This window comes from Parvibaculum sp., assembly GCF_046297875.1.
Classification (GTDB): domain Bacteria; phylum Pseudomonadota; class Alphaproteobacteria; order Parvibaculales; family Parvibaculaceae; genus Parvibaculum.
In genome coordinates, this window is the sequence record NZ_JBKBHD010000001.1 from 1,061,368 (window position 1) to 1,117,161 (window position 55,794).

The 55,794-nt window shown below is 63.2% G+C and carries 54 protein-coding genes and 2 pseudogenes (2 of these 56 cut by a window edge); 46 read left to right on the forward strand and 10 right to left on the reverse strand.

Annotated elements, in window-relative coordinates; all coding sequences use genetic code 11:
• The 3 genes in view from ACK4FH_RS05275 to ACK4FH_RS05285 are tightly spaced (at most 5 nt apart) and all read left to right on the forward strand, a layout consistent with a single transcriptional unit that may run on beyond the window.
• Nucleotides 1-418, forward strand: partial view of an ABC transporter permease subunit gene (locus ACK4FH_RS05275; protein ID WP_409811603.1) — the 3' portion only. 317 nt of this gene lie to the left of the window's left edge; the window shows 418 of its 735 coding nt (coding positions 318-735); the start codon falls outside the window, past its left edge; the stop codon is at nt 416-418.
• Nucleotides 419-422: 4 nt separating this feature from the next.
• On the forward strand, nt 423-2,363 hold the full coding sequence (locus tag ACK4FH_RS05280) for a Gldg family protein (protein ID WP_409811604.1): 1,941 nt from the start codon (nt 423-425) through the stop codon (nt 2,361-2,363).
• A 5-nt stretch (nt 2,364-2,368) separates the two neighbouring features.
• The gene (locus ACK4FH_RS05285; protein ID WP_409811606.1) at nt 2,369-3,472 is read left to right on the forward strand and encodes a DUF4340 domain-containing protein; all 1,104 of its coding nucleotides are present in this window, start codon (nt 2,369-2,371) and stop codon (nt 3,470-3,472) included.
• An 84-nt stretch (nt 3,473-3,556) separates the two neighbouring features.
• On the opposite strand, the gene acnA is transcribed toward ACK4FH_RS05285, so the two are convergent.
• Nucleotides 3,557-6,583 carry an aconitate hydratase AcnA gene (acnA, locus tag ACK4FH_RS05290; RefSeq protein ID WP_409811608.1) on the reverse strand — a complete coding sequence of 1,009 codons (3,027 nt, stop codon included), beginning with the start codon at nt 6,581-6,583 and terminating at the stop codon, nt 3,557-3,559.
• On the opposite strand from acnA, the gene ACK4FH_RS05295 reads away from it, so the two are divergent.
• From ACK4FH_RS05295 to ACK4FH_RS05325, 7 genes are all read left to right on the forward strand, one after another.
• Entirely contained in the window at nt 6,573-6,815 is a 243-nt protein-coding gene (locus tag ACK4FH_RS05295; protein ID WP_409811609.1) for a hypothetical protein, read from the forward strand. The genes acnA and ACK4FH_RS05295 overlap by 11 nt on opposite strands.
• A 218-nt stretch (nt 6,816-7,033) precedes the next feature.
• Nucleotides 7,034-7,837 carry a crotonase/enoyl-CoA hydratase family protein gene (locus tag ACK4FH_RS05300; RefSeq protein ID WP_409811611.1) on the forward strand — a complete coding sequence of 268 codons (804 nt, stop codon included), beginning with the start codon at nt 7,034-7,036 and terminating at the stop codon, nt 7,835-7,837.
• A complete protein-coding gene (gene ccmA, locus ACK4FH_RS05305; RefSeq protein WP_409811613.1) occupies nt 7,824-8,453 on the forward strand; it encodes a heme ABC exporter ATP-binding protein CcmA in 630 nt (209 codons plus the stop codon). The genes ACK4FH_RS05300 and ccmA overlap by 14 nt, the downstream gene beginning before the upstream one ends.
• Nucleotides 8,450-9,127, forward strand: a complete 678-nt coding sequence (gene ccmB / locus ACK4FH_RS05310) for a heme exporter protein CcmB (protein ID WP_409811615.1) — start codon at nt 8,450-8,452, stop codon at nt 9,125-9,127. Before ccmA ends, ccmB begins: the two co-directional genes overlap by 4 nt.
• Before the next feature lie 107 nt (nt 9,128-9,234).
• Entirely contained in the window at nt 9,235-9,987 is a 753-nt protein-coding gene (locus ACK4FH_RS05315) for a heme ABC transporter permease (protein WP_409811616.1), read from the forward strand.
• Nucleotides 9,984-10,193: a heme exporter protein CcmD gene (ccmD, locus tag ACK4FH_RS05320; RefSeq protein ID WP_409811618.1), complete on the forward strand. Its 210-nt coding sequence runs from the start codon at nt 9,984-9,986 to the stop codon at nt 10,191-10,193. Before ACK4FH_RS05315 ends, ccmD begins: the two co-directional genes overlap by 4 nt.
• Nucleotides 10,190-10,741 (forward strand): DsbE family thiol:disulfide interchange protein, encoded by a 552-nt coding sequence (locus tag ACK4FH_RS05325; protein ID WP_409811619.1) that lies wholly within the window; start codon nt 10,190-10,192, stop codon nt 10,739-10,741. The genes ccmD and ACK4FH_RS05325 overlap by 4 nt, the downstream gene beginning before the upstream one ends.
• Before the next feature lie 36 nt (nt 10,742-10,777).
• Here the strand turns inward: ACK4FH_RS05325 and ACK4FH_RS05330 are convergent, their stop codons facing one another.
• A complete protein-coding gene (locus ACK4FH_RS05330; protein WP_409811621.1) occupies nt 10,778-11,323 on the reverse strand; it encodes a MarR family winged helix-turn-helix transcriptional regulator in 546 nt (181 codons plus the stop codon).
• 377 nt (nt 11,324-11,700) lie between these two features.
• Here ACK4FH_RS05330 and ACK4FH_RS05335 point away from each other — a divergent pair, with 377 nt between their 5' ends.
• From ACK4FH_RS05335 to ACK4FH_RS05345, 3 genes and pseudogenes are all read left to right on the forward strand, one after another.
• Nucleotides 11,701-12,321: an NUDIX domain-containing protein gene (locus ACK4FH_RS05335; protein WP_409811622.1), complete on the forward strand. Its 621-nt coding sequence runs from the start codon at nt 11,701-11,703 to the stop codon at nt 12,319-12,321.
• Between the two features lie 100 nt (nt 12,322-12,421).
• A pseudogene (locus ACK4FH_RS05340) lies at nt 12,422-13,348 on the forward strand (MFS transporter); the annotation flags it as partial.
• 168 nt (nt 13,349-13,516) lie between these two features.
• Nucleotides 13,517-14,047, forward strand: coding sequence for an MFS transporter (locus tag ACK4FH_RS05345; RefSeq protein WP_409815166.1), 531 nt, complete (start codon nt 13,517-13,519; stop codon nt 14,045-14,047).
• A 9-nt stretch (nt 14,048-14,056) separates the two neighbouring features.
• Here the strand turns inward: ACK4FH_RS05345 and ACK4FH_RS05350 are convergent, their stop codons facing one another.
• From ACK4FH_RS05350 to dapF, 4 genes and pseudogenes are all read right to left on the reverse strand, one after another.
• The gene (locus tag ACK4FH_RS05350) at nt 14,057-14,695 is read right to left on the reverse strand and encodes a septation protein A (protein ID WP_409811624.1); all 639 of its coding nucleotides are present in this window, start codon (nt 14,693-14,695) and stop codon (nt 14,057-14,059) included.
• A 48-nt stretch (nt 14,696-14,743) separates the two neighbouring features.
• A pseudogene (gene ftsY / locus ACK4FH_RS05355) lies at nt 14,744-15,613 on the reverse strand (signal recognition particle-docking protein FtsY); the annotation flags it as partial.
• 77 nt (nt 15,614-15,690) lie between these two features.
• The gene (gene mtaB, locus ACK4FH_RS05360; RefSeq protein ID WP_409811625.1) at nt 15,691-16,950 is read right to left on the reverse strand and encodes a tRNA (N(6)-L-threonylcarbamoyladenosine(37)-C(2))-methylthiotransferase MtaB; all 1,260 of its coding nucleotides are present in this window, start codon (nt 16,948-16,950) and stop codon (nt 15,691-15,693) included.
• Nucleotides 16,947-17,813 (reverse strand): diaminopimelate epimerase, encoded by an 867-nt coding sequence (gene dapF / locus ACK4FH_RS05365; RefSeq protein WP_409811626.1) that lies wholly within the window; start codon nt 17,811-17,813, stop codon nt 16,947-16,949. Before dapF ends, mtaB begins: the two co-directional genes overlap by 4 nt.
• 77 nt (nt 17,814-17,890) lie before the next feature.
• On the opposite strand from dapF, the gene ACK4FH_RS05370 reads away from it, so the two are divergent.
• The 19 genes from ACK4FH_RS05370 (at nt 17,891) to ACK4FH_RS05460 (ending at nt 35,948) form a co-directional block, all read left to right on the forward strand.
• On the forward strand, nt 17,891-18,370 hold the full coding sequence (locus ACK4FH_RS05370) for a CinA family protein (RefSeq protein ID WP_409811627.1): 480 nt from the start codon (nt 17,891-17,893) through the stop codon (nt 18,368-18,370).
• A 147-nt stretch (nt 18,371-18,517) separates the two neighbouring features.
• Nucleotides 18,518-20,029, forward strand: coding sequence for a signal recognition particle protein (gene ffh, locus ACK4FH_RS05375; protein WP_409815167.1), 1,512 nt, complete (start codon nt 18,518-18,520; stop codon nt 20,027-20,029).
• A gap of 70 nt (nt 20,030-20,099) precedes the next feature.
• Nucleotides 20,100-20,522 (forward strand): 30S ribosomal protein S16, encoded by a 423-nt coding sequence (rpsP, locus tag ACK4FH_RS05380; RefSeq protein ID WP_409811628.1) that lies wholly within the window; start codon nt 20,100-20,102, stop codon nt 20,520-20,522.
• A gap of 6 nt (nt 20,523-20,528) precedes the next feature.
• On the forward strand, nt 20,529-21,116 hold the full coding sequence (gene rimM, locus ACK4FH_RS05385; RefSeq protein WP_409811629.1) for a ribosome maturation factor RimM: 588 nt from the start codon (nt 20,529-20,531) through the stop codon (nt 21,114-21,116).
• Nucleotides 21,109-21,816: a tRNA (guanosine(37)-N1)-methyltransferase TrmD gene (trmD, locus tag ACK4FH_RS05390; protein WP_409811630.1), complete on the forward strand. Its 708-nt coding sequence runs from the start codon at nt 21,109-21,111 to the stop codon at nt 21,814-21,816. The genes rimM and trmD overlap by 8 nt, the downstream gene beginning before the upstream one ends.
• Nucleotides 21,817-21,917: 101 nt before the next feature.
• Nucleotides 21,918-22,307, forward strand: coding sequence for a 50S ribosomal protein L19 (gene rplS, locus ACK4FH_RS05395; RefSeq protein ID WP_409811631.1), 390 nt, complete (start codon nt 21,918-21,920; stop codon nt 22,305-22,307).
• A gap of 142 nt (nt 22,308-22,449) precedes the next feature.
• Nucleotides 22,450-23,862 carry a 3-isopropylmalate dehydratase large subunit gene (gene leuC / locus ACK4FH_RS05400; RefSeq protein WP_409815170.1) on the forward strand — a complete coding sequence of 471 codons (1,413 nt, stop codon included), beginning with the start codon at nt 22,450-22,452 and terminating at the stop codon, nt 23,860-23,862.
• A 1-nt stretch (nt 23,863) separates the two neighbouring features.
• Nucleotides 23,864-24,469 carry a 3-isopropylmalate dehydratase small subunit gene (gene leuD, locus ACK4FH_RS05405; RefSeq protein ID WP_409811632.1) on the forward strand — a complete coding sequence of 202 codons (606 nt, stop codon included), beginning with the start codon at nt 23,864-23,866 and terminating at the stop codon, nt 24,467-24,469.
• Nucleotides 24,470-24,600: 131 nt separating this feature from the next.
• Nucleotides 24,601-25,707, forward strand: coding sequence for a 3-isopropylmalate dehydrogenase (leuB, locus tag ACK4FH_RS05410; protein WP_409811633.1), 1,107 nt, complete (start codon nt 24,601-24,603; stop codon nt 25,705-25,707).
• 69 nt (nt 25,708-25,776) lie between these two features.
• The gene (locus ACK4FH_RS05415) at nt 25,777-26,799 is read left to right on the forward strand and encodes an aspartate-semialdehyde dehydrogenase (RefSeq protein WP_409811635.1); all 1,023 of its coding nucleotides are present in this window, start codon (nt 25,777-25,779) and stop codon (nt 26,797-26,799) included.
• Nucleotides 26,800-27,025: 226 nt separating this feature from the next.
• On the forward strand, nt 27,026-29,176 hold the full coding sequence (gene amt, locus ACK4FH_RS05420) for an ammonium transporter (protein ID WP_409811637.1): 2,151 nt from the start codon (nt 27,026-27,028) through the stop codon (nt 29,174-29,176).
• Nucleotides 29,177-29,265: 89 nt separating this feature from the next.
• A complete protein-coding gene (locus tag ACK4FH_RS05425; protein WP_409811638.1) occupies nt 29,266-30,156 on the forward strand; it encodes an HpcH/HpaI aldolase/citrate lyase family protein in 891 nt (296 codons plus the stop codon).
• Nucleotides 30,153-31,202: a MaoC family dehydratase gene (locus ACK4FH_RS05430; RefSeq protein ID WP_409811639.1), complete on the forward strand. Its 1,050-nt coding sequence runs from the start codon at nt 30,153-30,155 to the stop codon at nt 31,200-31,202. Before ACK4FH_RS05425 ends, ACK4FH_RS05430 begins: the two co-directional genes overlap by 4 nt.
• Nucleotides 31,203-31,266: 64 nt before the next feature.
• Nucleotides 31,267-31,860, forward strand: a complete 594-nt coding sequence (locus ACK4FH_RS05435) for a PAS domain-containing protein (RefSeq protein ID WP_409811640.1) — start codon at nt 31,267-31,269, stop codon at nt 31,858-31,860.
• Nucleotides 31,861-32,110: 250 nt separating this feature from the next.
• Nucleotides 32,111-32,518 (forward strand): succinate dehydrogenase, cytochrome b556 subunit, encoded by a 408-nt coding sequence (gene sdhC, locus ACK4FH_RS05440; RefSeq protein WP_409811642.1) that lies wholly within the window; start codon nt 32,111-32,113, stop codon nt 32,516-32,518.
• Entirely contained in the window at nt 32,518-32,913 is a 396-nt protein-coding gene (sdhD, locus tag ACK4FH_RS05445) for a succinate dehydrogenase, hydrophobic membrane anchor protein (RefSeq protein WP_409811644.1), read from the forward strand. Before sdhC ends, sdhD begins: the two co-directional genes overlap by 1 nt.
• Nucleotides 32,914-32,941: 28 nt before the next feature.
• Complete coding sequence (gene sdhA, locus ACK4FH_RS05450) at nt 32,942-34,732, forward strand: succinate dehydrogenase flavoprotein subunit (protein ID WP_409811646.1); 1,791 nt, start codon at nt 32,942-32,944, stop codon at nt 34,730-34,732.
• A 105-nt stretch (nt 34,733-34,837) separates the two neighbouring features.
• Nucleotides 34,838-35,617: a succinate dehydrogenase iron-sulfur subunit gene (locus tag ACK4FH_RS05455; protein WP_409811647.1), complete on the forward strand. Its 780-nt coding sequence runs from the start codon at nt 34,838-34,840 to the stop codon at nt 35,615-35,617.
• A gap of 7 nt (nt 35,618-35,624) precedes the next feature.
• A complete protein-coding gene (locus tag ACK4FH_RS05460; RefSeq protein WP_409811649.1) occupies nt 35,625-35,948 on the forward strand; it encodes a hypothetical protein in 324 nt (107 codons plus the stop codon).
• A gap of 363 nt (nt 35,949-36,311) precedes the next feature.
• Here the strand turns inward: ACK4FH_RS05460 and ACK4FH_RS05465 are convergent, their stop codons facing one another.
• Nucleotides 36,312-36,608, reverse strand: coding sequence for a putative quinol monooxygenase (locus tag ACK4FH_RS05465; RefSeq protein WP_409811651.1), 297 nt, complete (start codon nt 36,606-36,608; stop codon nt 36,312-36,314).
• A 258-nt stretch (nt 36,609-36,866) separates the two neighbouring features.
• Here ACK4FH_RS05465 and ACK4FH_RS05470 point away from each other — a divergent pair, with 258 nt between their 5' ends.
• From ACK4FH_RS05470 to arsB, 4 genes are read left to right on the forward strand one after another with little or no spacing between them, the layout of a single operon-like run.
• Nucleotides 36,867-37,226 (forward strand): ArsR/SmtB family transcription factor, encoded by a 360-nt coding sequence (locus ACK4FH_RS05470; protein ID WP_409811652.1) that lies wholly within the window; start codon nt 36,867-36,869, stop codon nt 37,224-37,226.
• Complete coding sequence (locus tag ACK4FH_RS05475; RefSeq protein WP_409811653.1) at nt 37,223-37,702, forward strand: VOC family protein; 480 nt, start codon at nt 37,223-37,225, stop codon at nt 37,700-37,702. The genes ACK4FH_RS05470 and ACK4FH_RS05475 overlap by 4 nt, the downstream gene beginning before the upstream one ends.
• Nucleotides 37,703-37,725: 23 nt before the next feature.
• The gene (locus ACK4FH_RS05480; RefSeq protein WP_409811655.1) at nt 37,726-38,238 is read left to right on the forward strand and encodes an arsenate reductase ArsC; all 513 of its coding nucleotides are present in this window, start codon (nt 37,726-37,728) and stop codon (nt 38,236-38,238) included.
• Nucleotides 38,239-39,312: an ACR3 family arsenite efflux transporter gene (arsB, locus tag ACK4FH_RS05485; protein WP_409811657.1), complete on the forward strand. Its 1,074-nt coding sequence runs from the start codon at nt 38,239-38,241 to the stop codon at nt 39,310-39,312.
• Nucleotides 39,313-39,377: 65 nt separating this feature from the next.
• Here the strand turns inward: arsB and ACK4FH_RS05490 are convergent, their stop codons facing one another.
• Entirely contained in the window at nt 39,378-39,701 is a 324-nt protein-coding gene (locus ACK4FH_RS05490; RefSeq protein ID WP_409811660.1) for a hypothetical protein, read from the reverse strand.
• A 343-nt stretch (nt 39,702-40,044) separates the two neighbouring features.
• On the opposite strand from ACK4FH_RS05490, the gene ACK4FH_RS05495 reads away from it, so the two are divergent.
• From ACK4FH_RS05495 to zapE, 3 genes are all read left to right on the forward strand, one after another.
• Nucleotides 40,045-41,544 (forward strand): CoA-acylating methylmalonate-semialdehyde dehydrogenase, encoded by a 1,500-nt coding sequence (locus ACK4FH_RS05495; protein ID WP_409811662.1) that lies wholly within the window; start codon nt 40,045-40,047, stop codon nt 41,542-41,544.
• A gap of 103 nt (nt 41,545-41,647) precedes the next feature.
• Entirely contained in the window at nt 41,648-42,481 is an 834-nt protein-coding gene (locus ACK4FH_RS05500) for an arylamine N-acetyltransferase family protein (protein ID WP_409811664.1), read from the forward strand.
• An 87-nt stretch (nt 42,482-42,568) separates the two neighbouring features.
• Entirely contained in the window at nt 42,569-43,690 is a 1,122-nt protein-coding gene (zapE, locus tag ACK4FH_RS05505) for a cell division protein ZapE (protein WP_409811666.1), read from the forward strand.
• Nucleotides 43,691-43,694: 4 nt separating this feature from the next.
• On the opposite strand, the gene ACK4FH_RS05510 is transcribed toward zapE, so the two are convergent.
• Nucleotides 43,695-44,288: a hypothetical protein gene (locus tag ACK4FH_RS05510; protein WP_409811667.1), complete on the reverse strand. Its 594-nt coding sequence runs from the start codon at nt 44,286-44,288 to the stop codon at nt 43,695-43,697.
• A gap of 302 nt (nt 44,289-44,590) precedes the next feature.
• Here ACK4FH_RS05510 and mdh point away from each other — a divergent pair, with 302 nt between their 5' ends.
• The 7 genes from mdh (at nt 44,591) to lpdA (ending at nt 55,168) form a co-directional block, all read left to right on the forward strand.
• The gene (gene mdh, locus ACK4FH_RS05515) at nt 44,591-45,595 is read left to right on the forward strand and encodes a malate dehydrogenase (RefSeq protein WP_409811669.1); all 1,005 of its coding nucleotides are present in this window, start codon (nt 44,591-44,593) and stop codon (nt 45,593-45,595) included.
• 147 nt (nt 45,596-45,742) lie between these two features.
• Nucleotides 45,743-46,819 (forward strand): MBL fold metallo-hydrolase, encoded by a 1,077-nt coding sequence (locus ACK4FH_RS05520; protein WP_409811670.1) that lies wholly within the window; start codon nt 45,743-45,745, stop codon nt 46,817-46,819.
• 210 nt (nt 46,820-47,029) lie between these two features.
• Nucleotides 47,030-48,199, forward strand: a complete 1,170-nt coding sequence (gene sucC, locus ACK4FH_RS05525) for an ADP-forming succinate--CoA ligase subunit beta (RefSeq protein ID WP_409811672.1) — start codon at nt 47,030-47,032, stop codon at nt 48,197-48,199.
• On the forward strand, nt 48,199-49,074 hold the full coding sequence (gene sucD / locus ACK4FH_RS05530; protein ID WP_409811673.1) for a succinate--CoA ligase subunit alpha: 876 nt from the start codon (nt 48,199-48,201) through the stop codon (nt 49,072-49,074). Before sucC ends, sucD begins: the two co-directional genes overlap by 1 nt.
• Before the next feature lie 227 nt (nt 49,075-49,301).
• The gene (locus ACK4FH_RS05535; protein WP_409811675.1) at nt 49,302-52,493 is read left to right on the forward strand and encodes a 2-oxoglutarate dehydrogenase E1 component; all 3,192 of its coding nucleotides are present in this window, start codon (nt 49,302-49,304) and stop codon (nt 52,491-52,493) included.
• A gap of 41 nt (nt 52,494-52,534) precedes the next feature.
• A complete protein-coding gene (odhB, locus tag ACK4FH_RS05540; protein WP_409811677.1) occupies nt 52,535-53,767 on the forward strand; it encodes a 2-oxoglutarate dehydrogenase complex dihydrolipoyllysine-residue succinyltransferase in 1,233 nt (410 codons plus the stop codon).
• 9 nt (nt 53,768-53,776) lie between these two features.
• On the forward strand, nt 53,777-55,168 hold the full coding sequence (lpdA, locus tag ACK4FH_RS05545) for a dihydrolipoyl dehydrogenase (RefSeq protein ID WP_409811678.1): 1,392 nt from the start codon (nt 53,777-53,779) through the stop codon (nt 55,166-55,168).
• Between the two features lie 21 nt (nt 55,169-55,189).
• Here the strand turns inward: lpdA and ACK4FH_RS05550 are convergent, their stop codons facing one another.
• Nucleotides 55,190-55,794 carry the 3' portion of a tyrosine recombinase XerC gene (locus ACK4FH_RS05550; RefSeq protein ID WP_409811679.1) on the reverse strand. 394 nt of this gene lie beyond the right edge of the window, so 605 of the gene's 999 nt are visible here — the last part of the coding sequence; its start codon lies off the right edge, out of view; it ends in the stop codon at nt 55,190-55,192.

Sequence of the window (55,794 nt, forward strand, 5' to 3'; positions counted from 1 at the left end):
CGCGGGCATCGCGCTCGCGCTCACCTTCCCGATGTGGATCACGGTCAACTATCTAGGCGACCCGGACAACGGCGTGATCTTCGCCGGTTACATCGGCAGTTTCTTCATGGCGGGCGGCTATCTGGCCATCGGCTCGTGCCTCTCGGCCGTCACGCGCAACCAGGTCATCGCCTTCGTGGTCAGCGTCGCGGTCTGCTTCCTGTTCACCGTATCGGGGCTTCCCATCGTCACGGATTTCTTCGCAAGCTGGGCGCCGCAGCAGGTGGTGTCCACCATCGCATCCTTCTCCTTCCTGACGCATTTCAACGCCATCACGCGCGGCGTCATCGATCTCAGGGACGTGATCTATTTCGCGTCGCTGATCGCCACATGGCTTGTCGCCTGCGGCATTGTCGTCGACATGAAGAAGGCAGGGTGATCTCATGGCAAACCAGCAGATCAGCCGCTCGGCCTATCGCGTCATCATGCTCGTGCTGCTCGCGTTGCTCTTCCTTGCGGTCAACATGTTCTCCAACGTCATGTTCCGCACGGCGCGCGTGGACCTCACCGAAAACCGGCTCTACACCGTCTCACAAGGCACGAGGGATGTTGCCGCGAGCATCGAGGAGCCGATCACGCTGCGCTTCTTCTATTCCGAAAAGCTCGCCAACGATTTCAGCCGCATCCGCATCTATGCTGGTCACGTCCGCGACATGCTGGAGGAAATGCGTGCGCGCTCGGGCGGCATGATCCGCCTCGAGGTGATCGACCCCGAGCCATTCTCGGAAGAGGAAGACCTCGCCATGTCGCTCGGCCTCAAGGGCGCGCCGACGCAGACGGGCGATATCATCTATTTCGGACTTGTCGGTACGAATTCCGTCGATGGCCTCGAATCGATCCCCTTCTTCACCGACGAACGCGAGCAGTATCTCGAATATGACATCGCGCGGATGATCCAGAATCTGAGCCGCCCCGAACGGCCGGTTCTCGGCATCGTGACCAACCTGCCGCTCGATACGGGCACGGGCGGTCTCATGTCTGCCATGCGCGGCGAATCGCTGCCCTTCATGATCTATGAGGAATTGCGCGACCGTTTCGAGCTGGAATTTCTCGAGCAGCAGTTCGAGGCCGTACCGGCGCGCGTGGATGTGCTGATGATCGCGCATCCAAAGCCGCTCGATCCGCGCACGCTTTATGCCGTCGACCAGTTCGTGATGCGTGGCGGTCATGTGCTCGCCTTTGTCGATCCTCATTCGGAAGTGAGCCTCACGGCGGGCCCCAATGGCGAGCCCATTCGCGGCTACACGGAAATGTCCGATCTCGGGCCGCTTCTGGAAAGCTGGGGCGTTCATTTCGATCCGTCGAAGATCGTCGGTGACCGCGCGATAGCGCAGCGAGTGCGCACCGGCATGGATGCGCGCCGCCAGGAAAGCGATTATGTGATCTGGCTCGCGGTGCCCCGCGGCAATGTCGCGACCGACGATATCGTTACCTCCGATGTGGTGCGGCTCAATCTCGGCACCGTCGGTCATCTGACGCCCGTCGAGGGGGCGACGACGAAGTTCGCGCCCATCGTGTTCTCCTCTGAGGATGCGAAGCTCTATGACGTCGACTATGTGAAGCAGGGCCCGCGCCCGGACGATCTCCTGCGCGGGTTCGAGCCCACGGGCGAGCGCTTCACCATCGCGGCGCGCCTTTCCGGTCCGGTTAGAAGCGCCTTCGAGGCGCAGCCCGAAGCCGTCACCGTCGATGAGGACGGCCGTCCCGTGCAGCGCCGCTCCGGCGACAAGGCGGGCGCGCATATTGCAGCCTCTCAGAGCGATGCCAACATCATCGTCTTTGCCGACAGCGACATTTTCGACGATCGCTTCTGGGTGCGGACGGACTCTTATCTTGGCGAGCGCATCGCGCAGCCGATTGCCGACAATGCCGTCTTCATCATGTCGGCCATCGACAATCTCATGGGTTCGAACGAACTGATTTCGCTCAGGGCGCGCGACAAGATCGACCGGCCCTTCACGGTGGTGGAGGAGCTTCGCCGCACGGCGGAACGGCGCTTCCTGGCAGAGCAGGAAGAACTCGAACGCCGCATCGCCGAGGCCGAGCGCAAGCTGACCGAGCTTCAGATCGGAGGGCGGGGAGCTGATGCCGGGCTTACCGAGGCGGAGGCCGACGCCATCGACGGGTTCCGCGCCGAACTGCTCGACAGCCGCAAGAAGCTTCGCGAAGTGCAGCGCGACCTGCGGCGCGACGTGGAAAGCCTCGGTGCCAATCTGCGTTTCGTGAATATCGCGCTCGTGCCGCTTGTTCTCGCCGTTCTTGCCACAGCCGCCGCAGTGTTGCGCTATCGCCGCCGCAAGGCGCGCGTCGAAAAGGGAGCCTGATCGCGATGAACGCATCCATTGCTTCCTTCATGGAAAACAAGCCGCTGCGCAATCTTGCGCTGCTGGCCGCTGTGACGGCCATCGCACTCGCTGCCGCCATTGTTGCGGTCGTCAACGATCAGAGCAGCGTGCGCGCGAATTTCGTGCCGCATCCGCTGTTCGACGGACTCGCGACCCGGCTCGATCAGGTCGACCGTATCGTCTACACGTCGAGCCGCGGCATGGCGGCCGAAGAAGTTGTGACGCTGGTTCGCGACGAGGCCGGTGTTTGGGGCGTTGCCTCACGCAGCGGCTATCCGGCCAATGAGGAGCTTGTGCGCAACGTGCTGCTGGGCGCCGGCAACATGGAGGCCTATGAGCCGCGCACGGCCAATCCCGATTGGCACCGCAATCTCGGACTTTTGAAGCCGGAGGATATCGGCTCGGCGATCCGCGTCGAACTCTTTCGCGGCGAAGATCGCCTGGCGGGTCTGCTCGTCGGCAAGGTGCCGGAACGCGCGGTCGATGTGAAAGGCGAGGGCCTCATCTATGTCCGCCGCGACGGCGAGGACCAGACCTGGCTCGCGCGCGGGCGGTTGCCGGTCTACAAGCAGGCTTTCGACTGGCTCGACACGACCTTTGTCGATATTCCGAGAGCGGATGTTGCGCGCGTCACGCTCTGGGCCGGTACGGACCGCCCCGTCGTGATGGAGCGCGTGTCGCCGGAAGCGGCCGATTTCGAGATCGTCAATCTGCCGGCGGGCCGCGCCTCGCGTGGCGGGCCCGTCGTCAATCAGGCGGCGGGCGCGCTTCTCGAAGCGTCCTTCGACGATGTGGCGCCAGCCGATACGCTCGACATGCCGGAAGACGGTCCGCGCGTCGTGGTAGAGACATTCGAAGGAATGAAGCTCTCCATGCATATGGGCGGACAGGGCGGTGCGCTCTGGGCGAAGTTCACGGCGGAAGGCGAGAGCGAGGAGGCCGCGCTCGGCGCCGAGGAACTCAATGCGCGTCTCTCGCCCTGGACCTACAAGCTGCCGCAGGAGACAAGCGGCCAGCTCACCCAGACGATGGATGTGCTGACGCGCGAGGCGGGCCCGGCAGACGCGATGTTTGGTCCGGTCGAATGAAGCCTTCCTCAACGGCAACAATTCGACGGCAATAAAAAAGGGCGTCCCGCGGGACGCCCTTTTCGTTTGGTGAGGCTTTAAGCCTTATGCCGCGAGGTTCCGCAGCACATAGGGCAGGATGCCGCCATTCTCGTAATACTCGACCTCGTCCTGCGTATCGATGCGGCAGAGAAGGTCGATCGCCTGTTTCATGCCGTCGGCGAAGGTGATCACGGCCTTCACCTTGCTGCGCGGCTTCACAGTGGCAAGGCCCTCGATGCTCACGGTTTCCGAGCCGTCGAGGCCGAGCGACTGCCAGCTCATCTCACCGATGAACTGCAGCGGGGCAATGCCCATGCCGACCAGGTTCGAACGATGGATGCGCTCGAAGCTCTGTGCCACCACGGCCTTCACGCCGAGGAGCATGGTGCCCTTCGCTGCCCAGTCGCGGCTTGAGCCCGTGCCATATTCCTTGCCCGCGAAGATGACGAGCGGCACGCCACGACGCTTGTATTCCATCGCCGCGTCGTAGATCGGCATCTGCGTGCCTTCCGGCTGCAGCTTGGTCAGACCGCCTTCGATGCCTTTGAGCATCTGGTTCTTGATGCGGATATTGGCGAAGGTGCCGCGCATCATCACCTCGTGGTTGCCGCGCCGTGCGCCATAGGAGTTGAAGTCCTGGGCGCCAACCTGCTTGGAGTTCAGGTAGGAGCCGGCCGGGCTCTGCACCTTGATGTTGCCGGCGGGCGAGATGTGGTCGGTCGTGATCGAGTCCGCGAAGAGACCGAGGATGCGCGCATCCTTCACATCGCTGAGCGGCGCGGGCACACGGCCCATATCGACGAAGTAGGGCGGGTTCTGCACATAGGTGGAGTCCCCGTCCCAGCCATAGGTGAGGCCGCCCGAAACCTTGATGCCCTTCCAGGCATCGTCGCCATCGAACACATTGGCGTAGCGCGAGCGGAACATTTCCGGCGTGACGCAGGCGCGCACCGTGTCGGCCACTTCCTGCGTGGTCGGCCAGATGTCCTTCAGATAGACCGGCTCGCCGTTCGCGCCCGTGCCGAGCGGCTCGCGCGTCAGGTCGATCTGCGTCGAACCCGCCAGCGCATAGGCGACGACGAGCGGCGGCGAGGCGAGATAGTTCGCCCGCACATCCGGCGAGACACGGCCTTCGAAATTGCGGTTGCCTGAAAGCACCGCCGAGGCCACGAGATCGTTCTTGTTGATCGCCTGGCTGATTTCGGTCGGCAGCGGACCCGAATTGCCGATGCAGGTGGTGCAGCCATAGCCGACGAGATCGAAGCCGAGCGCATCGAGATCGTCCTGCAGGCCGGCCTTTTCGAGATAGTCGGTCACAACCTGCGAGCCGGGCGCGAGCGAGGTCTTCACCCAGGGCTTCACCTTGAGGCCGAGCTTGCGGGCCTTGCGGGCAACGAGGCCGGCCGCGACCAGCACGTTCGGGTTCGAGGTGTTGGTGCAGGAGGTGATCGCCGCGATCACGACATCGCCATGACCGAGATCGAAGTCCTTGCCTTCGACCGGCACGCGCGTTGCCGCCTGACCCGGCTTGCCGAACTCGCCTTCCAGCGCCTTGAGGTAGTTCGCCTTGACGTCGGTGAGCGAGACGCGGTCCTGCGGACGCTTCGGACCGGCAAGGCTCGGCACGACGGAACCGAGATCGAGTTCCAGCGTGTCGGTGAAGACTGGATCGGCCATGCCCTTTTCGCGGAACATGCCCTGCGCCTTCGCATAGGCCTCGACAAGGGCCACGCGCTCTTCCGAGCGGCCCGTCGCCTTGAGGTATTTCAGCGTCTCGTTGTCGACCGGGAAGAAGCCGCAGGTCGCGCCATATTCCGGTGCCATGTTGGCGATGGTCGCGCGGTCCTCGAGCGTGAGGTGATCGAGGCCCGAGCCGTAATACTCGACGAACTTGCCGACCACGCCCTTCTTGCGCAGCATCTCGGTGACGGTGAGCACCATGTCGGTGGCGGTCACGCCGTCATTGAGCTTGCCGGTCAGTCTGAAGCCGATCACTTCCGGGATGAGCATGGAGACCGGCTGGCCGAGCATGGCCGCTTCCGCCTCGATGCCGCCCACGCCCCAGCCGAGAACGGCAAGGCCGTTCACCATGGTGGTGTGGCTGTCCGTGCCGACGCAGGTGTCGGGATAGGCGATCTCTTCCTTGCCTTCGGTCTTCGTCCAGACGGTCTGGGCGAGATATTCGAGGTTCACCTGGTGGCAGATGCCGGTTCCCGGCGGCACGACGCGGAAATTGTTGAAGGCCTTGGAGCCCCAGCGCAGGAACTCATAGCGTTCGCGGTTGCGCTGATATTCGATTTCCGTGTTTTCCTTGAAGGCGGTCGGCGTGCCGAACTTGTCGACCATCACCGAATGGTCGATCACGAGATCGACGGGCACCAGCGGGTTGATCTTCTTCGGGTCGGCGCCGAGCGTCTTCACGGCGTCGCGCATGGCGGCGAGGTCCACCACGGCGGGCACGCCGGTGAAGTCCTGCATCAGAACGCGGGCCGGGCGATAGGCGATCTCGCGGTCGGAGGTGCGGGTCTTGAGCCAGGTCTTCACCGCCTCGATGTCTTCTTTCGTGACGGTGCGGCCATCTTCGAAGCGGAGCAGATTTTCAAGCAGCACCTTCAGCGAGAAGGGCAGGCGCGAAATGCCGTCGAGACCCTTCTTCTCGGCGTCGGGCAGGCTGAAATACGTGTAGCTGCGCTTGCCGACCTTCAGCACCTTGCGTGCGCCGAAGCTGTTGCCGGGCTTCTTCGCCGCGGCCTTTTTCGCAGGCGCGGCCTTCCTTGCCGCAGGCTTCTTTGCGGCTACGGGTTTTTTCGGTGCGGCTTTCTTCGCCGGGGCAGCCTTCTTCGCGGCCGGCTTCCTTGCGGCAGCGGCCTTCTTCGGCGCGGCCTTTTTCGCGGCAGGCTTCTTCGCCGCAGGCTTTTTCGCGGCGACCTTCTTCTTCGGCGCCGCTGCTTTCTTCACGCTCTTCACGACGCGCTTTGCGGCGCGCTTCGTTTTCAGCGCGGCGTTCTTCGTCGCGCCGGTCGACTTCTTTGCGGCCTTGCGAGCGGTCTTTACGGCCTTCTTCGCGGTGGCTTTCGCCTTGGCGACCACCTTTTTTGCGGCAGGCTTCTTGGCGGCAGACTTTTTAGCCGCCGCCTTTCTCGGTGCAGCCTTCTTCACGGCTTTTTTCGGCGCGGCCTTTTTCGCAGCGGGTTTTTTCGCTGCAGCCTTTTTCACGGTCTTCTTCACCGCTGCGGCTTTCTTTGCCGCCGGTTTCTTTTTCGCCTTTTCCCTGGTGGATTTGGCCGTCGCCTTTTTCGCCATCGCTTGTCGTCCTCGGTGATGCGCGGTCCGGACGCGATGCGAGCGGGATGATCGGAGGCGGTGCCGCACACGCGAAGGAAATCCGCATGTGCCTGAGCCCTTTTCGCCGCCGCTATCGAGCCTGGAACCTGGATGCTTTTCGCGGCGGACTATAATGACTTTCACGCGCGTTGACCATGCTTCGCCTGCAGCGCAAGCCGTGATAATCAGCATCGGGCAGGAAACGAGGAGTGAGCGATGACTTCGGTTCGCGTCGAGAAAAAAGGCCCCGTCACAACAGTCATTCTGGACCGTCCGCATGTGAAGAACGCGGTCGACCGCGCAGCCGCCGAAGAGCTTGCAGCGGCCTTTCTCGCTTTCGAACAGGATGAGGAGGCGCTTGCCGCCGTCTTCTGCGGCGAGGGTGGCACCTTTTGCGCAGGCGCGGACCTCAAGGCCGTTTCCACCGGCAAGGGCAATCGCTCCGTGCCCCCCGCAACCGGTGCGAGTTTCAATCGCCTTGCCGATGACGGGCCGATGGGGCCATCGCGAATGATTCTCAACAAGCCTGTGATCGGCGCAATTTCGGGCCATGCTGTGGCAGGCGGGCTCGAACTTGCGCTCTGGTGCGACATGCGCGTGGTGGAAGAAGACGCGATCATGGGCGTTTTCTGCCGCCGCTGGGGCGTGCCGCTGATCGATGGCGGCACGGTGCGCCTGCCGCGCCTTATCGGCCATGCCCGCGCGATGGATCTCATTCTCACGGGCCGTCCGGTCAATGCGGAAGAGGCGCTTCAGATGGGGCTTGCCAACCGCGTCGTGCCGAAGGGCAAGGCGCGCGAGGCGGCAGAGCAGCTCGCGCTCGACATTTCCCGTTTCCCGCAGCTTTGTCTGCGCCACGACCGGATGTCGGCCTATGAGCAGTGGGATCTTCCCTACGATCTCGCGCTTGCCAATGAGTTCGAGCATGGCCGCAAGGTGCTGGCGTCGGGCGAAACGCTGAAAGGCGCGGCGCGTTTTGCCTCCGGCAAGGGCAGGGGCGGCAGCTTTGACGACATCTGAGCTTCGTCTCACCGCGCGCGATCTCGCCTGCATCCGGGGCGGGCGGCTCGTCTTCGAGGGATTGTCCTTCGAGGCCGGGGCGGGCGAAGCGCTGGTGCTGACGGGGCCGAACGGTGCGGGCAAGTCGAGCCTGTTGCGGCAAATTGCGGGACTTCTCGAAATCGAGCAGGGTGAAATCGCCCTGACGGGCGGCAATCCCGAACTCGGCCTTGCCGAGCAGGCGCATTATGCAGGTCATCTCGACGGACTGAAGCCGTCGATGAGCGTGATCGAAACGCTGCGTTTCTGGGCAGCCTATCTCGGCGGTGGCGATGATACTGCCGTGGAAAGGGCGCTAAAGGCGATGACGCTTGCCGCGCTTGCCGATCTTCCTGTCGCCTATCTCTCGGCGGGGCAGAAGCGGCGTCTTGCGCTGGCTCGTCTTGCCGTCGCCCCGCGCCCGCTCTGGCTTCTCGATGAGCCGAGCGTCGCGCTCGATGCGGCAAGTGTTTCGCGGCTGCGCGGTTTCATGGCGGCGCATCTCGCGCAGGGCGGCATCATCATTGCCGCCACCCATCTCGATCTCGGCCTTCCCGATGCGCGGGAACTCCGGCTCGGGCGGGAGGTGGCGGCATGAGGCGCGCCTTCCTTGCCCTTGTCGCGCGCGACATCCGCCTTGCCGCCGGGATCGGCGGCGGGGGCGGCATGGCGGTCTTTTTCTTTCTCACGGTCGTCGCCATCGTGCCGCTCGGCGTCGGGCCAGACCGGCCGGTGCTGGAACTTCTCGCCCCCGGCATGCTCTGGGTGGGACTGCTGCTCGCCTCGCTTCTCACGCTCGACCGGATGTTTCAGGCCGATGTCGAGGATGGTTCGTTCGACCTCCTCTCCATGGGTCCGCTTCCGCTCGAACTTGTTGCAGTTGCGAAGTCGCTCGCGCATTGGGTCGTGACCGGATTGCCGCTCGTCGTTGCAGCCCCGATTCTCGGCCTATTGCTGAACTTGCCGCCCGAGAGCATGCCGCTCCTCGTCGTCGCCATGCTCGTAGGCACGCCCGCGCTCAGTTTCATCGGCGCTGTCGGCGCAGCGCTGACAGTCGGTGTGCGGCGCGGCGGGCTTCTCGCCTCGCTCCTTGTGCTGCCCTTCTATATTCCGGTGCTGATTTTCGGTGTCGCTGCGGTCGAGGCGGCGGCGGGCGGATTCGAAGGACAGGCCGGCATGCAGGCGCTGCTGCTGCTTGGCGCGCTGACGCTTGCCAGTTTCGCCATAGGCCCGATTGGCGCGGCGGCGGCGCTTCGCGCCAATTTGCGCTGACCGGTCTGCGCCGAAATGAGGCCGCGACGGGGAGATTGATCCGGCGCGGCAAAATGCCTGCCGGTCCGGCTTGCCCTTGGCGACCCCCCCGCGCTAAATGGCTTCCCATGAGCCTGACCGCTGCCCAGAGATTCCATGCCTATGCCAATCCGGCGCGCTTCATGGCGCTGTCGGACCGGCTGCTCACACCGTTATGGGTGGCGGCGCTTCTCACCATCGCTGCGGGTCTCTGGTTCGCGCTCATCAATTCGCCGCCGGATTACCAGCAGGGCGAGACGGTGCGCATCATGTATGTGCATGTGCCGTCGGCCTGGCTTGCCATGTTCGGCTATGCCGTCATGGCCTTTGCTTCGGCCATCGCGCTCATCTTCCGGCACCCGCTTGCCGATGTCGCGGCGAAGTCGGCCGCGCCCATCGGTGCCGCCTTCACCTTCCTCGCGCTCGTGACCGGCTCGCTCTGGGGCAAGCCGATGTGGGGCACATGGTGGGAGTGGGATGCGCGGATGACATCCGTGCTCATCCTGCTTTTCCTGTATCTCGGCTACATGGCGCTCTGGGCGACGATCGAGGATCCATTGCGCGCCGCGCGCGCCGCCGCCGTGCTCGCGCTTGCCGGTGCCATCAACATTCCGGTGATCCGTTATTCCGTGGTCTGGTGGAACACGCTGCACCAGCCTGCTTCCGTCTTCCGCATGGACGGGCCGACCATCGCACCATCCATGCTGCTGCCGCTCGGGATCATGGCTGTCGGCTTCACGCTTCTTTTCGTCGCGCTGCATCTTGTGCGGATGCGGGCAGAGATCATGCGCCGCCGCGTGCGCGTGCTCCGGCTTGCGCGCGCCGCGTCGGGCGAGGCATGAGCATGGCCGAATTCTTCCATATGGGCGGCTACGCCTTCTACGTCTGGTCCTGCTATGGCATTGCCGCACTGGTCATTGCCGGCCTCACCTGGCAGAGCCTGCGCGATTGGCGGGTGCAGTCGTCGCTCGCCGAAGAGCTTGAAAAGGCGGCGGGCGGACGTGTGCGCCGCGCGGCCGATGCCAGACAGCAGGGAGAGAAGAAGTGAATTCGCGATTCCGGCTGGCGGCGCTGTTGCCGGTGTTCCTGTTTCTGATCGTCGCCGGCGTTTTCTACGCCGCGATCTTCAGCGGCAGCGATCCGTCGAAGGTTCCATCCGCGCTGATCGGCCGCTATGTGCCGGAGTTCGAGCTTGGCCCGGTCGAGGGGCTCGACCAGCCGGGACTTTCCGATGCGGATTTTGCGCAAGGCGGACCCGTCATCGTCAATGTCTGGGCGTCTTGGTGCGTGCCCTGCCGGGTGGAAATGCCGCTGCTCGTCGAGCTGCAGCGCGTGGCCGGTGTGCCGCTCTATGGCATCAACTACAAGGACGATCCGGCGGCCGCGCGCCGCTTCCTCACGGAGCTTGGCAATCCGTTCGAGCGGATCGGCAAGGATGCGACCGGGCGCGCCGCCATCGACTGGGGCGTCTATGGCGTGCCGGAAACCTATATCGTGGACGGGAAAGGGCGCATCGCCCTCAAGCATGTCGGGCCACTGACGCCCGAAGCGATCGCGGAAGAAATCCTGCCGGCCCTCAGGGCGGCACGGCTTTGACGCGATAGCGCCCGCCGCACCGCCCGAAAGCGATGGTCAGGCCTTCTTGCGGCGCGTGGCGGGCTTCTTTGCGGCAGGCTTCTTTGCCGCGGCGCGCTTTGCGGGTTTCGCAGGCGCTTCTTCCTCGACCTTCATGCTTTCAATCGCGGAATTGAGGTGGCTGAGCGCCTTCAGCAGTTCGCCCTGAATCGTCTTCGGCAGCGCATCGAGCAGCGCCTTTTCGGCGGCCAGCGCCTTCGGCATCGCGCCTTTCAGCGCACGGCGGCCGGCAGCGGTAAGACGCACGGAGTTCGCGCGCGCGTCTTCGGCGGTGCGCTTGCGGGCAAGGAGCCCGTTCTTGATCATGCGGCTGATCATGTCGGCGAGCGTCGAGCGGTCGATGCCCGTGCGGTTCACGAGATCGGTCTGGCTCAGACCTTCTTCCTCGTTCACCGCGAAAAGCACGATGAACTGGCGCGGTGTGAGCGAGCTTGCGCCCATCTGCTGCACAAACTGCTCGTAAGCGAATTGTTGTGCGCGGCGTAGCAAATGGCTCAGCGAATTCTCAAGGTCGAAACTTCCGGTCTGTTTCCTGGCTGCCATTCGTTCTGTCCTCTGGCGTGTGCCGGTCCCGGGCGGGACCGTAGCTGGGTTGCGTCCTTCCCGGACAGCGTTCCCATTGGGGGGGAAATTCCTGTTCGTATCCGTGCGCCAATTCAAGCGCGAATTCGAGGCGTTTATGTGGCCGGGCCACAATGTCCGAATTATCATCATATGCACCCGCAAGGCCGGTTCTTGCAAGGGTGAACGTGCGAAAAGGGATAATATTCGGGGAACAGGTCTGTGCGCGGAGTTTCGGCATATCAGACCGGTGCGAGTTCAAATATTCTCCAGACGCTTATCGTTTTCACGCGGCGAAAAGTACAATTCGCTTACTTCCGTGGGCGGACCAACAAGTCAAGGCAAGAAGTCCGGTAATCATGTCAGACAAATCCGATACGCAAAACAGAGGGCCCGCAGAGCCGAAGCCGCAAGAGGCGGGCGCAGATGCCGATGTCGCCTTTTCGCGGCGCGTGCCAACGGGAGACAGCCTGCCGCGCGATATCTGCGACCGCTGCGGCTTCATTCACTATGTAAATCCGAAGATCGTGGTCGGTTCCGTCGTCACACATGACGGAAAATTCATGTTGTGCCGCCGCGCCATCGAGCCCAGGCGCGGCTTCTGGACGTTGCCTGCGGGCTTCATGGAGCAGGGCGAGACGACCGAAGAAGGCGCAAGGCGCGAGGCGATGGAAGAGGCCAATGCCGACATCGTCCTGCGCGACCTTCTCGCCATCTACAATATTCCGCGCATCGCGCAGGTGCAGATCATGTATCGCGCCGAGCTGAAGTTCCCTTCCTTTTCGGCGGGCGAGGAAAGCCTCGAAGTGGCGCTTTTCGAATGGGACGAGATTCCCTGGGAGGAGCTTGCCTTTCCCAGCGTCTATTGGGCGCTGACGCAGTTCCGCTCGGTCATGGACAAGCCCTTCATCGCGCCCTTCACAAACCCGGAGGGCGAGACGGACAATCTGTTCCCGAAACGTCCCGCGCCCGGCGTCTGAGGCGGCAGATAAGCGCCTCTGGATAAACGCTCCGGTTCGCGGCATCTTCTCTCCCGGTCAAACCGGGGGGTGATTCATGGCACAGGCCGCGTCGCAGCGCATGACGCGAGAGGAGAGGCGAGTCGTCTTCGCCTCCTCGCTCGGCACCGTTTTCGAGTGGTACGATTTCTATCTCTACGGCTCGCTCGCGGCGATCATCTCCGTCCAGTTCTTTTCAGGCGTCAATCCGACGGCGGGTTTCATTTTCGCGCTGCTCGCCTTTGCGGCCGGTTTTGCGGTGCGGCCGTTCGGCGCCATCGTCTTTGGGCGGCTCGGCGATCTCGTGGGACGGAAATACACATTTCTCGTCACCATCCTCATCATGGGCCTTGCGACCTTCATCGTCGGCCTGCTGCCCAATTACGAAACCATCGGATTTGCGGCGCCTGCCATTCTCATCCTGCTGCGTCTCGCGCAGGGGCTTGCCATTGGCGGCGAATATGGCGGCGCGGCGATCTATGTCGCCGAACATGCGCCGCATGGAAAGCGCGGCAGCTACACCTCGTGGATACAGACGACCGCGACGCTCGGCCTCTTCATGTCGCTGCTCGTGATCCTTGCCTGCCGTCTTTCCATGTCGAAAGAAGATTTTGAAAGCTGGGGCTGGCGCATCCCCTTCCTGCTCTCGATTTTCCTGCTCGGTATTTCGGTCTGGATACGCCTCAAGCTCAACGAGTCGCCGCTCTTCCAGAAGATGAAGGAAGAAGGCACGCTCTCGAAGTCGCCGCTTAAGGAGAGCTTCGGCGAGTGGGGCAATCTCAAGATCGTGCTGATCGCGCTGATTGGCCTCACCGCGGGGCAGGCCGTCGTCTGGTACACGGGCCAGTTCTATGCGCTCTTCTTCCTGACGCAGGTGCTGAAGGTCGATGCGCAGATCGCGAATATCCTGATCGGCCTCGGGCTGCTGCTTGGCGTGCCCTTCTTCGTCGTCTTCGGCATGCTGTCGGACCGGATCGGCCGCAAGCCGATCATTCTCGCGGGCTGCCTGCTGGCGGCGCTCACCTATTTCCCGCTTTTCGCGGGGCTCACGCATTTTGCAAATCCCGCGCTTGAGGCGGCGCAGAGGCAATCGCCCGTCACCGTCATCGCCGATCCGTCCAGCTGTTCCTTCCAGTTCAATCCGGTCGGCACCGCAGCCTTCACGACGCCTTGCGATGTGGCGAAGTCGGCACTCGCGCAGCGCGGTGTTTCCTATGACAACCGGCGGCTCGCACCGGGCGAGGAAACGCGCATTGCGGTCGGCCAAACGATCATCGTCTCCTTCGATGCGAGCAATGATGCGGAGGGTTCAAGGCGGGCGGCATTCAACGCCGAACTGACGGCGGCGCTCGCGGAGGCCGGCTACCCGGCATTCGCCAACCCGGACGAGATCAACTACCCGATGGTGGTGCTGATCCTTTTCATCCTCGTGCTTTATGCGACGATGGTCTATGGGCCGATTGCGGCGATGCTGGTCGAGCTGTTCCCGACGCGCATCCGCTACACCTCGATGTCACTGCCCTATCATCTGGGCAATGGCTGGTTCGGCGGCTTCCTGCCCACTGTCTCCTTCGCCATCGTGGCGGCAACGGGCAATCTCTATTCGGGGCTCTGGTATCCGATCGCGATTGCCGCGATGACCTTCGTCATCGGCATGATCTTCGTGCCGGAAACGAAAGACAGGGAGTTGCACCCGGAAGGAAGCTGAGGTGCCCGCTCAGTCGGCGGCTTGCGCGGCCTCGTCCCGCTTCGGCGGGGCATATTTCGTCAGGACGGGTATCTGCGCCAGGCCGAAGATCATGGTGAGCGGCATCACGCCGAACAGCTTGAAGCTCACCCAGAAATCGGTCGAGAAATTCCGCCAGACGACTTCGTTGATGACACCGAGGAAAATGAAGAACAGGCCCCAGCGTACCGTCAGCACCATCCAGCCCTTGTCGGTGAGGTCGAAAGCGCCGTCGAAAAGCTGCTTCATGATCGGCCGGCCGAAGGCGGCGGCGCCGAGCAGCGCGCCTGCAAAAAGCGCGTTCACGATGGTCGGCTTCACCTTGATGAACTGCTCGTCCTGCAGATAGATGGTGAGCGCACCGAACACGATCACGAAGACGCCCGAGACGAGCGGCATGGTCGGGATCTTGCGGAACTTCGCATAGGAATAGGAAAGCGAAATCACCGTTGCGACCATGAAGCCCCCGGTCGCATAGAATATGTTCTTGGCTTCCTCATTGCCGAAAAAGGCATCGGCCTGCGAATTCAGGATGAAGAAGACAGCGAGCGGTCCAAGCTCGATCGCCATGCGGACCCATTGCGAGGCCGACATGCCGCCATGCGTCTTTTCGGCTTGTGTTTCGCTCATGTCATGCCTTCCGGTTTCGCCTGTTTACGCTGCGCGCGGCCCGGCGGATCAGTTCGCGCCGGTGATTGCCCTGGCATAGGCTTCGGCGCTGAATGTCTGCAGATCGTCTATGCCCTCGCCGACGCCGATCATGTGAACCGGCAGGCCGAATTTCCGCGCTATGGCGACGAGGATGCCGCCCCGCGCCGTGCCATCGAGCTTCGTCACCACAAGGCCCGTTATGCCCGCCATCTTGCCGAAGATTTCCACCTGGCTGACCGCATTCTGTCCCGTCGTCGCGTCGAGCACGAGGATGGCCGCATGGGGCGCTTCCGGGTCGAGCTTCCGCATCACGCGGATCACCTTTTCGAGTTCGGCCATCAGGTCTGCCTTGTTCTGGAGGCGGCCCGCCGTATCGATCATCAGCACATCCGTGCCTTCTTCCTTCGCGCGCGCCAGCGCCTCATAGGCAAGGCTCGCCGCATCGCCGCCGACCTTGGTCGAGCAGACCGGTGCGCCGATGCGCGCGCCCCAGACCTTCAGCTGTTCCACGGCGGCGGCGCGGAAGGTGTCGCCTGCCGCCAGCATCACGCTCTTGCCTTCCGCTTTCAGCTTCGCGCCGATCTTGCCGATGGTCGTCGTCTTGCCCGCGCCGTTCACGCCCGCCATCAGGATGACGAAGGGCCTTTTCGCCCCGTCTATCGCCAACGGCTGTTCGACGGGCTTCAGCACCTTGGCGATCTCGCTTGCGAGGATGGTGCGGATTTCCTCCGGGCTCACTTCCTTGTCGTAGCGATCCTTGCCCACGGCTTCCGTCACGGCGGCGGCGGCATCGAGGCCGAGATCGGCTGCGATCAGCAGTTCTTCCAGTTCTTCCAGCGTTGCCGCATCGAGCTTCTTCTTTGTGAAGATGCCGGTGATGCCGTCCGACAGGCTCCTCGTCGAGCGCGTCAGTCCTTCCTTCATCCGCTGGAAAAGGGATTTCTTCTTCTCGCCGGTTTCCGTGTCCGTCTCGCTCACGCTGCCCGTCCTTCGTAGCTCTTGCCGTCATGCGCCGCGAGGCGGAGCGCGAGGATCTCGCCTGCGCGCGCGGCCTCTTTCACGCGCACCGGCGTGAACTGATGCGTGCGGCCAAGCATCGGCGTCTCCATGAGTACCGGCTTTGTCGCACCCAGTCCGCTGTCGAGATGGGCGCGCACCGCGGCCTCACCCTTGGCGCGCAGGCGCTCGGCGCGTTCCTTACCGACTTCACGCGATACTTGCGGCATTTTCGCGGCGGGCGTGCCGGGGCGGGGCGAGAAGGGGAAAACATGCAGCCATGTCAGCCCGCATTCATCGACAAGCCGCAGCGTGTTCTCGAACATCTCTTCCGTCTCGGTCGGAAAACCGGCGATGAAATCCGCGCCGAACACGATGTCGGGGCGGAGGCGGCGGGCTTTCTCGCAGAAGCGGATCGAATCTGCGCGCAGATGCCGGCGCTTCATGCGCTTCAGGATCATGTCGTCGCCCGATTGCAGCGAGAGATGAAGATGCGGCATCAGCCGTTCTTCTTCCGCGATGAGGCGCATCAGATCGTCATCAGCCTCGATACTGTCGATGGAAGAGAGCCTGAGGCGCTCAAGCTCCGGCACGAGTTTCAATATACGCCGCGCAAGATTGCCGAGGCTCGGGCGGCCCGGCAGGTCCGCACCGTATGACGTCATGTCGACGCCGGTCAGCACCACTTCACGGTAGCCGTTTTCGGCAAGCGCGCGTACCTGATTGACGACTTCGCCCGCGGGGACGCTGCGCGACGGGCCGCGGCCATAAGGGATGATGCAGAAGGTGCAGCGATGGTCGCAGCCATTCTGCACCTGAACGAAGGCGCGAGCGCGGCCCTCAAGCCCCTGCACCAGATGCCCCGCCGTTTCGCGCACCGACATGATGTCGTTCACGCGCACTTTTTCATTCGTGTGGAGCGCGAGCGCCGGCTGCCAGCTTTCGCGCTTCATCTTCTCGTCATTGCCGATCACGAGATCGACTTCGTCCATTGCGGCGAACATGTCCGGGTTCACCTGCGCCGCGCAGCCCGTCACGATGATGCGGCATCCCGGGTTCTCGCGGCGTGCCTTGCGGATCGCCTGACGCGCCTGGCGTTCGGCTTCCGCCGTCACCGCGCAAGTGTTGAAGACGATGGCATTGCCGAGCCCCGCCGCTTCGGCAAGGGCGTGCATCACTTCCGACTCATAGGTGTTGAGGCGGCAGCCGAAGGTGACGATCTCGGTCCCCTTCGTCATGCCTTGCCCGTCAGAAGCGCGGGGTCGAGCGTGCCTTCATAGTCGAAGGCGGCATCGCCCGTCATGTAGATGTGGTTGTCGGCCTCGCGCCATTCGATCGAGAGGTCGCCGCCCGGCAGGCTCACCGTGATGTTGCGCTCCGTCTTGCGGCGGCGCACGGCGGCGACGGTCGCGGCGCAAGCGGCGGTACCGCAGGCGCGCGTCAGCCCCGCGCCGCGCTCCCAGGTGCGCAGCTTGATATGCGTCGGCGAGAACACCTGAGCGACCGAGATGTTGGCGCGCTCCGGGAAAAGCGGGTGATGTTCGAGCATCGGTCCGATGCGGCCAAGGTCGATCGCATCGACATCCTCCACGAAGAAGATCGCATGCGGATTGCCGACATTGACGACGCCCGGCGAATGCATCACCGGGTTGCCGAGCGGGCCCACTTCGAGTTCGATCGCGCGCGTGTCGCGAAATTCTTCCGAAAGCGGGATCTCGTTCCAGAGGAGGCGCGGCTCGCCCATATCGACGGTGATGTCGCCGCCTTCGGCGCGTGTGGCGATCGTGTCGCCCGCCGGCGTCTCGATGACGACGCTCTCCTTGCCCGTTTCCTCGAGGATCAGCCGGCCGATGCAGCGCGCGGCATTGCCGCAGGCTTCCACCACGCCGCCATCATTGTTGCGGATGCCCATGAAGGCATCGCCGCCATGCCGCGGCTCCTCGATGGTGATGAGCTGGTCGCAGCCGATGCCGGTTTCCCGGCTTGCAATGGCGCGCGCCACCGCATCGGTCAGCGCCAGCGGCTCATGGCGCAGGTCGAGCACGACGAAGTCGTTGCCGAGGCCGTTCATCTTCCGGAAATGGTGTGCCGAGCGGGTCATGATGGGCTCTATATGGCCCTTTTTGGCCGCTTGTGCCAGTAGTGGGAGAAAGAGGCCGGTTCTGGGAAGGAAGTGTGATGGAACGCCTGTTGCCGCTTGCGGCGGAAGCCGCGGAACGCCTGAAAAAGCGGGGCGAGACCGTCGCCCTGTCGGAAAGCTCGATGGGCGGGCTCGTCTCGGCGGCGCTGGTGGCGCAGCCCGGTGCCTCGGCCTTCTATCTCGGCTCGACCGTCATCTATACGCGGGGGGCGGCGAAGGCGCTTTATGCGCTTCAGGGCCCGCCAGCGCCGGATGTGAAGCCGCTCACCGAGCCCTATGTGGCGGCGATGGCCGAAGTGGTCAGGCAGAAGCTCGGCTCCACATGGGCGCTGGCCGAAATGGGTGCCTCCGGCCCCTCCGGCTCGCCCTATGGCCCGCCGCCGGGAACCGCCGTTATCGGCCTTGCGGGGCCCGTCCCCGCCTCGATCACGGTCAGCACGGGTTCCGCCGACCGCGCCGCGAATATGTATGCCTTTGGCGAGGCCGCGCTCCGGCTCCTCGTCAAGTCATTGACTTGAGGGCGGCGAGCCCCTAGGTTCCGCCCAAGTTTTCGGGACATTGTTGCGCCCCGACCCGCCCGAGGCATGGAGCCCGGGTCAACTTCCGCCGGCGATATTCGCTCGCGGAAGCGATTTTGCTTTGTGTTGCAAGGACTTGACCTAGAAGTGTTCGAGAACCTGTCAGGCCGCCTCGGCGATGTTCTTTCCAAGCTCAAGGGCCGTGGCGCCCTTGGGGAGAAGGATGTCGACGAGGCCATGCGCGAGGTCCGCCGGGCGCTGCTCGAGGCCGATGTGGCGCTGCCGGTCGCCAAGTCCTTCATCGACAAGGTGCGGGCCCGCGCCATCGGCCATGAAGTCCTGAAGTCGGTCACGCCCGGCCAGCAGGTCATCAAGATCGTTCATGACGAGCTGGTGGAGATGCTGGGCGGGGCGGAAGCCGACACCTCGATCTCGCTGCGCGCGGCCTCGCCCGTCGTCATCATGATGGTGGGTCTCCAGGGCTCGGGTAAAACCACATCGACCGCGAAGATCGCGAAGCGCCTCACCGCGCGCGAAAAGCGCAAGGTGATGATGGCCTCCCTCGATACGCGCCGCCCCGCCGCGCAGGAGCAGCTTCGCATTCTCGGCGAGCAGGTGGATGTCGCAACGCTGCCCATCGTCGCCGGTCAGCAGCCGGTGCAGATCGCAAAGCGCGCCGTGGAAGCCGCCCGCCTCGGCGGCTTCGATGTGCTGATGCTCGACACCGCGGGCCGCATCCATATCGATGAAGAGTTGATGGCCGAGGTCGCGCAGGTGCGCGACATCGCCGCCCCGCACGAGACGCTTCTCGTCGCCGACAGCCTGACGGGTCAGGATGCCGTCAATGTCGCCGAGCAGTTCAATGCCCGCATCGGCGTCACCGGCATCGTGCTGACGCGCGCGGATGGCGACGGGCGCGGCGGCGCCGCGCTTTCCATGCGCGCGGTCACCGGCGTGCCGATCAAGCTGCTCGGCACCGGCGAAAAGATGGATGCGCTCGAAGATTTCCGCGCCGACCGCGTGGCCGGCCGCATCCTCGGCATGGGCGATATTGTCAGCCTTGTCGAAAAGGCCGCCGAGACAATCGATGCTGCGAAGGCCGAACAGATGGCCGCGAAGCTCCGCAAGGGGCAGTTCGATCTCGACGATCTCGCCGACCAGCTTCGCCAGATGAGCCGCATGGGCGGCATGAAGGGCCTGCTCGGCATGATGCCGGGTGTCGGCAAGGCACAGATGCAGGCCGCGCAGGCGCATATGGGCGACGGCACGGTCAAGCGTCAGGTCGCGATCATCTCGTCCATGACGAAGGATGAGCGCAAGGACCCGAAAGTGCTGAATGCGAGCCGCAAGAAACGCATCGCCAGAGGTTCGGGCACGGAAGTTCAGGAAATCAACCGCCTGCTCAAGATGCACCGCCAGATGGCGGACATGATGAAGGCGATGGGCCGCCAGAAGGGCGGGCTCATGTCGAAGCTCTTCGGCGGCAGCATGCCCGATATTCCGCCCGAGATGGCGGCGGACCCGAAGGCGATGGAAAAGCTTGTGCCGCAAGGGCTCCCGCGCCTCGGCCCCGGCGGGTTGCCGGGGCTTCCCGGTTCGGGTTTCGGCGGTATGCCGCCCGGTCTTCCGGGGCTTCCGTCCGGCAAGAAGAAAAAGTGACAAGTTAATTCGTTTACGGATGAATGAAATCCCGGCCCTGGATGCCGGTCCTAGTGAAAGGTAAGACAAGATGGCTCTCAAGATCCGGCTCGCCCGTGGCGGCGCCAAGAAGCGTCCCTTCTACCGTGTGGTCGTCGCCGATACGCGCGCGCCCCGCGATGGCCGCTTCATCGAGAAGATCGGCACCTTCAACCCGCTGCTGTCGAAGGACGATGCCGCCCGCGTTTCGCTCGATGTCGAGCGTGCGAAGCATTGGCTCGGCGTCGGCGCGCTGCCGACGGACCGCGTTGCCCGCTTCCTGACGGATGCCGGCGTCTATAACCGCACCGCGCGCAACAACCCGGAAAAGTCGAAGCCGAAGGCGAAGGCGCAGGAGCGTCTCGAAGCGGCCCGCATGGCGGCTGAAGAAGCCGAAGCTGCCGCCAAGGCCGCTGCCGAAGCGCCTGCCGAGGAAGCGCCTGCCGAAGCTCCCGCCGAAGAGGCGCAGGCGTAATCACGCTTGCACATCGCGGCAATGGCTGACGGCAAGCGCGAAACGGCCGGTCCTACTGTTTGTCTGGGCGTCATCGTGGGCGCGCATGGCGTGCGCGGGCTGGTGCGGGTCAAGTCCTTCACCGAAGTGCCCGAAGGCATCGCCGCCTATGGCCCGGTCGGGACGAAGGACGGCGCCCGGCATTTCGCCATCGAGGCGAAGGGCATGGTCAAGGATCTCGTGCTCTGCCGTCTTGAAGGCATTGCCGACCGCGATGCGGCGGAGGCGCTCCGGGGCACGGAGCTTCATGTGCCGCGCGAACGCCTGCCGGAGACGGCTGGCGAGGAGGAAGGCTGGTATCACGCCGACCTCGCCGGCTGTCAGGCGGTGGGCAGCGACGGGCGGGTCTATGGCCGGGTCGTGGGGGTGCAGAATTTCGGGGCGGGCGACCTCCTCGATATTTCGCCGGAAGCGGGCGGCGAAACGGTGCTGATGGGCTTCACGGACGAGAATGTCCTCGAGGTCGATATTCACGGGCGCCGGATCGTGATCGACCCGCCGCTCGGCACCTTTGACGATGGCGATGATGGCGGCGCGGGAGAGCGTGATGAGTGAAGGCTGGTCTGCGACGGTCCTCACGCTCTTCCCGGAGATGTTTCCGGGGCCTTTGGGCGTCTCGCTTGCGGGGCGCGCGCTCGAAGCGGGGATATGGCGGCTTGAGGCCGTCGATATCCGCAGCTTCGCGACGGACCGGCACCGTTCGGTCGACGATACGCCGGCAGGCGGCGGGCCGGGCATGGTGATGCGGGCCGATGTCGTGGCGGCGGCGGTCGATGCGGTTCACGGCCAAGGTGACGCAAGGCCGCTGATCTATCTGAGCCCGCGCGGGCGGCCCCTCACCCAGCAAAGGGTGCGGGAGCTGGCGGAGGGGCCGGGCGTCACGCTCCTTTGCGGCCGCTTCGAAGGGCTCGATCAGCGGGTCATCGAGGCCCGCAACATGGAGGAGGTGAGCCTCGGGGATTTCGTCCTGTCGGGCGGGGAACCGGCGGCTCTGGCCCTTCTCGATGCTGTCATCCGGCTGCTGCCGGGGGTGATGGGAAAGGACGCCTCGGGCGAGGAAGAAAGCTTCGAAAGCTGGCTTCTGGAATACCCGCATTATACGCGGCCGCAGGAGTTCGAAGGCCGCGGAATTCCGCCGGTTCTGACCTCCGGCGACCATAAGAAGGTTAAGGAATGGCGCCGTGCCCGCGCCGAGGAGACGACAAGGGAAAGGCGGCCCGATCTCTGGGAGAAATTTCTCAGGGAAAGGTCCTGAAGACAGTCGCCAATGAGCATTATTTGTGTTAGGGAAGCGCGCTTCCGGGCCGGGATGACCCCAGAATTGCCCGAACGCCTTCATATCCGAGGTTGAGACCCATGAATATCATCGAGCAGCTCGATCAGGAGCAGATGGCCACGCTGACCAACGGCAAGACCATCCCCGATTTCGCCCCCGGCGACACGCTGCAGGTCAATGTGAAGGTGGTCGAAGGCACGCGCGAGCGCGTCCAGGCCTATGAAGGCGTCTGCATCGCCCGCGCCGGCGGCGGCATCAACGAGAACTTCACGGTCCGCAAGATTTCCTACGGCGAAGGCGTCGAGCGCGTTTTCCCGCTTTATGGCCCGCTCCTCGACAGCATCAAGGTGCTGCGCCGTGGCCGTGTGCGCCGCGCGAAGCTCTATTACCTGCGCGGTCTGCGCGGTAAGGCCGCCCGAATTACCGAGAAACAGGACAAGAACCGCTCGAAAGAGAACGGCGCCGCCTGATTTCGTCCGCTTGCGCGGAGACTGTCTCGAAAAGCGGGCAGGGCGCTCAGATGGCGCCCGGGCCCGCTTTTTTCGTATGAGCGGCCCGGCACCGAACAGAAGATTTTGAAAAGACGAGGAAAGCAAAATGTCGCCCCGCACAATGCCGAGAACCATGTACGACAAGATCTGGGACGCGCATCTGGTCGACATGGCCGAGGACGGAACGGGCCTGCTCTATATCGACCGTCATCTCGTGCATGAAGTGACGAGTCCGCAGGCCTTCGAGGGCCTGCGCATGGCCAAGCGCCAGGTTCACGCCCCGAAGAAGACGCTCGCCGTCGCCGACCACAACGTGCCGACGACCGACCGTGCACATGGCATCGCGGATGAGGAAAGCCGCATCCAGGTCGAGACGCTGGAACAGAATGCGCGCGACTTTGGTGTCGAATATCTCGAAATGTCCGACATCCGTCAGGGCATCGTGCATATCGTCGGGCCGGAACAGGGCTTCACGCTGCCCGGCACCACCATCGTCTGCGGCGACAGCCACACCTCCACGCATGGCGCCTTCGGCGCGCTGGCGCATGGCATCGGCACGTCCGAGGTCGAGCATGTGCTCGCCACGCAGACGCTGATCCAGGCGAAGGCGAAGAACATGCGCATCAATGTGGTGGGCAAGGCGCCGGAAGGCTTCACCGCGAAGGACATCGTGCTCGCGATCATCGGCGAGATCGGCACGGCGGGCGGCACCGGCTATGTCATCGAGTATGCGGGCGAGGCGATCCGCGATCTTTCCATGGAAGGCCGCATGACCGTCTGCAACATGACGATCGAAGGCGGCGCCCGCGCCGGCCTCATCGCGCCGGATGAAAAGACCTACGCTTATCTCGAAGGCCGCCCGCGCGCGCCCAAGGGCAAGGCGTGGGAGATGGCGGTCGACTACTGGAAGACGCTGCCGTCGGACGAAGGCGCGACGTTCGACAAGGAAATCACCATCGACATCGCCGACCTGCCGCCGCTCATCACCTGGGGCACGAGCCCGGAAAACGTCATCAAGATCACGGACCGCATTCCCGATCCGAAGGACGTGACAGACGCGTCGCATGCGAAGTCGATGCAGCGCGCGCTCGACTATATGGGCCTCACGCCCGGCACGCCGATCGTGGACGTCAAGATCGACCGCGTCTTCATCGGCTCCTGCACCAATGGCCGCATCGAGGATCTGCGCGCCGCCGCCGCCATTGCCAAAGGCCGCAAGGTTGCCTCCACCGTCAATGCGATGGTCGTGCCCGGTTCCGGCCTTGTGAAGGAACAGGCGGAGAAGGAAGGCCTCGACAGGATCTTCCTTGAAGCGGGCTTCGAATGGCGCGAGCCCGGCTGCTCCATGTGCCTTGCCATGAATGCCGACAAGCTGGCGCCCGGCGAGCGTTGCGCCTCCACGTCAAACCGCAATTTCGAAGGCCGTCAGGGCCGCGGCGGCCGCACGCATCTCGTCTCGCCGGCCATGGCGGCGGCGGCGGCGATTGCGGGCCACTTCGTCGATGTGCGCGAATTCAAGAACCGAGGGCTCTGAGATGGACAAGTTCAACAAGCTGACGGGCGTTGCGGCGCCGCTGCCGATCATCAATGTCGATACAGACATGATCATCCCGAAGCAATTCCTGAAGACGATCAAGCGCACGGGGCTCGGCAAGAATCTCTTCGACGAGATGCGCTATGACGACAAGGGCAACGAGGTACCGGATTTCGTGCTGAACAAGCCGGCCTATCGCAATGCGCAGATTCTCGTCACCGGCGAGAATTTCGGCTGCGGTTCGTCGCGCGAACATGCGCCCTGGGCGTTGCTCGATTTCGGCATCCGCTGCGTGATCGCGCCGAGCTTCGCCGACATCTTCTACAACAACTGCTTCCAGAACGGCATTCTCCCCATCGTGCTGCCGCAATCGGAAGTCGACAAGCTGATGGACGATGCGGAGCGCGGGTCGAACGCCGTCGTCACTATCGATCTCGAGGCGCAGGAAATCCGGGGCCCGGATGGCGGCGTCATCCAGTTCGATGTCGATCCCTTCCGCAAGCATTGCATGCTGAACGGTCTCGACGGCGTCGGACTCACGCTGCAGAAGGTCGAGAAGATCGCCGGCTTCGAAAAGAAGCTCGAAACCGCCGCGCCCTGGCTTTGAGACTTCACACTATATTGTTTCGTCATGCCCGGACTTGATCCGGGCATCCAGGGGCGACCGGCAGGGAGCAAGTGGCTCTGGATTGCCGGGTCAAGCCCGGCAATGACGAATAGGGAAAGACCGAGACTCCAATGACAAGAAACATCCTCATCGTCGCCGGCGACGGCATCGGCCCGGAAGTCATGGGCGAAGTCGAACGCGTGATCGGCTGGTACAACGACAACCGAAAGTTCGACGCGAAGGTCGAGCACGAGCTTGTCGGCGGCTGCTGCTATGACGCGCATGGCGTCGCCGTCACAGACGAGACGGTCGAGAAGGCGAAGCGTGCGGACGCCGTCATGCTCGGCGCGGTCGGCGGGCCGAAATGGGATAATGTGCCTTATGAGGGCCGCCCGGAAGCGGGCCTGCTTCGCCTCCGCAAGGATCTCGAACTCTTCGCAAACCTGCGCCCCGCGCTCTGCTTCGCGGCGCTCGCCGATGCCTCGTCCTTGAAGCGCGAGATCGTCGAGGGTCTCGATATCATGATCGTGCGCGAGCTCACAGGCGGCGTCTATTTCGGCGAGCCGAAGGAAATCACCGATCTCGGCAATGGCGAGCGCCGCGGCGTCGACACGCAGGTCTATACGACGAGCGAAATCCGCCGCATCGCGGAAGTCGCCTTCGATCTCGCAAAGAAGCGCGGTAACCGCGTCATGTCGGTCGAGAAGCGCAATGTGATGAAGTCGGGCGTGCTCTGGTACGAGGAAGTCTCGAAGCTCCACAAGGAGAAGTTCGCGGATGTGAAGCTCGAGCACATGCTCGCCGACAATTGCGCCATGCAGCTCGTGCGCAACCCGAAGCAGTTCGACGTGATCGTCACCGACAATCTCTTCGGCGACGTGCTGTCCGATATTGCCTCCATGCTGACAGGCTCGCTCGGCATGCTGCCTTCGGCCTCGCTTGGTGCGAAGGATGCCAGCGGCAAGGCCTGCGCCATGTACGAGCCGGTGCATGGCTCCGCGCCGGATATTGCGGGCACGGGCGCCGCTAATCCGATTGCGTCCGTCCTCAGCTTCGCGATGGCGCTCCGCTACACCTTCGAGCTCGGCGCCGATGCGGACCTGCTCGAAAAAGCCGTCGACAATGTGCTCGCCAGCGGGCTGCGCACAGGCGACATCATGCAGCCCGGCATGAAAAAAGTCGGCACGAAGGAAATGGGCGTCGCCATCCTCGCCGCCCTCGACAAGTTGAATGCCTGAAATTCGATAGCCGCTTGACCCGTTGGAGGACCGCTCCGGGCAAGGCGGTCTTCAAGAAGGAAGACGATCATGGGCTACAAGATTGCCGTTCTCGGCGCCACGGGGAATGTGGGCCAAGAGATGCTGAACATTCTTGCCGAGCGCGAGTTTCCGGCAGATGAAGTCGTGGCGCTGGCGTCGCGCCGCAGCCAGGGCACGGAAGTGTCCTATGGCGACCGGACGCTCAAGGTGAAGACCCTCGATGCTTACGACTTCAAGGGCATCGACATCTGCCTGATGGCGACATCGGGCGTGATGTCCGCCGAATGGGCGCCGAAGATCGCGGCCAAGGGCTGCGTCGTCATCGACAATTCGTCGAAGTGGCGGATGGACCCCGATGTGCCGCTCATCGTGCCGGAAGTGAATGCGGCGGCGATTGCCGGCTACACGAAGAAGAACATCATTGCGAACCCCAATTGCTCGACGGCGCAGATGGTCGTGGCGCTGAAGCCCTTGCATGACGCAGCAGGCATCCGCCGAATCGTCGTCTCGACCTATCAGTCGGTTTCGGGCGCGGGCAAGGAGGCGATGGACGAGCTTTTCACGCAGACGCGCGCGATTTTCGTCAATGACAATCTCGTCATCGAGAATTTCACCAAGCAGATCGCCTTCAACGTCATCCCTCATATCGACGAGTTCATGGAGGATGGGCAGACGAAGGAAGAATGGAAGATGACGGTCGAGACGAAGAAGATTCTCGATCCGAAGATCAAGGTGACGGCAACCTGCGTGCGCGTGCCCGTCTTTGTCGGCCATTCGGAAGCGATCAATATCGAGTTCGAGCGGCCGATCTCCGACGACGAAGCGCGCGATATCCTGCGCGAGGCGCCGGGCTGCCTCGTCGTCGACAAGCGCGAGGATGGCGGCTATGTCACGCCCATCGAAAGCGTCGGCGAATATGCGACCTATGTGAGCCGCATCCGCGTCGATCCGACGATAGAGAACGGCCTCAATATCTGGGTCGTCTCCGACAATCTGCGCAAGGGCGCCGCGCTCAACGCTGTGCAGATCGCGGAAATTCTCGGCGCGCGCTATCTGAAGAAGGCGGCGTAAGAGGCCGCGTCGCCCCTCACCCTTCCCATCGCCGCGAAGCGGCGGTGGGAAGGGTGAGGGGGAATCTTCCGTCCCCTGACGTTCTAGAATTAACCTTCCTGCAATCCATGCACAAAAAATGTGCAGGATTTCCGCAGCTTTTCGCATCCTGTTGCGCTGCATCCAGAAAGAAAATTTACCTTTCACTCCGATACTCGTCCCGTCACGTCGGTAATGGGGGCGCGTAGTGGGCAGCGTTGTGCAATCGATCGATACGGTGTGGATCCTGATCTGCACCGTGCTCGTGCTTTTGATGCAGGCGGGATTTGCCTGCTTCGAGTCCGGCCTCGTCCGCGCCAAGAATTCGATCAATGTCGCCGTCAAGAACGTGATGGATTTCTGCGTCGCGGGCGTCGGCTTCTGGCTTGTCGGTTTCGGCATGATGTTCGGGCTGAGCGCCGGCGGCTATCTCGGTATGACGGGCTTTGCCTTTGACGGCGCGCCGGATGGCAGTCCGGCCACAGCCTGGCTCATGGCCTTCTTCTTCTTCCAGCTCGCCTTCTGCTCCACCTCCACCACCATCGTCTCCGGCGCCGTTGCCGAGCGCATGAGCTTTCGCGGCTATGCGATCACGGCAGCCGTGCTCTCCATGCTGATCTATCCCGTCTTCGGCCATTGGGCCTGGGGCGGTGTGCTGGCGGGCGAGGCGCAGGGCTGGCTCGAGAAGCTCGGCTTCATCGACTTCGCGGGCTCGACTGTCGTTCACTCCATTGGCGGCTGGATGGCGCTCGCCGCGGTGCTCGTGCTGGGCCCGCGCCTCGGACGCTTCGGGCCGGATGGCCGCCGCATCGAAGGCCACGACATGCCGATGGCGACGCTCGGCATGTTCCTCTTGTGGATCGGCTGGTTCGGCTTCAATGGCGGCTCCACGCTCGCGCTCAACACCTCCGTGCCCTTCATCCTCGTCCACACCATGCTCGCCGCCGCCGCAGGCGGGCTCGCCGTCATCGGCATCGGCTGGGTGCGCCACGGTGTGCCGGAAGTGCAGGGCGCGCTCAATGGCGTGCTCGCCGGCCTCGTCGCCATCACGGCGAACTGCCACATGGTCTCGACATCGAGTGCGCTGCTGATTGGCGCAGGCGGCGGCGTTGTCTGCTATCTCGCAAGCGAACTTCTCCAGCGGCTTCAGATTGACGATGCGGTGGATGCCGTGCCCGTTCATCTTGCCGCCGGCATCTGGGGCACGCTCGCAGTCGCCCTTCTCGGTGAGACGTCCTTCTTCCCCGATGGCCATACGCGGATCGAGCAGTTCGGCGTGCAGCTTGCGGGTGTCGCGGCGGCCGGCGCCTTCGCCTTCACGGTCGCCTATGTGGTGCTGCGCGTGATCGACATTTTCTTGCCGCTCCGCGTCTCTTCGGATGCAGAGCGGATCGGTCTCAACTTCGCCGAGCATGGCGCGTCCTCTGCGCTTCTCGATGTGCTGGGCGCGATGGAAGCGCAAGCCGCGCGGGGCGATTTCTCGAAGCCCGTGCCCGTCGAGCCCTTTACGGAAGCGGGCGAAATGGCGCGGCGCTACAATCTCGTGCTCGACAAGTTCAACAGCGAGGTGAAGCGGCGCGAACAGGTGGCAAACGAGCTGCGCGATGCGCGCGACGTGGCGGAAATGGCAAATGCCTCGAAGTCCCAGTTCCTCGCCAATATGAGCCATGAGCTCAGGACGCCGCTCAATGCGATCATCGGCTTTTCCGAAGTGATGAATGGCGAGCTGTTCGGCCCGATCGAGAACGAGCGCTACAAGGACTACATGGTGGATATCCACCGCTCGTCGAGCCATCTCCTCAGCCTCATAAACGATATTCTCGATCTCTCCAAGATCGAGGCCGACCGCTACGAGCTTTACGAGGAAGAGCTCGACGTGACCGAGGTCATCGCAAGCTGCGAACGCATGATGCGGCATCGCTCGGAAGAGGCAGGTGTCGCGCTCACCGTCACCATTGAGGAGGGGCTCCCCTTCCTCATGGCCGACAAGCGCGCACTCCGCCAGATCCTGCTCAATCTCGTCTCGAACGCAGTCAAGTTCACGCCGAAGGGCGGCAGCATTGCGCTCGAAAGTTTCATGGAGCCCGACCACCGCCTTGCTTTTCGTGTGTCCGATACGGGCATCGGCATGGCGAAGAAGGATATTCCGGTCGCGCTCGAGCCCTTCCGCCAGATCGGCAAGGACAGCAATATCTATACGACGGAAGGCACGGGCCTCGGCCTGCCGCTGACGCGGGCGCTGGCACGGATGCATGGCGCAACGCTCGTCATCGAGTCCGAGCCCGGCGAAGGCACAGTCATCACCATTCGCATGCCGCATGCCCGCGTGCTGAAGCGGACCGAACGCCTCGCGGGGTGAATTCCGGCATTCATTGGCCAAGGCCCCTTCACAGAAGGCACCTGCCTTTATAGTGTCCATCCGCCTTTCAGCGAATGGAGTGTTTCCCGATGGCCGATATCGCCGCCCGCCCGCGCCGCAGCGTTCTCTACATGCCGGGGTCGAATGCCCGTGCGCTCGACAAGGCGAAGGAAATTCCCGCCGATGCGCTGATCCTCGATCTGGAAGACGCCGTGGCGCCCGACGCCAAGGAGGAGGCGCGCGCCCAGGTCTGCGCCGCCGTGAAGGGCGGCGGCTATGGCAAGCGCGAAATCGTCATCCGTGTGAACGGGCTCGACACGCCCTGGGGCCGCGACGACATCAAGGCGGCGGTGGCGGCGGGCCCCCATGCGATCCTCGTTCCGAAGATCAATTCGGCCTCCGATGTCGAGCGCGCGGAAGAGGCACTGTCGGACGCCGGCGCCAAGCCCGGCCTCCAGCTCTGGTGCATGATCGAGACGCCGCTTGCTACGCTCAATATCCAGTCGATCGCGCAGAAGGCGCGCGAGCCGGGCAGCCGCATGTCGGTCTGGGTCATGGGCACGAACGATATTGCGAAGGAGCTTCGCGCCGCGCACACGCCGGACCGCGTGCCCATGCTCGCCTCGCTCGGCCTCGCGCTCGTCGCCGCGCGCGCCTATGGCCTCGTCATTCTCGATGGCGTCTATAACGACATCAAGAACGACGAAGGCTTCGCCGCCATTTGCAAGCAGGGCCGCGACATGGGTTTCGACGGCAAGACGCTCATTCATCCGAGCCAGGTCGGCCCCTGCAACACGATCTTCTCGCCGGATCCGGAAACGGTTGCCTTTGCGAGGCTGACCATCGAGGCCTTCGAGCTGCCGGAGAACAAGGGCAAGGGCGTGCTGAAGGTCGACGGCAAGATGGTCGAGATCCTTCATGCGGAAATCGCCAGGCGCACTGTCGCCATTGCCGACGCGATCGCGGAGCTTGAAGCATGACCAAGACCAACGCCGGAAACTTCTTCGAGGATTTCAAGGTCGGGCAGGTGTTGCGCCATGCGACGCCGCGTACGGTGACGGAGGGCGATGCCGCGCTTTATCAGGCGCTGTTCGGTTCGCGCTTCTCGCTTCAGTCATCCGCGGAAGTTGCGCGCAAGGCCGGGTATGCAACGGCACCCATCGACGACATGCTCGCCTTCCACATCGTCTTCGGCAAGACGGTGCCCGATGTCTCGCTCAATGCGGTCGCAAATCTCGGCTATGCCGATTGCCGGTTCCTCAGGCCCGTCTTTCCCGGCGACACGCTGTCGACGGAATCGAAGGTGATCGGCCTCAAGGAAAACTCCAATGGCGAGACGGGCGTCGTCTACGTCCGCTCCACGGGCCGTAACCAGCGAGATGAAACCGTCATCGACTATGTGCGCTGGGTGATGGTGAGAAAGCGCGACAAGGCGGCAAAAGCACCCGAAGAAGACGTGCCGCATCTGCCCGCCGCCGTCGGCGCGGAACATCTCGTCGCGCCCGCCGGCACCTCCTTCAAGGGTTTCGACACGGGGGCCTCCGGTTCGCCCCATCTCTGGGACGATTACGAAGTTGGCGAGAAGATCGACCATGCAGACGGCATCACCATCGAGGAAGCCGAACACATGATGGCGACGCGGCTCTATCAGAACACCGCGAAAGTCCATTTCAATCAGTATACGGAAGGAAAGGGCCGCTTCGGCCGCCGCCTCATCTACGGCGGCCATGTCATATCGCTGGCGCGTGCGCTCTCCTTCAACGGGCTCAGCAATGCGGTCCTTGTTGCCGCCATCAATGGTGGGCGCCATGTCGCGCCTTGCTTCGGCGGCGACACGGTATTCGCCTGGACGGAAGTGCTCGACAAGGCGGAGCTGAAAGGCCGCAGCGATATCGGCGCGCTCCGGCTTCGTACCTTCGCGACGAAAGACCGGCCTTGCGCCGATTTTCCGGGCGTGAAGGAAAAGGGCTATGAGGAGGGCGTGATCCTCGACCTCGACTACTGGGCGCTCATTCCGCGCCGCTGATGCGTGGTTTTAATATCTGCTTTACAAACCGGGATTAGGCTCCGTTTCGGATCGGCTTCCAGCGATGACCGTCATGCTTTCGTCCAGCACAGTTTCGGGTTCTCCCCAGCGCGGCCATTCGTTGCGCTCGCCGGAAAGCATTGCCTTCGAGGAAGCCTGGGAAGCGGCGCGCCGCAATGGTGCTGTCCCGGCACGCGCCGATCTCGATCTCCGGCTGATTGCGCCCTTTGCCCGCTGGTTTGCGATCATCGAGCCGGACCCGCAAAGGGTCGCGCTCCCCTTCCGGCTGACGGGCTCGGGCTTCCGCGAATTCTTCGGCCACGATCTCACCGGCGCCGATTATCTCTCGCTCGCCGACCCGGCGATCCGCACCTATGCCTATGAATGCGTGATGGCCTGCCTCGGGCATCCCTGCGGGCTGTGGCAGCGCACGCCTGCAACGGCGGAAAATGGCGGCCGCATCGACTATGAATATACGATCCTGCCGATCTCCAAGGCGGGCGGTGCGCCCGACCACATCGGCATCTTCGTGAATTTCGAGGCCAAGCCCTCGGATGACCTGCCGGGCGTCCAGCGGATCGAGCATTCGACGGTCTGGCACTGGCTCGATATCGGCGCGGGCGTGCCGCCGGCGAGCATCGGCACCGCGCCTTTGTGAGACACCCGGCCGATCGCCGCCGGGAATCGTTTTCGGGTGATTGCGCTGCCGTTAGTTGCGAGACATTCGCATCTTTGCTCCGGCTCGCTGCCGCAAGGTTTTCCGCAGCTTTTTCGCCTTGCCCGGCCTTGCTTTTTTGCAGCCCAAGGATATTTGCCTTCACTGGCAACGCGAGATAAACAACGGACTGACTTTCGCGGTCCCGTCCGGGGCCGCCATTTCTCATGTTGCCCGAACGGGGTTCTTTCGGATGGCTGAACAGCGACAGGCCGTAGCCCGGCCGCTCTCTCCGCACCTGCAGGTCTATCGCTTCACGATCACCATGGCGATGTCGATCATCCATCGCATCACCGGCGCCGGCCTTTATGCCGGTTCGGCGCTGGTCGCATGGTGGCTGATCGCGGCGGCGACGGGCCCTGAAGCCTATGCCGCCTTCCAGGCGATCGCCGGTTCGTGGTTCGGCCAGCTCGTCCTTATCGGCTACACATGGGCGCTGCTCCATCATCTTTTCAGCGGCATCCGCTATTTCTTCTGGGACGAGATCGTCGCGACCTCGCCCGAAAGCGCAAACAAGCTGAGCTGGGCCGCCGCCCTTCTCGGCGCTGCCGGCACGATTGCCGTCTGGGCCGTGATCTTTTCCATGCGGGGGGCGATCTGATGTCCGCTTCGAAGAACGACATGCGCACACCCTTTGGCCGCGTGCTGGGCCGGGGCTCCGCGAAATCGGGCACGCGCGACCATATCCGCCAGCGCGTCACCGCGCTTGCGATGGTGCCGCTCTTTCTCTTCTTCGCAGGCTTCGTCGTCGCGCTCACCGGCGCCGACTATCAGACGGCGCGCGCCTGGCTCGGCAATCCGCTCGTCGCCATAGCCGCGCTCGGCCTGATCGGCGCCGCGATCATGCATATGCGCATCGGCATGCAGATCGTCATCGAAGACTATGTGACGGGCGACCGGCTCCGCGCGCTGGCGCTCATCGCCAACACCTTCTTCGCCTATGCCGCCGGTATCGCCTGCATCTATGCGGTGGCGAAAATCGGCTTCAGCGCCTGACCATTCCTCTATCGTCGAGACCAAGCTCATGACGGCTGCATACGAGTTCCACGATCATACATTCGACGTCGTTGTCGTCGGTGCGGGCGGCGCGGGTCTTCGCGCGACGCTTGGCTGCGTCGAGAAGGGCCTGCGCACGGCGAACATCACCAAGGTGTTCCCGACCCGCAGCCACACTGTCGCGGCGCAGGGCGGCATCTCCGCCTCGCTCGGCAATATGGGGCCGGACGATTGGCGCTGGCACATGTATGACACGGTGAAGGGTTCGGACTGGCTCGGCGACCAGGACGCGATCGAATATCTCTGCCGCCAGGCGCCCGAAGCCGTCTATGAGCTCGAGCATTTCGGCGTGCCCTTCTCGCGCACGGAAGAAGGCAAGATCTATCAGCGCCCCTTCGGCGGCATGACGACGAATTTCGGCGAAGGTATCGCGCAGCGCACCTGCGCCGCCGCCGACCGCACGGGTCACGCCATCCTGCACACGCTTTACGGCCAATCCGTCCGCCACAAGGCCGAGTTCTACATCGAATATTTCGCCATCGACCTCATCATGGATGCCGAAGGCCAATGCCGCGGCGTCGTCGCGCTCGACATGGCGACGGGCGAAATCCACCGCTTCCGCGCCTCGCTCGTCATTCTCGCAACCGGCGGCTATGGCCGCGCCTATTTCTCGGCGACCTCCGCCCACACCTGCACGGGCGACGGCAATGCGATGGTGCTGCGCGCAGGGCTCCCGCTGCAGGACATGGAATTCGTGCAGTTCCATCCGACCGGCATCTATGGCGCGGGCTGCCTCATCACCGAGGGCGCGCGCGGCGAAGGCGGCTATCTCACCAACTCCGAAGGCGAACGCTTCATGGAGCGTTATGCGCCGTCGGCGAAGGACCTTGCGTCCCGCGACGTCGTCTCGCGCTCGATGACGGTCGAAATCCGCGAAGGGCGCGGCGTCGGCGCGGAGAAGGATCACATCCATCTCCATCTCGACCATCTCGATCCGGCGATCCTTGCCGAGCGCCTGCCCGGCATTTCGGAGAGCGCACGCATCTTCGCGGGCGTCGATGTCACGAAGGAGCCGATCCCGGTGCTTCCGACCGTGCATTACAACATGGGCGGCATCCCGACGAACTTCCACGGCGAAGTGCTGACGCTGAAGAACGGCAACCCGGATACGGTGGTGCCGGGCCTCATGGCCATCGGCGAGGCAGCCTGCGTCTCGGTCCATGGCGCAAACCGCCTCGGCTCCAACTCGCTGATCGACCTTGTCGTGTTCGGCCGCGCCGCGGGGCTCCGCGCCGCAGAGCTTGTCGAGCCCGGACAGCGCCAGCCGGAACTCCAGAAGGGTTCGGGCGAAATCGCCATCGAGCGCCTCGACCGTTACCGCAATGCCAAGGGCTCGACGCCGACGGCGGAACTCCGCCTCACCATGCAGCGCGCCATGCAGGAAGACGTCGCCGTGTTCCGCACCGGCGAGACGCTCGAATCAGGCCGCAAGCGCGTTGCCGATGTCGTCGCCGGAATCCCGGATATCCGCGTCACCGACCGCTCGCTGATCTGGAATTCCGATCTTATCGAGACGCTCGAATTCGACAATCTCATCGTGCAGGCGGTGGCGACGGTCGAAGGCGCGGTCAACCGTCAGGAAAGCCGCGGCGCCCATGCGCGCGAGGATTTCCCGGAGCGCGACGATGCAAACTGGATGAAGCACACGCTTTGCTGGGTCGACGAAAAGGGCAAGCCCGCCATCGACTACCGGCCGGTGCATGCCTATACGCTCTCCAACGATATCGAATACATCAAGCCAAAGGCGCGCGTGTACTGAGTACCCCTATCCGTCATGACCCGGACAAGCCGGGTCATGACGAAAATTGAGAAGTGAGTGAAACAGGACGGCGCAAAAGCGCGTGTCCGGTTCGGGAACAAAAAAATGGTCCAGTTCCGACTGCCGAAAAATTCCACGATGAGCGAGGGCAAGACCTTCAAGGCCGAGCCCGGCGCAAAAAACGTCAAGCGGTTCCGCGTCTATCGCTGGTCGCCCGATGACGGCGCCAATCCGACCATCGACACGTACGAAGTCGATCTCGACAAGTGCGGGCCGATGGTTCTCGACGCGCTCATCAAGATCAAGAACGAGATAGACCAGACGCTCACCTTCCGCCGCTCCTGCCGCGAGGGCATTTGCGGTTCCTGCGCCATGAATATCGACGGCGCGAACACGCTTGCCTGCACCAAGGGCATCGACGAGGTGAAGGGCGATGTGAAGATCTATCCGCTGCCGCATATGCCGGTGATCAAGGACCTCGTGCCCGACCTCACCAATTTCTATGCGCAGCACGCCTTTATCGAGCCTTATCTGCAGACGAAGTCGCCCTCGCCGGAAAAGGAATGGCGCCAGAGCCATGAAGACCGCGAAAAGCTCGACGGTCTTTACGAGTGCATTCTCTGCGCCTGCTGCTCGACCTCCTGCCCCTCCTATTGGTGGAACGGCGACCGCTATCTCGGCCCCGCCGCACTTCTCCAGGCCTATCGCTGGCTGATCGACAGCCGCGACGAGGCAACCGGCGAGCGCCTCGATGCGCTTGAAGATCCCTTCCGCCTCTATCGCTGCCACACCATCATGAATTGCGCGAAAACCTGCCCCAAGGGTCTCAACCCCGCCAAGGCCATCGCGGAAATCAAGAAGATGATGGTGGAGCGTCAGGCCTAAGCCACGCATGGCGCGGCTCGTTCCGCTCCATGTCGGCTTTTCCATCGCGACAGTCTGTATTCGCGCCATGCTCGCCGCCTACGGGATACCGTCGGCGGCGCCTGCATTTCATCACATCCGCAACAACTGGTTCTTCGTCATGGCGTCTGGAGGGATCGAAGTGCATGTCTTCGAGCATGATGCGGAAGCCGCCCGCATGCTGATCCTTCCGGTCGAAGATTATGTGGATGATCTCGAAACCGAACCCCGTGCGCTTCTCCGCTCACCGTTCCGCGTTCTCGCCGCCCGCTTATCTACTGGTTCACGGGCGCGCCCCTGCCGCTCTGGGTGACGAAACGGCGGTTCCTTTCGGAACAAGACTCCTAAGCCGCGCCCCCTCACCCTTCCGCCGTCTTCGACGGCTCCCTCCCTCTCCCCAGCGGGGAGAGGGAGGGAGCGGGCGTCAGCCCGCGGAAGGGTGAGGGGGCAGCCTCTCGTTTGCCGCTGCGGGCGGCAAAACAAAAAACCCGGCCGTCGGGGGGACGGGCCGGGTTCCTGTTGAGGCGAAGGATGTGCCGGGGCGAACAACGCAGCCGGGGCCTTGCCCTTGAAGTCACGCCGCAAAAGAGGTTGTGAAGCGCGGCATGGGAGAAGCCTAAGGGCAAATCCCTGAACGCCTGGTGAACGGGCGCAAACATTCCGCATCCGGATGGTTTTACGTTCGATTTACCACGATTTCGCGGATCGCGATTTCCGGTTCGGCCTCGGCGAGCCGCCGCGCGGCCGCCATGAACTCGTGGCAATAGTCTTGCGCGAAACGGAAGTCGACGGCCTCCCGGTCCCGCCACTCCTCGTAGAAGAAGAAGCCGCCGGGCTCCATCCGGTCCTCGAAACAGGCATAGGAAATATTGCCTGCCTCGGCGCGGGAAAGGCGCACCTGACGCTCGGCTATTTTCTCGAAGGCGGCGCGGTTCGCTTCGGCCACGCGCGCCGCACCTGTAATCACGATCATGGGGTTCCCCTTTTCAGGCATGAGCATAGCGCGGCCCGCCGCAAAAGTTTCGGCCCGCGCCGCCCAAGGGGGAGGAGGGCGGCGCGGGCCGGAGCGCCTTCCCGGGGAGGGGCGGGCGCATGAGGGGCCGTCAAGGCGGGGCCAGAGGGGGGATCGCCACCGCCTGATCCATAAAACGGAGAGGACAAAAAATTCCGTCGCGCCGGGGCCGTTCCTCTTGACGGAATAGTATATTTTGATAATTATTAAAATATGGAAATGGAAAAAGCCATCACCTCCCTTTCGGCGCTTGCGCAGGAAACGCGGCTTGCGATCTATCGCGCGCTTGTCCGCGCCCATTCGCCCATCGAGGCGGAAGGGGGGCTGGCCGCCGGCGAGATTGCCGAGGCACTCGGCGTCGCGCCTGCCACGCTGTCCTTTCACCTGAAGGAGCTCACCCATGCGGGGCTGATCGTTCAGCGCCGCGAGGGCCGTTCCCTCATCTACAAGGCGGACCTTTCGGCCATGCTCGGCCTCACTGCCTATCTGCTCGACGATTGCTGCCAGGGCGCCTGCGGGACCTTGTCCCCCTGCGCGCCGGGCGCCGCCCCAACCCGTGAAAAGGAGTTCGCATCATGAAGCGTCTGCATGTGAGTTTCGGCACGAAGGATCTCGAAAAGTCGGTCCTGTTCTATTCGACGCTGTTCGGCGCGGAACCCTCCGTCCGCCGCCCCGGCTATGCGAAATGGATGCTGGAAGACCCGCGCGTCAATTTCGTCGTGGAATCGCTCTCGGGCGAAGTCGGCTTCTCGCACGCCGGTATCCAGGTCGACGAGCAGGAAGAACTCGCGCCGATCTTCGACCGGTTGAAACAGGCCGAAGCGCCCTATCTGCCGGAAGGCGTCACCACCTGCTGCTATCACAAGTCGGAAAAGAGCTGGACGGCCGATCCCGACGGCGTGCGCTGGGAAGCCTTCTACACCATGCACCAGATGGAAGAATTCGGCTCGGGGCCGGAACTTCAGAAGCTCGATCTCGATGCGGAAGACGCCTCGGCCTGCGGCTGCTCGGCGCCCAAAGTGGAAGCGCCGAAGCCCGTTTCCGCCTGCTGCTGATCCAAACCTACGGAGCAAAGCCTATGAGCGGCGACAAGATCCGCAACGTGCTGTTTCTCTGCACGGGCAATTCGGCGCGCAGCGTCCTGTCCGAGGCCTATCTGAATGCGCTGCCCGGCGGGCGCTTCCGCGCCTTCAGCGCGGGCAGCCAGCCGGCAGGCAGGGTGAACCCCTTTGCGATCGCCACGCTCAAGGCGGCCGGCATTCCGGCGGAGGGCTACCGCTCGAAATCCTGGGATGAGTTTGCGGCGCCCGGTGCGCCGCAAATGGATATCATCATCACCGTCTGCGACAATGCCGCCGGCGAGGTCTGCCCGATCTGGCCGGGGCATCCCTCGACGGCGCATTGGCCCTATCGCGATCCGGCGGCGGCCGAAGGAACGGATGACGAAATCCGCGCCGTGTTCGAGGATGTCTTCCGCGAAATCCGCGCGCGCATCGACGCCTTTGCTGCGCTTCCTTTCGACACTCTTGACGATGAAAACCTCAAGGCGCGGCTGCGCGCGCTTGGCGAAACCTCTGAAAAGGCAAGCTGAATGTCCGCAAAAGAAAGGCCCAACCGTCTCGGTTTCCTCGACCGCTGGCTGACGCTCTGGCTGCTCGCGGCAATGGCGCTCGGCACGGTTCTCGGCAGCTTCGTCGATGGCGTACCGGCGCTTCTCGACAGTCTCTCGATCGGCAGCACCAATCTGCTGATTGCGGCGGGCCTCTTGCTGATGATGTATCCGCCGCTCGCGCGGGTCCGCTATGAGGAATTGCCGCGCATCTTCGAGGACCGCAAGGTGCTGGCGCTTTCGCTGGTGCAGAACTGGCTGATCGGGCCGGTGCTCATGTTCGCGCTCGCCGTCATCTTCCTGCGCGACGAACCGGCCTATATGACGGGCCTCATTCTCATCGGCCTTGCGCGCTGCATCGCCATGGTGATCGTCTGGAACCAGCTTGCGCGCGGCAGCAACGAATATGTCGCGGCACTCGTCGCCTTCAACAGCCTGTTCCAGCTCATCTTCTTCAGCGTCTATGCGTGGTTCTTCCTCTCCGTGCTGCCGCCCCTTTTCGGTGTCGAGGGGCAGGTGCTCAATGTCGGCTTCTGGACCATTGCAGGCGCGGTCTTCCTCTATCTCGGCGTGCCCTTCGCGGCGGGGTATCTCACGCGGCGCTGGCTCCGCCCGCGCATCGGCGCGAACGCCTATGACAATGGTTTCGTGCCGCGCATCGCGCCGCTGACGCTCGCCGCCCTCTTGTTCACGATCTTCGTGATGTTCGCGCTCAAGGGCGAGGCGGTGCTGGCGCTCCCCTTCGATGCGGTGCGGATCGCGGTGCCGCTGGCGCTCTACTTCTTCATCATGTTCATGGTGAGCTTCGCGATGAGCAGGCTTCTCGGCGCCGACTATCAGCGCACCGTGTCGCTCTCCTTCACGGCGGCGAGCAACAATTTCGAGCTGGCGATTGCGGTCGCCATCGCCGCCTTCGGCATTGCTTCGCCGGTTGCCTTCGCAACCGTGATCGGGCCGCTGGTCGAGGTGCCGGTACTGGTCGCGCTGGTCAGCGTCGCGCTCTGGCTTCGCACCCGGTGGTTCAAGCGGGAGATGGCGCAGCAATCCGCCGACTGAGACAAATGAAAAGGCCCGCGCCGTGAGGCGCGGGCCGGATCGTGACGATCTGGAAGTAAAGCGGATTACTGCGCCACTTCCTCTTCCACTTCTTCCGCAGCGTCTTCAGCGGCGGCTTCGGCCTCTTCCGCCGCGTCGGCGGCAGCCGCTTCCGTGTCTTCGGCGGCTTCTTCCGTCGCGCCGAACGCATCGTCAATGGCTTCTTCGGTTGCCCCCATGGCGTCGCTTGCAGCGTCGCCCACCGCGTCCATCGCATCGGTTGCGGCCTCACCGGCCTGATCGACGGCATCGCCGACGGTCGTGTCGTTGCCGCCGAACTGCTGCCAGGCAATCACGGCCACCACGGCGATGACGATGATGGCGATGGCGGTCTTCATGAAGTTGGACATGATCTGTTCCTCTTGGCGTCATTTCGCCCAGTGTTTCACCCCGGCCGCAGGTTCCCCCGCGGCCTATCAGGCCCCCCGCTTGTTGCTCTCCCACGGATTAACAGGCGCCCAGCCGCAATGTTACGGATGATTTGGCGCAAAATGCCACAGTGAAAGGCTCGTTATCGGAAATCTTTTCAGATTGTTGACGCTGGGGCACGGCCGGAACGTAGGCGGAACATACGCGCGAACGGGCCGAAGGCCCGAGCAGGCCTTGCCGTTCGCGCGGGCGGCGGGCTAAACAGGCACGGCTTTTTCATTCAAAGGGAGACGCGGCGGCGCAAGCGGTTCGCGGGCAAGGGCTATGGCCAAGGATCTCACGCATTTCATCGGTGGCGCCCATGTGCCCGGCAAAAGCGGCCGTTTTCTCGATGTGACGAACCCGAATACGGGCGAGGTCACGGCGCGCACGCCGCTTGCGAGCGCGGCGGAGCTTCGCGCCGCGGTCGAAGTGGCGGCGAAAGCCTTTCCCGACTGGGCGGCCACCAATCCGCAGCGCCGCGCCCGCGTCATGTTCGAGTTCAAGCGCCTCCTCGAAGCCAATATGGACGAGCTTGCCCATATGCTCTCCGCCGAACACGGTAAGGTGATCGCGGATTCGAAGGGCGACATCCAGCGCGGCCTCGAGGTGATCGAGTTCGCCTGCGGCATCCCACATCTGATGAAGGGTGAGTTCACGGAAGGCGCCGGCCCCGGCATCGACATGTATTCGATGCGCCAGGCGCTCGGCGTCTGCGCCGGCATCACGCCGTTCAATTTCCCGGCCATGATCCCGATGTGGATGTTCGGCGTCTCGGTTGCCTGCGGCAACACCTTCATCGTGAAACCGTCGGAGAAAGACCCCTCCGTGCCGCTCCGCCTTGCCGAACTCTTCATAGAAGCAGGCGCGCCGGCGGGCGTTCTCAATGTCGTCAATGGCGACAAGGAGGCGGTCGATGCGATCCTCACCGATCCGGCGATTCAGGCCGTGAGCTTCGTCGGCTCCTCCGACATCGCGCAATATGTCTATGCGACGGGCGCGGCGCACGGGAAACGTGTGCAGGCGATGGGCGGCGCGAAGAACCACGCGATCATCATGCCCGATGCCGACATAGACCAAGTGGTGAACGATCTCATCGGTGCGGGCTATGGTTCGGCGGGCGAGCGCTGCATGGCGATCTCCGTTGCCGTGCCGGTCGGCGAGGAAACGGCGAACCGGCTCGTGGAAAAGCTCGTGCCGCGCGTGCAGGCATTGAAGGTCGGTATCTCGACCGCCGCCGACAGCGATTACGGTCCGCTCGTCAGCAAGGCCCATCTCGAAAAGGTGAAGTCCTATATCGAAATGGGCGTGAAGGAAGGCGCGGAGCTGCTCGTCGATGGCCGCGGCTTCAAGCTGCAGGGCTATGAAGGCGGCTACTTCCTCGGCGGCTCGCTCTTCGACCGCGTGACGCCCGACATGGAAAGCTACAAGCAGGAGATCTTCGGCCCTGTGCTGCAGATCATGCGCGCCAGGGATTTCGACGAAGCCGTGTCGCTGCCGACCACGCATCAATATGGCAATGGCGTCGCGATCTTCACGCGCAACGGCGATGCGGCGCGCAGTTTCGCCTCGCGCGTCCAGGTCGGCATGGTCGGCATCAATGTGCCGATCCCGGTGCCGCTCGCCTATCACACCTTCGGCGGCTGGAAGCGTTCCGCCTTCGGCGATACGAACCAGCACGGGCCCGAAGGCGTGAAGTTCTGGACACGGATCAAGACGGTGACGTCGCGTTGGCCGAGCGGGCTGGCGGAAGGGTCATCCTTTGTCATTCCGACCATGAAATGAATTTCCGCACCGTTATTTGGTTGGGCATCTGTTGCAAAAATGGCGCTTCCATTATGGAGGCGCCATTTCCATATGGAGCGCAAATCTTCCGATGGAGACGGCAATGACGGAACACGCAATCGACCTCGACGCCTATTTTTCCCGTATCGGCTATGACGGCCCGCGCACGCCGACGCTCGATACGCTGAAAGCGATTCACTACGCCCACGCCCTTTCGATCCCCTTCGAGAATCTCGACGTGCTGGCGAAAAGGCCGATCAATCTCGATCTCGCCTCGCTGCAGAAGAAGCTGATCGCAGACAAGCGCGGCGGCTACTGCTTCGAGGTGAATGCGCTTTTCGCGGCGGTGCTGGACGCGCTCGGTTTCGATGTCACCACGCTGATCGGCCGGGTGCGCTGGATGGCGCCGGAAGAGGCCGATACGGCGCGTCTGCACATGCTGATCCGGGCCGATCTGCCCGAAGGCCCCTATATTGCCGATGTCGGCTTCGGCGGGCTCACCATGACGGGGCCGATCCGTTTCGAAACCGGCATCGAACAGCAAACGCCGCATGAGCCGCGCCGGCTGCTGACCCATGACGACGGGTTCGAACTGCAGGCGAGGATCGCGGGCGACTGGACGCCGATCTACCGCTTCACGCCGGAGCCGCACCGCCGCAGCGACTACGAGGTTGCGAACTGGTACACCTCGACCCATCCGACTTCGATCTTCGTCCAGTTCCTGATGGCCGGGCGGCCGCAGGAGGGCAAGTGGCTCTCGCTCTTCAATCGCGATTTCAAGATCCGCGGTCTCGACGGCAAGGCAGAGACCCGCAAACTTGAAAGCGTGGACGAAATCGCCGAGGTGCTTGACACATATTTCGGTATCCAGCTTTCGGAGGAAGACAAGGCGCTGGCGCTTGCGCCCTATTTCGAGCAGTGGCGGGCGATGGGCTGAGCGCTGAAAGTTTCCGGGTGAAAGGCGGGCCGTTTCGCGTTATGTGCTTGCGGGACATTCCCTTTTCCTGCGGCCCGCCGAACCAGCATGACCTCCGGTCCCCTTCCTGCCTATCGCGAGAAGATCGCCCGCGGCGAAATCGCCGAGGACGCGGCGCAGGCGCATGTCGCGGCGCGGCTGCAGCATCTGGCGGATGAGCTGGCCGAATGGCGGCCGGGCCAGAAGGCGGGGCCCTTTTCGCGCTTCGGCTTCGGCAAGAAGGTCACACCGCCGGAAGGGCTTTACATCTGGGGCGGGGTCGGGCGCGGCAAGTCGATGCTGATGGACCTGTTTTTCGAGACGGTGACAATCGCGCCGAAGCGCCGCGTCCATTTCCATGCCTTCATGCAGGAGACGCATGAACGTATCTTCGAGTGGCGGCAGAAGGAAAAGGCGGGAACGGTGAAGGGCTCCGATCCCATTCCGCCGATCGCCGAAATGGTCGCGCGCGAGGCAGCGCTTCTCTGCTTCGACGAATTCCAGGTGCATGACATTGCGGATGCCTCGATCCTCGGGCGGCTCTTCGCGCAGCTTTTCGAACTTGGCGTCGTCGTCGTCGCGACATCGAACCGCGCGCCGGACGGGCTCTATGAGGGCGGGCTCAACCGGCACCGCTTCCTGCCCTTCGTCGATCTCGTGAAGACGAAGATGGATGTGCTGCATCTCGACAGCGCGACCGACTACCGGCTCGACCGCATCCGCGGGCTTCCAGTCTATCACACGCCTCTCGGCTCCGCGGCGGATGCGGCGCTCGACGATGCGTTCGAGAAACTCACCGATGCCGTGCATGGCGAGCCTATGACGCTGTCGCTCAAGGGCCGCGCCGTCGAGGTGCCGGAAGCGATGCATGGTGTCGCGCGGTTTTCCTTTTCGGATCTCTGCGCGCGGCCGCTCGGTGCAGCGGACTATCTGAAGATCGCGCAGAGCTTCCACACGGTCATCATCCGCGATGTGCCGGTGATGGGGGCGGAGCGGCGCAACGAGGCCAAGCGTTTCGTGACGCTGATCGACGCGCTTTACGAGGCGAAGACGAAGCTCATTCTTTCGGCCGAAGCGCCGCCATCGTCGCTTTATGAAAAAGGCGATGGCGCCTTCGAATTCGAGCGCACCGTGTCGCGGCTGATGGAAATTCAGAGTGCGGATTACATCGCGCTCAGAAGCGCGGACTGAGCGCTCAGAGCCCCATATAGGGCGAATGGGCAGGGCGCAATCCGAGGCTTGTGACGGGCGCCTGTCCCGGCGTGGCTTCGGCCATCTGCCGCTCGGCACCGGCGTCCGGCTTCATGTCGAGGTCATAGGCCCAGGACTGGCCGAAGGTCGCCGACATCATGCCGAAATGGATGGCCTTTTTCGGTGCGTTGCGCGCTTCGGCGCGGGCGATCTCGAGTGAGAATTCATGTGCTGCATGGCGGTTCACCGGCGCGAAGCCGAGAACCAGCGGATCGAGATCGGCGGCGGCGACCTGGGTTTCGGCCTTCGTGCCGTCTTCACGTTCGAGAAGCGCAATCAGCCCGCCGAAATCGCCCTTTGTCGCTTCCGAGCCCCGGTCCTCGCAGAAGGAGCGGCCTTCGCGGAGCGCGGCCTCGAGGAAGCGGCAGTCCTTGCCGGTCAGCGCCGAGAGCGCATGCTCGCCAAGGTCGCGGCCGGTCATGATGGAGGAGGAAATACCTGCAATGGTCAGCACTTCGGCGACGGTGAGCGCGCCAATCGCGGGTGCGGCGCAGCCCGGCAGGGCGAGAAGCCCGGCGCCCGCGGCCAGAAGAAGCACGGAATTTCGCGCTTTCCGCGCGCCATCGCGGCAAACAGCCCACAAATTCGTCATGTCATGCCCCCGGTACAAACAGCTTCCGCCTCGCGCCCCCGCTGCGATATGGCTCAACTGCTCTCTGTCACTGTGGAAAATCATGGGGTTCACCGACCGCCTGTGTCAACGCGAGACACAATTCGTGGTTAATACCGGTAAAGCATTAACTTCGGCTTAAAGCGGGCTCTCCGTTGCGGCGGGCGCGGATTCACGCTACTAGGCAGCCGGATTAACCACGGCGCAGGCATTTCGGAGGCTTCAACACCATGGCGCGCAAGAAAATCGCACTTATCGGCGGCGGCCAGATCGGCGGTACGCTGGCTCTCCTCGCGGGGCTCAAGGAGCTCGGCGATGTCGTCATTTTCGATATCGCGGAAGGCCTGCCGCAGGGCAAGGCGCTCGACCTCGCGCAGACCTCGCCGGTCGAGGGCTACAATGTCGGCCTGTCCGGCGCGAATGACTACAAGGGCATCAAGGGTGCCGATGTCGTGATCGTGACGGCGGGCGTGCCGCGCAAGCCCGGCATGAGCCGCGACGATCTGCTCGGCATCAATCTGAAGGTGATGAAGCAGGTTGGCGAAGGCATTGCCAAATTTGCGCCGAATGCGTTTGTCGTCTGCATCACCAACCCGCTCGATGCGATGGTCTGGGCGCTGCGCCAGTTCTCCGGCCTGCCGCACCACAAGGTTGTCGGCATGGCGGGCGTTCTCGACAGCGCGCGCTTCCGTTACTTCCTCTCGGAAGAGTTCAACGTGTCGGTGGAAGATGTGACGGCCTTCGTTCTCGGCGGTCATGGCGACACGATGGTGCCGCTGGCGCGCTACTCGACGGTTTCGGGCATCCCGCTTCCCGACCTCGTGAAGATGGGCTGGACCACGAAAGAGAAGCTCGAAAAGATCATCCAGCGCACGCGCGATGGCGGTGCGGAAATCGTTGGCCTCCTGAAGACAGGCTCCGCCTTCTATGCACCGGCCGCGTCCGGCATCCAGATGGCCGAAGCCTATCTGAAGGATCAGAAGCGCGTTCTGCCCTGCGCCGCCTATCTCAACGGCGAATATGGCGTGAAGGACATGTATGTCGGCGTGCCGGTGGTGATCGGTGCGGGCGGCGTCGAGCGCATCGTCGAGATCGACCTCAATGCCTCCGAGAAGAAGCAGTTCATGGGCTCGGTCAATGCCGTGAAGGGCCTTGTGGACGCCTGCAAGAAGATCGACCCGGCGGTTGCCAAGGGTGCGGCTTCCAAGGGCAAGGCGCCTGCGAAGAAGAAGTAATCCGGCTTTCCGGGCGATGCGGGAAGGGCGGACTTCGGGTCCGCCCTTTTTTATTGGCATCATAAGTGTCAATATATCTTGATTGCCAGGGGCGAAGCGCCTATTTAATGTTTTGCATTAATACTGGGCGGAAGGGGAGAGTTGGCCATGAAGCGTCTGATTGCGGCTGCGGTGGTGGCGGTGCCGGTTCTGCTTGCGGCAGGTTTCGCCACGGTCTGGTTTTCACCCTCGGCGCAGGACGCGATGCTGCGGCGGGTGGTGGCGGCCAATATGGCTTTCAACGATGCCGTGCTCGACCCGGAGGCGCTTCATGTCGTGCTCTGCGGCACGGGCTCGCCCATGCCCGATCCCGACCGCGCCCAGTCCTGCGCCATCGTATATGCGGGCGAACATGTGTTCGTGGTCGATGCCGGGCTTGGCGGCTGGGACAGGCTTGCCGCTTTCGGCCTGCCGGTCGGCAATCTCACCGGCGTCCTCATTACCCATTTCCATTCCGACCATATCAGCGGCCTGCCCGATATCGCGCTCAACAGCTGGGCGTCGGGCCGGAGCGAGGCGCTGGCGGTCTATGGGCCTCCCGGCGTCGAGACGGTGACGGCGGGCTTAGACCTCGCCTATTCGCTCGATGACAGCTACCGGATCGCCCATCATGGCGAGGATTTCTTCTCCGCCGAGGGCGCGAATTACCGGCCCGTCACGGTCGAGGTGCCGGACCGCGACACGGGCGTCACCGTCTTTGACGATGCGGGCGTAACGGTCACGGCCTTCCGCGTCAGCCATGAACCGGTCGATCCCGCCTATGGCTTCAGGATCGACTACAAGGGCCGCTCGGTCGTCTTCAGCGGCGACACGAAGGAAGACAGCAATGTCACCGTGTTCGGTCAGGGCGCGGATGTGATGATCCATGAGGCGCTCGCCGCCCACATGGTCGATCTGCTGGGCGAGGGTTTGGCCGCGCGCGGCGACCGCCGCTCCAAGGTCATGTATGACATCCAGGACTATCACGCGACGCCGGTTCAGGCGGCGGAGGTGGCGAACGAGGCCGGCGCGAAGCTCCTCGTCTATACGCATATCGTGCCGCGGCTGCCGAACGCGCTCGCCGAGCGGGTCTTTCTGCGCGGCGTCTCCGATGTCAGGAAGCGGGGCGTGATGATCGGCTATGACGGGCTTTATCTCCGTCTTCCGGCGGGCTCGGAGAAGATCGAGACGATCGATCTGCGGTGACGCAGCGTCACCGCTACCGCCTTGGTGCAACTGAGTTTTCTGTAAGCGAAAGTTCCGGTTTCCAAGGGCTTTTCGATCCCATCTGCCGGTTGCGCCCGCCCGCTCGGGTGGTATAACTCGCAGCCAACCGACTTAGCTATCGGGGCTATCGGACGAATTTTCCTTTGGCGTCGCGGTTTCCCGCGCCGCTCTCCAGCCGGACGGTTTTTCATGAATATTCACGAATACCAGGCCAAGGCCGTGCTCGCGAAGTACGGCGTGGCGGTGCCCCGCGGACATGCGGCGTTCACGCCCGAAGAGGCCGTTCAGAAAGCCAACGAACTGGGCGGCCCGGTCTGGGTCGTCAAGGCGCAGATCCATGCAGGCGGCCGCGGCAAGGCCGGCGGCGTCAAGGTGGTGAAATCGGTCGCAGATGTCGAGAAGGAGGCCAAGCGCCTCATCGGCTCGACGCTCGTCACGCATCAGACCGGCCCCGAAGGCAAGGAAGTGCATCGCCTCTATATCGAGGAAGGCTCCTCGATCGAGCGCGAACTCTATCTCTCGGTTCTCGTCGACCGCGCCACCTCGCGCATCTCCTTCATCGCCTCCACCGAAGGCGGCATGGACATCGAGGAAGTCGCTGCGAAGACGCCCGAAAAGATCCTCAGCTTCTCCGTCGATCCCGCATCCGGCATCAGCAGCTTTCATGGCCGCAAGGTCGCCTATGCGCTCGGCCTCGAAGGTGATCTGAACAAGCAGGGTGTGGCGCTGATCGAGAAGCTCTACAAGGCCTTCGTCGCCGAAGACATGAGCATGCTCGAGATCAACCCGCTCGTCGTCACGGGCGAAGGCAAGCTTGTCTGCCTCGACGCCAAAGTGAACTTCGACTCGAACGCGCTTTACCGTCACAAGGACATCGTGGAACTGCGCGACCTGACGGAAGAAGATCCGTCGGAAGTCGAAGCGTCGAAATACGACCTCAACTACATCAAGCTCGACGGCAAGATCGGCTGCATGGTGAACGGTGCCGGCCTTGCGATGGCCACGATGGACATCATCAAGCTTTATGGTTCGGAGCCTGCGAACTTCCTCGATGTGGGCGGCGGCGCGACGAAGGAGAAGGTTACGGCGGCCTTCAAGATCATCCTGTCCGACCCGAGCGTCGAAGGCATCCTCGTCAACATCTTTGGCGGCATCATGCGCTGCGACATCATCGCGGAAGGCGTCGTCGCCGCCGCGAAGGAAGTCTCGCTCAGCGTGCCGCTGGTGGTTCGCCTCGAAGGCACCAATGTCGAGCTCGGAAAGAAGATCATGGCGGAATCGGGCCTGCCCATCATTTCCGCGGACAACCTCGCCGATGCGGCCGAGAAGATCGTCAAAGCCGTGAAGGAGGCCGCATAATGTCCGTTCTCGTCGACAAGAATACCAAGGTCATCTGCCAGGGCTTCACGGGTAATCAGGGTACGTTCCATTCGGAACAGGCGATTGCCTATGGCACGAAGATGGTTGGCGGCGTGAGCCCCGGCAAGGGCGGCTCGAAGCACCTCGATCTGCCGGTCTTCGACACGGTTGCAGAAGCAGTCGAGAAGACCGGCGCGACGGCGAGCGCCATCTATGTGCCGCCGCCCTTCGCTGCGGACGCGATCCTCGAGGCGATCGATGCCGGCATCGAGCTTGCCGTCTGCATCACCGAGGGTATTCCGGTGCTCGACATGGTGAAGGTGAAGCGCGCGCTTTCGGGCTCGAAGACGCGCCTCGTCGGCCCTAACTGCCCGGGCGTCATCACGCCGGGCCAGTGCAAGATCGGCATCATGCCGGGCCATATCCACAAGCCGGGTTCGGTCGGCATCGTCTCGCGTTCGGGCACGCTCACCTATGAAGCGGTGGCGCAGACGACGGCGGCGGGCCTTGGCCAGTCCACCTGCATCGGCATTGGCGGCGACCCCGTCAACGGCACGAATTTCATCGACTGCCTCGACATGTTCCTCGGCGACCCCGACACGCATTCGATCATCATGATCGGCGAAATCGGCGGTTCGGCCGAAGAAGACGCTGCCGAGTTCCTGAAGCAGTCCAAGGTGAAGAAGCCGGTCGTCGGCTTCATCGCCGGTGTCACGGCCCCCCCCGGCCGCCGCATGGGCCATGCCGGCGCGATCATCGCGGGCGGCAAGGGCGGGGCGGGCGACAAGATGGACGCCATGCGCTCGGCGGGCATCACGGTCGCGGCTTCGCCTTCGGCGCTCGGTACAACGCTGGTCGAAGTGCTGAAGAAGTGAGGCAGGCTGCCTTTCTCGAAGCTCCGGCGGGGCTTCCGGTCATCCGGGAGCCCCGTTTGACGTGAAATCGGCTCTATCGGCCGGTGGACGGTGTAAATCCGTCATTGATTTCCTATATCGTTAAGGAAATCCAAGGGGTTTGAGGGCGATGCTGGCTCTGTTCCAGCATGTGCCTTCAGGGCAAATCCCATTGACGATGTGTTGCCTCTGTGGCAACTTCCTTAACCATGAAACTCACCGACTGGCTTGAATCGAACAATCTGACGGCAAGCGCCTTTGCCGAGCAGCTGGGTGTGTCCGTTTCCACGGTCACACGCTGCATGAACGGCCAGCGCCGGCCCGAATGGCAGACCCTGGACGCCATTTTCAAGGCAACCTCGGGCCAGGTGACGCCCAATGACTTCCTTTCCGACGATGCGGTGCTTCCTGAAGCGGCTCCGGCTGCTGCGAAGTCCAATGGACAAATTCCGATGAGCAATGACGGTGCGAACGACCGCTTCGAGCGGACGTCTTTCCTCTATGGCGCCAATGCGATCTTCGTCGAAGAGCTTTATGCGCGCTTCCAGAACGATCCCAATTCGGTGGATGAGGACTGGAGGGACTTTTTCGAGGGCCTCGGCGACCGTAAGGAAGACGTGCTGAAGGAAGCGAAGGGCGCCTCCTGGAAGCGGGCCGACTGGCCGCCTGCCGCGAATGGCGAGCTTGTGAGCGCGCTTGACGGCAATTGGGGCGAGACGGGCGCCGACACGGCGAAAGTGCGCCGGAAGATCGAACAGCGCAGCCCCGGTGCCAGTCAGGAAGATATCCGCTCGGCGACGCTCGATTCCGTCCGTGCCCTGATGATGATCCGTGCCTATCGTATTCGCGGCCATCTCGATGCCGATATCGACCCGCTTCAGCTTCGCCCGAAATCGCAGCACCCCGAGCTGCAGCCGGAAAGTTACGGCTTCGGCCCGGACGACCTCGACCGGCCGATCTTCATCGCCAATGTGCTGGGTCTGGAGACGGCTACGGTTCGCGAAATGCTCGATATTCTTCGGCGTACCTATTGCGGTACACTCGCCGTCGAGTTCATGCATATCGGCGATCCGGAAGAGAAAGCCTGGATTCAGGAACGCATCGAAGGGCCGGACAAGGAAATCGCCTTCACAGACATGGGCCGTTCCGCGATCCTCGACAAGCTGATTGCGGCGGAAGGCTTCGAGAAGTTCTGCAGCGTCAAATATGTTGGCACCAAGCGTTTCGGTCTTGATGGCGCCGAAGCGATCATTCCGGCGCTCGAACAGATCATCAAGCGCGGCGGTGCGCTTGGCGTGAAGGAAATCGTGCTTGGCATGGCGCATCGCGGCCGCCTCAACGTGCTAACGAACGTCATGTCGAAGCCGTTCCGCGCCGTTTTCCACGAGTTCAAGGGCGGTTCTTCCACGCCGGAAGACGTGGACGGGTCGGGCGACGTGAAATATCACCTCGGCGCCTCGTCGGACCGAGAGTTCGATGGCAACAAGGTGCATCTGTCTCTCACCGCCAACCCCTCGCATCTCGAGATCGTCGATCCCGTGGTGCTCGGCAAGGCGCGTGCGAAGCAGGATCAGCATCACGACCGCCAGCGCGGCACCGTGATCCCGCTCCTCATTCACGGCGATGCGGCCTTTGCAGGCCAGGGCATCGTTGCCGAATGCCTCGGTCTCTCCGATCTCAAGGGGCATCGCACCGGCGGCTCGATCCATTTCATCATCAATAACCAGATCGGCTTCACCACGAGCCCGATCAACAGCCGTTCCTCGCCCTATCCCTCGGACGTGGCGAAGATGGTGCAGGCGCCGATCTTCCATGTGAATGGCGACGACCCGGAAGCGGTCGTCCATGCAGCGAAGATCGCGACCGAGTTCCGCCAGCGGTTCAACCGGCCTGTCGTCATCGACATGTTCTGCTATCGCCGCTTCGGCCACAACGAAGGCGACGATCCGAGCATGACGCAGCCGCTCATGTACGAGAAGATCAAGGACCATCCCACGACGCTGCAGATCTATTCGAAGCGGCTCGTCGATGAAGGCCTGATGAGCGCCGAGGAAGTCGATGAGCGGATTGCCGGCTTCCGTGCGCAACTTGAAGGGGATTTCGAAGCCGTCGCGACTTTCCGCCCGAACAAGGCGGACTGGCTCGACGGGCGCTGGTCCGGCCTCGGCAAGGCCGAGGGCGAGGCAAGGCGCGGCGAGACGGCAGTCGAGATTTCGAGGCTCAAGGAAATCGGCCGCAGGATCACCGAAGTGCCGGAGGGTGTGAGCGTTCACAAGACGGTGATGCGCTTCATCGAGAACCGGCGCAAGGCGATCGAGAGCGGCGAGGGCATCGACTGGTCGACGGCGGAGGCGCTGGCCTTCGGCTCGCTGCTCGATGAGGGTATCAAGGTGCGTCTCTCGGGGCAGGATTCCGAGCGCGGCACATTCGTGCAGCGGCACTCGGTGCTGAACGACCAGAAGACGGAAGACAAATACGTTCCCTTCAACAATATCTCGGAAAACCAGGCCGAATACGAAGTCATCAACTCGATGCTTTCGGAAGCCGCCGTGCTCGGCTTCGAATATGGCTACAGCCTGGCCGAGCCCAATGCGCTGGTGCTCTGGGAAGCGCAGTTCGGCGATTTTGCGAACGGCGCGCAGGTCGTGATCGACCAGTTCATCTCGTCGGGCGAGCGCAAGTGGCTGCGCATGTCGGGCCTCGTGATGCTGCTGCCGCATGGCTATGAAGGCCAGGGGCCGGAGCATTCCTCAGCGCGTCTCGAGCGCTATCTGCAGATGTGCGCCGAAGACAACATGCAGGTCGCCAACTGCACGACGCCGATGAATTATTTCCACATCCTGCGGCGGCAGATGCACCGCAAGTTCCGCAAGCCGCTGATCCTGATGACGCCGAAATCGCTGCTGCGCCATAAGCGCTGCGTGTCGAACCTGTCGGAATTCGGTCCGGGCTCGTCCTTCCATCGCGTGTTGTGGGACGATGCCGAGCAGCTGCCCGGTCAGCAGATCAAGCTTGTCGCCGACAAGGAGATCAAGCGCGTCGTGCTCTGCTCGGGCAAGGTCTATTACGATCTCTATGAGGAACGCGAGAAGCGCGGCATCAACGACATTTACCTCATGCGCGTGGAACAGCTCTATCCGTTCCCGGCGAAGTCGCTGATGACGGAGCTCGCGCGCTTCCCGAATGCGGAATTCGTGTGGTGCCAGGAAGAGCCCAAGAACATGGGTGCCTGGAACTTCATGGAACCGAACATCGAATGGGTGCTCGATCATATCGGCTCGCGTTACCGCCGTGCGACCTATGCGGGGCGTCCGGCTTCCGCGGCGACGGCCACGGGCCTCATGAGCAAGCATAATCAGGAACTCAACCAGTTTCTCTCCGAAGCGCTCAAGGTCGATTGAGCGGCGGCGGGATACAGACGACCGGAAAGGCAGCAGACCAGATGGCGACGGAAATTCGTGTGCCCACGCTTGGCGAGTCGGTAACCGAGGCCACTGTCGCCAAGTGGTTCAAGAAGCCGGGCGATGCCGTCGCGGCAGATGAGCCACTTGTCGAACTTGAAACCGACAAGGTGACGGTGGAAGTGCCGGCGCCGTCTGCCGGTGTTCTTTCGGAAATCATTGCGAAGGACGGCGAGACGGTGGAAGTTGGCGCGCTGCTCGGCCAGATCGGCGAGGGCAAGGGCGCAGCGCCCGCACCGAAAAAGGAAGAGCCGAAAAAGGCGGAAGCGAAGGCCGAGGCAAAGCCCGAACAAAAAAAGTTTGAGGCTGCTGCCCCGTCGAAGCCCGCCGATGCGGAAGCCTCGCCTGCCGTGCGCCGCGTTGCAGCCGAGAACGATCTCGACGTCTCGAAGATCGAGGGTACTGGCAAGGGCGGCCGCGTGACGAAGGCGGATGCGGAAGAAGCCGCCGCCTCCAGGTCCTCGGCGCCTGCAGCCCCCGTTCAGGTCAAGGCGCCTGCGCCCGCCGACCGCTCGGCCGGCGAGGAGCGCGTGAAGATGACGCGGCTCCGCAAGACCATCGCGACGCGCCTCAAGGAAGCGCAGAACACGGCGGCCATGCTCACCACCTTCAACGAGGTGGACATGACGAATGTCATGGCGCTGCGCAACCAGTACAAGGATCTCTTCGAGAAGAAGCATGGCGTGCGCGTCGGCTTCATGGGCTTCTTCGTCAAGGCCTGCATCCATGCGCTGCAGGAAATCCCGGCGGTCAATGCCGAGATCGATGGCGACGAGCTCGTCTACAAGAATTACTACAATATCGGCGTGGCCGTCGGCACGGATCGCGGTCTTGTCGTGCCGGTTCTGCGCGATGCGCAGGACCTCTCGCTTGCCGGCATCGAGAAGACGATCAACGATTTCGGCCGCCGCGCACGCGACGGCGCGTTGAAGCTCGAGGAGCTGCAGGGCGGCACCTTCACGATTTCCAATGGCGGCGTCTATGGCTCGCTGATGTCGACGCCGATCCTGAATGCGCCGCAGTCCGGCATTCTCGGCATGCACAAGATTCAGGAACGGCCGATGGTCATCGGCGGCAAGATCGAGATCCGCCCGATGATGTATCTGGCGCTTTCCTACGATCACCGGATCGTGGACGGCAAGGAAGCCGTGACCTTCCTGGTGCGCGTGAAGGAAGTGCTGGAAGACCCGCAGCGCCTGCTGCTCGACCTCTGAGGTAATTCAATGGCGGATGCTTTCGACCTTGTTGTGATCGGCGCGGGCCCCGGCGGCTATGAATGCGCGATCAAGGCGGCGCAGCTCGGGCTCAAGGTCGCGGTGGTCGAAAAGCGCGACCGGCTTGGCGGCACCTGCCTTAATGTCGGCTGCATCCCGTCGAAGGCGATGCTCCATGCCTCGGAGCTTTTCCACGAGGCGGGCGAAAGCTTCGAGGGCATGGGCATCGAGGTGCCGAAGCCGAAGCTCAACCTCCGCCAAATGCTCGCCTTCAAGGACGAGGCGATCGACGGCAACACCAAGGGTATCGAGTTCCTCTTCAAGAAGAACAAGATCGAATGGGTGAAGGGCGAGGGCAGCATCGCCGCGCCAGGCAAGGTGAAGGTGGGCGGGCGCACGCTCGAGGCGAAGAATATCGTCATCGCGACCGGCTCCGATGTGGCGAGGCTGCCGGGCGTCGAGATAGACGAGAAGACGGTCGTCTCCTCCACCGGCGCACTCGAACTCGACAAGGTGCCGGGCAAGCTTCTCGTGATCGGCGGTGGCGTGATCGGGCTCGAGCTCGGTTCCGTCTGGGGCCGCCTCGGTGCGGAAGTGACGGTGGTCGAATATCTCGACAATATTCTGCCGGGCATGGATGGCGAGGTCGTGAAGAACTTCACCCGCATCCTCAAGAAGCAGGGCTTCTCCTTCAAGCTCGGCGCGAAAGTGACCAAGGTCGAGAAGCAGAAATCGGGTCTCAAAGTCACGGTCGAGCCTGCAAAGGGCGGCGATGCGGAAGTGCTCGATGCCGATGTCGTGCTCGTCTCGATCGGCCGCGTCGCCTATACGGGCGGGCTCGGTCTCGACAAGGTTGGCGTCAAGACCGACAAGCGCGGCCGCATCGAGGTCGATGCCTCGTTCAAGACCAATGTCGACGGCATCTATGCGGTCGGCGACGTGATCGCGGGACCGATGCTTGCGCACAAGGCGATGGAAGAGGGTGTTGCGCTTGCCGAGCAGCTTGCAGGGCATTACGGCGCGGTGAATTACGATGTGATCCCTGGCGTCGTCTATACCTCGCCGGAAGTGGCCTCGGTCGGCAGGACGGAAGAGCAGCTCAAGGAAGCGGGCATCGAATACAATGCCGGCAAGTTCCCCTTCACGGCGAATGGCCGCGCCAAGGCGAACAAGACGACCGACGGTTTCGTGAAGATCCTCGCCGACAAGAAGACCGACCGCATTCTCGGCGTTCACATTATCGGCGTGGGAGCCGGTGAACTGATCGCGCAGGCTGTCGTCGCGATGGAATTCTCTTCAAGCTCGGAAGATATTGCCCGCATGTGCATCGCTCATCCGACCATGTCGGAAGCGGTGAAGGAAGCCGCGCTTTCCGTCACGGGCCTTCCCATTCACATGTGAGCGGGCATATGTGCGCGCGGTTCAGCCGTGTTTGCGCCGCTCCTTTTCGGTCTGCGCCTTGTCATATACCTCAAGGAGCCGCGCCGCATCGACTTCCGTATACATCTGCGTGGTCGAGAGGCTCGAATGGCCGAGCAGTTCCTGAATGGAGCGCAGGTCGCCACCACCGGCAAGGAGATGCGTGGCGAAGCTGTGGCGCAACGCATGAGGCGTCGCCGATTCAGGCAGGCCGAGGCGGCGACGCAGATTGATCATCATGTCGCGCACCTGACGCTGGTTGAGCCGCTTGCCGCGCCCGCCAACGAAGAGAGGATCGTCTTTCGTCAGCGCGAAGGGGCAGAGCTTGAGATAATTCTCGACCGCCATGCGTGCCGCAGGCAGCACGGGCACGATGCGTTCCTTGTTGCCCTTGCCGGTGATGCGCAGCGCCTCGCGCAGGGGCGCCGCGCTCCGGTCTAGCGAAAGCGCTTCCGAAACGCGCAGCCCGCAGCCGTAAAGCAAAGTCAGAACGGCAAGGTCGCGCGCGCCCTTCCAGGGCTCGCCCTGCGCGATTTCCGCTTCGGCAAGCATTTCCTCGGCGCCTCTGACGGAAAGCGGCTTCGGCAGTGCATGGGGAAGCTTCGGCG

Bases quoted from the DNA above. Each gene is read 5' to 3' on its own strand.
- ACK4FH_RS05280 (WP_409811604.1), top strand. From the start codon at position 423: ATGGCAAACCAGCAGATCAGCCGCTCGGCCTATCGCGTCATCATGCTC.
- ACK4FH_RS05285 (WP_409811606.1), top strand. From the start codon at position 2,369: ATGAACGCATCCATTGCTTCCTTCATGGAAAACAAGCCGCTGCGCAAT.
- ACK4FH_RS05300 (WP_409811611.1), top strand. From the start codon at position 7,034: ATGACTTCGGTTCGCGTCGAGAAAAAAGGCCCCGTCACAACAGTCATT.
- ccmB (WP_409811615.1), top strand. From the start codon at position 8,450: ATGAGGCGCGCCTTCCTTGCCCTTGTCGCGCGCGACATCCGCCTTGCC.
- ACK4FH_RS05315 (WP_409811616.1), top strand. From the start codon at position 9,235: ATGAGCCTGACCGCTGCCCAGAGATTCCATGCCTATGCCAATCCGGCG.
- ccmD (WP_409811618.1), top strand. From the start codon at position 9,984: ATGAGCATGGCCGAATTCTTCCATATGGGCGGCTACGCCTTCTACGTC.
- ACK4FH_RS05330 (WP_409811621.1), bottom strand. From the start codon at position 11,323: ATGGCAGCCAGGAAACAGACCGGAAGTTTCGACCTTGAGAATTCGCTG.
- ACK4FH_RS05335 (WP_409811622.1), top strand. From the start codon at position 11,701: ATGTCAGACAAATCCGATACGCAAAACAGAGGGCCCGCAGAGCCGAAG.
- ACK4FH_RS05350 (WP_409811624.1), bottom strand. From the start codon at position 14,695: ATGAGCGAAACACAAGCCGAAAAGACGCATGGCGGCATGTCGGCCTCG.
- mtaB (WP_409811625.1), bottom strand. From the start codon at position 16,950: ATGACGAAGGGGACCGAGATCGTCACCTTCGGCTGCCGCCTCAACACC.
- dapF (WP_409811626.1), bottom strand. From the start codon at position 17,813: ATGACCCGCTCGGCACACCATTTCCGGAAGATGAACGGCCTCGGCAAC.
- ACK4FH_RS05370 (WP_409811627.1), top strand. From the start codon at position 17,891: ATGGAACGCCTGTTGCCGCTTGCGGCGGAAGCCGCGGAACGCCTGAAA.
- rpsP (WP_409811628.1), top strand. From the start codon at position 20,100: ATGGCTCTCAAGATCCGGCTCGCCCGTGGCGGCGCCAAGAAGCGTCCC.
- trmD (WP_409811630.1), top strand. From the start codon at position 21,109: ATGAGTGAAGGCTGGTCTGCGACGGTCCTCACGCTCTTCCCGGAGATG.
- rplS (WP_409811631.1), top strand. From the start codon at position 21,918: ATGAATATCATCGAGCAGCTCGATCAGGAGCAGATGGCCACGCTGACC.
- leuC (WP_409815170.1), top strand. From the start codon at position 22,450: ATGCCGAGAACCATGTACGACAAGATCTGGGACGCGCATCTGGTCGAC.
- leuD (WP_409811632.1), top strand. From the start codon at position 23,864: ATGGACAAGTTCAACAAGCTGACGGGCGTTGCGGCGCCGCTGCCGATC.
- leuB (WP_409811633.1), top strand. From the start codon at position 24,601: ATGACAAGAAACATCCTCATCGTCGCCGGCGACGGCATCGGCCCGGAA.
- ACK4FH_RS05415 (WP_409811635.1), top strand. From the start codon at position 25,777: ATGGGCTACAAGATTGCCGTTCTCGGCGCCACGGGGAATGTGGGCCAA.
- ACK4FH_RS05425 (WP_409811638.1), top strand. From the start codon at position 29,266: ATGGCCGATATCGCCGCCCGCCCGCGCCGCAGCGTTCTCTACATGCCG.
- ACK4FH_RS05430 (WP_409811639.1), top strand. From the start codon at position 30,153: ATGACCAAGACCAACGCCGGAAACTTCTTCGAGGATTTCAAGGTCGGG.
- ACK4FH_RS05435 (WP_409811640.1), top strand. From the start codon at position 31,267: ATGACCGTCATGCTTTCGTCCAGCACAGTTTCGGGTTCTCCCCAGCGC.
- sdhC (WP_409811642.1), top strand. From the start codon at position 32,111: ATGGCTGAACAGCGACAGGCCGTAGCCCGGCCGCTCTCTCCGCACCTG.
- sdhD (WP_409811644.1), top strand. From the start codon at position 32,518: ATGTCCGCTTCGAAGAACGACATGCGCACACCCTTTGGCCGCGTGCTG.
- sdhA (WP_409811646.1), top strand. From the start codon at position 32,942: ATGACGGCTGCATACGAGTTCCACGATCATACATTCGACGTCGTTGTC.
- ACK4FH_RS05455 (WP_409811647.1), top strand. From the start codon at position 34,838: ATGGTCCAGTTCCGACTGCCGAAAAATTCCACGATGAGCGAGGGCAAG.
- ACK4FH_RS05460 (WP_409811649.1), top strand. From the start codon at position 35,625: ATGGCGCGGCTCGTTCCGCTCCATGTCGGCTTTTCCATCGCGACAGTC.
- ACK4FH_RS05465 (WP_409811651.1), bottom strand. From the start codon at position 36,608: ATGATCGTGATTACAGGTGCGGCGCGCGTGGCCGAAGCGAACCGCGCC.
- ACK4FH_RS05470 (WP_409811652.1), top strand. From the start codon at position 36,867: ATGGAAAAAGCCATCACCTCCCTTTCGGCGCTTGCGCAGGAAACGCGG.
- ACK4FH_RS05475 (WP_409811653.1), top strand. From the start codon at position 37,223: ATGAAGCGTCTGCATGTGAGTTTCGGCACGAAGGATCTCGAAAAGTCG.
- ACK4FH_RS05480 (WP_409811655.1), top strand. From the start codon at position 37,726: ATGAGCGGCGACAAGATCCGCAACGTGCTGTTTCTCTGCACGGGCAAT.
- arsB (WP_409811657.1), top strand. From the start codon at position 38,239: ATGTCCGCAAAAGAAAGGCCCAACCGTCTCGGTTTCCTCGACCGCTGG.
- ACK4FH_RS05490 (WP_409811660.1), bottom strand. From the start codon at position 39,701: ATGTCCAACTTCATGAAGACCGCCATCGCCATCATCGTCATCGCCGTG.
- ACK4FH_RS05495 (WP_409811662.1), top strand. From the start codon at position 40,045: ATGGCCAAGGATCTCACGCATTTCATCGGTGGCGCCCATGTGCCCGGC.
- ACK4FH_RS05500 (WP_409811664.1), top strand. From the start codon at position 41,648: ATGACGGAACACGCAATCGACCTCGACGCCTATTTTTCCCGTATCGGC.
- zapE (WP_409811666.1), top strand. From the start codon at position 42,569: ATGACCTCCGGTCCCCTTCCTGCCTATCGCGAGAAGATCGCCCGCGGC.
- mdh (WP_409811669.1), top strand. From the start codon at position 44,591: ATGGCGCGCAAGAAAATCGCACTTATCGGCGGCGGCCAGATCGGCGGT.
- ACK4FH_RS05520 (WP_409811670.1), top strand. From the start codon at position 45,743: ATGAAGCGTCTGATTGCGGCTGCGGTGGTGGCGGTGCCGGTTCTGCTT.
- sucC (WP_409811672.1), top strand. From the start codon at position 47,030: ATGAATATTCACGAATACCAGGCCAAGGCCGTGCTCGCGAAGTACGGC.
- sucD (WP_409811673.1), top strand. From the start codon at position 48,199: ATGTCCGTTCTCGTCGACAAGAATACCAAGGTCATCTGCCAGGGCTTC.
- ACK4FH_RS05535 (WP_409811675.1), top strand. From the start codon at position 49,302: ATGAAACTCACCGACTGGCTTGAATCGAACAATCTGACGGCAAGCGCC.
- odhB (WP_409811677.1), top strand. From the start codon at position 52,535: ATGGCGACGGAAATTCGTGTGCCCACGCTTGGCGAGTCGGTAACCGAG.
- lpdA (WP_409811678.1), top strand. From the start codon at position 53,777: ATGGCGGATGCTTTCGACCTTGTTGTGATCGGCGCGGGCCCCGGCGGC.